General features: G+C 63.8%; 52 protein-coding genes and 1 tRNA gene (1 of these 53 only partly in view). 15 read left to right on the top strand and 38 right to left on the bottom strand.

What is annotated here, in order from left to right:
- The 7 genes from K410_RS0131915 to K410_RS0131885 form a co-directional block, all read right to left on the bottom strand.
- Positions 1-1,087, bottom strand: partial view of an amidase gene (locus tag K410_RS0131915; protein ID WP_028138639.1) — the 5' portion only. Its footprint begins 386 nt before the window's first position; the window shows 1,087 of its 1,473 coding nt (coding positions 1-1,087); it begins with the start codon at positions 1,085-1,087; its stop codon lies beyond the left edge, outside the window.
- A 244-nt stretch (positions 1,088-1,331) separates the two neighbouring features.
- Positions 1,332-2,303, bottom strand: a complete 972-nt coding sequence (gene mbfA / locus K410_RS0131910) for an iron exporter MbfA (protein ID WP_028138638.1) — start codon at positions 2,301-2,303, stop codon at positions 1,332-1,334.
- A gap of 67 nt (positions 2,304-2,370) precedes the next feature.
- Positions 2,371-3,519 carry an alpha/beta hydrolase gene (locus K410_RS0131905; protein ID WP_028138637.1) on the bottom strand — a complete coding sequence of 383 codons (1,149 nt, stop codon included), beginning with the start codon at positions 3,517-3,519 and terminating at the stop codon, positions 2,371-2,373.
- Between the two features lie 233 nt (positions 3,520-3,752).
- Positions 3,753-4,619 (bottom strand): MBL fold metallo-hydrolase, encoded by an 867-nt coding sequence (locus K410_RS0131900; protein WP_028138636.1) that lies wholly within the window; start codon positions 4,617-4,619, stop codon positions 3,753-3,755.
- A gap of 14 nt (positions 4,620-4,633) precedes the next feature.
- Entirely contained in the window at positions 4,634-5,245 is a 612-nt protein-coding gene (locus K410_RS0131895) for a glutathione S-transferase family protein (RefSeq protein WP_028138635.1), read from the bottom strand.
- A gap of 152 nt (positions 5,246-5,397) precedes the next feature.
- Positions 5,398-6,240 carry a fumarylacetoacetate hydrolase family protein gene (locus K410_RS0131890; RefSeq protein WP_028138634.1) on the bottom strand — a complete coding sequence of 281 codons (843 nt, stop codon included), beginning with the start codon at positions 6,238-6,240 and terminating at the stop codon, positions 5,398-5,400.
- A 254-nt stretch (positions 6,241-6,494) separates the two neighbouring features.
- Entirely contained in the window at positions 6,495-7,343 is an 849-nt protein-coding gene (locus tag K410_RS0131885) for an MBL fold metallo-hydrolase (RefSeq protein WP_028138633.1), read from the bottom strand.
- A 203-nt stretch (positions 7,344-7,546) separates the two neighbouring features.
- On the opposite strand from K410_RS0131885, the gene K410_RS0131880 reads away from it, so the two are divergent.
- The gene (locus tag K410_RS0131880) at positions 7,547-8,023 is read left to right on the top strand and encodes a DUF3775 domain-containing protein (RefSeq protein ID WP_028138632.1); all 477 of its coding nucleotides are present in this window, start codon (positions 7,547-7,549) and stop codon (positions 8,021-8,023) included.
- A gap of 27 nt (positions 8,024-8,050) precedes the next feature.
- Positions 8,051-8,167 carry an ABC transporter gene (locus K410_RS40705; protein WP_196236085.1) on the top strand — a complete coding sequence of 39 codons (117 nt, stop codon included), beginning with the start codon at positions 8,051-8,053 and terminating at the stop codon, positions 8,165-8,167.
- Between the two features lie 3 nt (positions 8,168-8,170).
- Here K410_RS40705 and K410_RS0131870 read toward each other — a convergent pair whose 3' ends face one another.
- The 4 genes from K410_RS0131870 to K410_RS0131855 form a co-directional block, all read right to left on the bottom strand.
- Positions 8,171-8,953: an SDR family oxidoreductase gene (locus tag K410_RS0131870; protein WP_028138631.1), complete on the bottom strand. Its 783-nt coding sequence runs from the start codon at positions 8,951-8,953 to the stop codon at positions 8,171-8,173.
- Positions 8,954-9,078: 125 nt separating this feature from the next.
- Complete coding sequence (locus K410_RS0131865) at positions 9,079-9,591, bottom strand: CvpA family protein (RefSeq protein ID WP_028138630.1); 513 nt, start codon at positions 9,589-9,591, stop codon at positions 9,079-9,081.
- A 302-nt stretch (positions 9,592-9,893) separates the two neighbouring features.
- Positions 9,894-11,492 carry a GMC family oxidoreductase gene (locus K410_RS0131860; protein WP_028138629.1) on the bottom strand — a complete coding sequence of 533 codons (1,599 nt, stop codon included), beginning with the start codon at positions 11,490-11,492 and terminating at the stop codon, positions 9,894-9,896.
- Positions 11,493-11,610: 118 nt separating this feature from the next.
- A complete protein-coding gene (locus tag K410_RS0131855) occupies positions 11,611-12,987 on the bottom strand; it encodes a coniferyl aldehyde dehydrogenase (protein WP_433994218.1) in 1,377 nt (458 codons plus the stop codon).
- 365 nt (positions 12,988-13,352) lie between these two features.
- Here K410_RS0131855 and K410_RS0131850 point away from each other — a divergent pair.
- A tRNA-Met gene (locus K410_RS0131850) sits at positions 13,353-13,429 on the top strand.
- A 151-nt stretch (positions 13,430-13,580) separates the two neighbouring features.
- Here K410_RS0131850 and K410_RS37565 read toward each other — a convergent pair.
- From K410_RS37565 to K410_RS0131835, 3 genes are all read right to left on the bottom strand, one after another.
- Positions 13,581-14,126 carry a hypothetical protein gene (locus K410_RS37565; RefSeq protein ID WP_063831456.1) on the bottom strand — a complete coding sequence of 182 codons (546 nt, stop codon included), beginning with the start codon at positions 14,124-14,126 and terminating at the stop codon, positions 13,581-13,583.
- A gap of 149 nt (positions 14,127-14,275) precedes the next feature.
- Entirely contained in the window at positions 14,276-15,715 is a 1,440-nt protein-coding gene (locus tag K410_RS0131840) for an MATE family efflux transporter (RefSeq protein ID WP_028138627.1), read from the bottom strand.
- 35 nt (positions 15,716-15,750) lie between these two features.
- The gene (locus K410_RS0131835) at positions 15,751-16,242 is read right to left on the bottom strand and encodes a hypothetical protein (RefSeq protein ID WP_028138626.1); all 492 of its coding nucleotides are present in this window, start codon (positions 16,240-16,242) and stop codon (positions 15,751-15,753) included.
- A gap of 260 nt (positions 16,243-16,502) precedes the next feature.
- Here K410_RS0131835 and K410_RS0131830 point away from each other — a divergent pair, with 260 nt between their 5' ends.
- Positions 16,503-19,559, top strand: coding sequence for an ATP-binding protein (locus K410_RS0131830; protein ID WP_028138625.1), 3,057 nt, complete (start codon positions 16,503-16,505; stop codon positions 19,557-19,559).
- A gap of 141 nt (positions 19,560-19,700) precedes the next feature.
- Here K410_RS0131830 and K410_RS0131825 read toward each other — a convergent pair whose 3' ends face one another.
- The 4 genes from K410_RS0131825 to K410_RS0131810 all read right to left on the bottom strand — a co-directional run bounded on the left by K410_RS0131825 (position 19,701) and on the right by K410_RS0131810 (position 26,106).
- The gene (locus K410_RS0131825; protein WP_028138624.1) at positions 19,701-20,813 is read right to left on the bottom strand and encodes an ABC transporter permease; all 1,113 of its coding nucleotides are present in this window, start codon (positions 20,811-20,813) and stop codon (positions 19,701-19,703) included.
- A gap of 2 nt (positions 20,814-20,815) precedes the next feature.
- Positions 20,816-23,590 (bottom strand): ribosome-associated ATPase/putative transporter RbbA, encoded by a 2,775-nt coding sequence (gene rbbA, locus K410_RS0131820; RefSeq protein ID WP_028138623.1) that lies wholly within the window; start codon positions 23,588-23,590, stop codon positions 20,816-20,818.
- The gene (locus K410_RS0131815) at positions 23,587-24,654 is read right to left on the bottom strand and encodes an HlyD family secretion protein (protein WP_028138622.1); all 1,068 of its coding nucleotides are present in this window, start codon (positions 24,652-24,654) and stop codon (positions 23,587-23,589) included. Before K410_RS0131815 ends, rbbA begins: the two co-directional genes overlap by 4 nt.
- A 246-nt stretch (positions 24,655-24,900) precedes the next feature.
- Positions 24,901-26,106 carry an ABC transporter substrate-binding protein gene (locus K410_RS0131810; protein WP_028138621.1) on the bottom strand — a complete coding sequence of 402 codons (1,206 nt, stop codon included), beginning with the start codon at positions 26,104-26,106 and terminating at the stop codon, positions 24,901-24,903.
- 209 nt (positions 26,107-26,315) lie between these two features.
- Here K410_RS0131810 and K410_RS0131805 point away from each other — a divergent pair, with 209 nt between their 5' ends.
- Positions 26,316-27,929: an acyl-CoA synthetase gene (locus K410_RS0131805; protein ID WP_028138620.1), complete on the top strand. Its 1,614-nt coding sequence runs from the start codon at positions 26,316-26,318 to the stop codon at positions 27,927-27,929.
- A 75-nt stretch (positions 27,930-28,004) separates the two neighbouring features.
- Here K410_RS0131805 and K410_RS0131800 read toward each other — a convergent pair whose 3' ends face one another.
- Entirely contained in the window at positions 28,005-28,955 is a 951-nt protein-coding gene (locus tag K410_RS0131800; RefSeq protein WP_028138619.1) for an AraC family transcriptional regulator, read from the bottom strand.
- Between the two features lie 190 nt (positions 28,956-29,145).
- On the bottom strand, positions 29,146-30,348 hold the full coding sequence (locus K410_RS0131795) for an MFS transporter (RefSeq protein ID WP_028138618.1): 1,203 nt from the start codon (positions 30,346-30,348) through the stop codon (positions 29,146-29,148).
- A gap of 174 nt (positions 30,349-30,522) precedes the next feature.
- Here K410_RS0131795 and K410_RS0131790 point away from each other — a divergent pair, with 174 nt between their 5' ends.
- The 4 genes from K410_RS0131790 (at position 30,523) to K410_RS37560 (ending at position 34,969) form a co-directional block, all read left to right on the top strand.
- A complete protein-coding gene (locus K410_RS0131790; protein ID WP_028138617.1) occupies positions 30,523-31,326 on the top strand; it encodes an MBL fold metallo-hydrolase in 804 nt (267 codons plus the stop codon).
- Between the two features lie 138 nt (positions 31,327-31,464).
- Positions 31,465-32,481 (top strand): alpha/beta fold hydrolase, encoded by a 1,017-nt coding sequence (locus K410_RS0131785; RefSeq protein ID WP_028138616.1) that lies wholly within the window; start codon positions 31,465-31,467, stop codon positions 32,479-32,481.
- A gap of 16 nt (positions 32,482-32,497) precedes the next feature.
- Positions 32,498-33,445, top strand: a complete 948-nt coding sequence (locus tag K410_RS0131780) for a fatty acid desaturase (RefSeq protein ID WP_028138615.1) — start codon at positions 32,498-32,500, stop codon at positions 33,443-33,445.
- A gap of 291 nt (positions 33,446-33,736) precedes the next feature.
- On the top strand, positions 33,737-34,969 hold the full coding sequence (locus K410_RS37560; protein WP_049820407.1) for an EAL domain-containing response regulator: 1,233 nt from the start codon (positions 33,737-33,739) through the stop codon (positions 34,967-34,969).
- Between the two features lie 55 nt (positions 34,970-35,024).
- On the opposite strand, the gene K410_RS0131770 is transcribed toward K410_RS37560, so the two are convergent.
- Both K410_RS0131770 and K410_RS37555 read right to left on the bottom strand, forming a co-directional pair.
- Positions 35,025-35,273, bottom strand: a complete 249-nt coding sequence (locus K410_RS0131770) for a hypothetical protein (RefSeq protein WP_028138614.1) — start codon at positions 35,271-35,273, stop codon at positions 35,025-35,027.
- A 98-nt stretch (positions 35,274-35,371) separates the two neighbouring features.
- Positions 35,372-36,391, bottom strand: coding sequence for a helix-turn-helix transcriptional regulator (locus K410_RS37555; protein ID WP_049820406.1), 1,020 nt, complete (start codon positions 36,389-36,391; stop codon positions 35,372-35,374).
- Positions 36,392-36,480: 89 nt separating this feature from the next.
- Between K410_RS37555 and K410_RS0131760 the strand changes: the two genes are divergently transcribed.
- Positions 36,481-37,125, top strand: coding sequence for a glutathione S-transferase family protein (locus tag K410_RS0131760; protein ID WP_028138613.1), 645 nt, complete (start codon positions 36,481-36,483; stop codon positions 37,123-37,125).
- 76 nt (positions 37,126-37,201) lie between these two features.
- Here K410_RS0131760 and K410_RS0131755 read toward each other — a convergent pair whose 3' ends face one another.
- The 3 genes from K410_RS0131755 to K410_RS0131745 form a co-directional block, all read right to left on the bottom strand.
- Positions 37,202-37,987 carry an enoyl-CoA hydratase/isomerase family protein gene (locus K410_RS0131755; protein ID WP_028138612.1) on the bottom strand — a complete coding sequence of 262 codons (786 nt, stop codon included), beginning with the start codon at positions 37,985-37,987 and terminating at the stop codon, positions 37,202-37,204.
- A 215-nt stretch (positions 37,988-38,202) separates the two neighbouring features.
- Positions 38,203-38,421 (bottom strand): hypothetical protein, encoded by a 219-nt coding sequence (locus K410_RS0131750; RefSeq protein WP_028138611.1) that lies wholly within the window; start codon positions 38,419-38,421, stop codon positions 38,203-38,205.
- Positions 38,422-38,571: 150 nt separating this feature from the next.
- The gene (locus tag K410_RS0131745) at positions 38,572-40,017 is read right to left on the bottom strand and encodes a TAXI family TRAP transporter solute-binding subunit (protein ID WP_028138610.1); all 1,446 of its coding nucleotides are present in this window, start codon (positions 40,015-40,017) and stop codon (positions 38,572-38,574) included.
- A gap of 416 nt (positions 40,018-40,433) precedes the next feature.
- Between K410_RS0131745 and K410_RS0131740 the strand changes: the two genes are divergently transcribed.
- Both K410_RS0131740 and K410_RS40700 read left to right on the top strand, forming a co-directional pair.
- Complete coding sequence (locus tag K410_RS0131740) at positions 40,434-40,781, top strand: DUF3307 domain-containing protein (protein ID WP_049820470.1); 348 nt, start codon at positions 40,434-40,436, stop codon at positions 40,779-40,781.
- 222 nt (positions 40,782-41,003) lie between these two features.
- A complete protein-coding gene (locus tag K410_RS40700; protein WP_028138608.1) occupies positions 41,004-41,402 on the top strand; it encodes a hypothetical protein in 399 nt (132 codons plus the stop codon).
- Here the strand turns inward: K410_RS40700 and K410_RS0131730 are convergent.
- Positions 41,399-41,722 carry a YkgJ family cysteine cluster protein gene (locus tag K410_RS0131730; protein ID WP_028138607.1) on the bottom strand — a complete coding sequence of 108 codons (324 nt, stop codon included), beginning with the start codon at positions 41,720-41,722 and terminating at the stop codon, positions 41,399-41,401. The two genes, K410_RS40700 and K410_RS0131730, sit on opposite strands and share 4 nt — an antisense overlap.
- 5 nt (positions 41,723-41,727) lie before the next feature.
- Positions 41,728-42,426: a helix-turn-helix transcriptional regulator gene (locus K410_RS0131725; RefSeq protein ID WP_028138606.1), complete on the bottom strand. Its 699-nt coding sequence runs from the start codon at positions 42,424-42,426 to the stop codon at positions 41,728-41,730.
- Positions 42,427-42,538: 112 nt separating this feature from the next.
- On the opposite strand from K410_RS0131725, the gene K410_RS0131720 reads away from it, so the two are divergent.
- A complete protein-coding gene (locus tag K410_RS0131720) occupies positions 42,539-42,799 on the top strand; it encodes a hypothetical protein (RefSeq protein WP_028138605.1) in 261 nt (86 codons plus the stop codon).
- A 36-nt stretch (positions 42,800-42,835) separates the two neighbouring features.
- Positions 42,836-43,564 carry a glutathione S-transferase family protein gene (locus K410_RS0131715; RefSeq protein WP_028138604.1) on the top strand — a complete coding sequence of 243 codons (729 nt, stop codon included), beginning with the start codon at positions 42,836-42,838 and terminating at the stop codon, positions 43,562-43,564.
- Positions 43,565-43,855: 291 nt separating this feature from the next.
- Here K410_RS0131715 and K410_RS0131710 read toward each other — a convergent pair whose 3' ends face one another.
- The 11 genes from K410_RS0131710 to K410_RS0131660 form a co-directional block, all read right to left on the bottom strand.
- Positions 43,856-45,007 (bottom strand): ABC transporter substrate-binding protein, encoded by a 1,152-nt coding sequence (locus K410_RS0131710; protein ID WP_028138603.1) that lies wholly within the window; start codon positions 45,005-45,007, stop codon positions 43,856-43,858.
- A 93-nt stretch (positions 45,008-45,100) separates the two neighbouring features.
- Positions 45,101-45,520, bottom strand: coding sequence for an acyl-CoA thioesterase (locus K410_RS0131705; RefSeq protein WP_028138602.1), 420 nt, complete (start codon positions 45,518-45,520; stop codon positions 45,101-45,103).
- A gap of 12 nt (positions 45,521-45,532) precedes the next feature.
- On the bottom strand, positions 45,533-46,294 hold the full coding sequence (locus tag K410_RS0131700) for an SDR family NAD(P)-dependent oxidoreductase (protein WP_028138601.1): 762 nt from the start codon (positions 46,292-46,294) through the stop codon (positions 45,533-45,535).
- Between the two features lie 25 nt (positions 46,295-46,319).
- Positions 46,320-48,203: a feruloyl-CoA synthase gene (locus tag K410_RS0131695; RefSeq protein WP_028138600.1), complete on the bottom strand. Its 1,884-nt coding sequence runs from the start codon at positions 48,201-48,203 to the stop codon at positions 46,320-46,322.
- Entirely contained in the window at positions 48,200-49,009 is an 810-nt protein-coding gene (locus K410_RS0131690) for a crotonase/enoyl-CoA hydratase family protein (RefSeq protein ID WP_028138599.1), read from the bottom strand. The genes K410_RS0131695 and K410_RS0131690 overlap by 4 nt, the downstream gene beginning before the upstream one ends.
- Before the next feature lie 145 nt (positions 49,010-49,154).
- Positions 49,155-49,553 (bottom strand): type II toxin-antitoxin system HicB family antitoxin, encoded by a 399-nt coding sequence (locus tag K410_RS0131685; protein WP_028138598.1) that lies wholly within the window; start codon positions 49,551-49,553, stop codon positions 49,155-49,157.
- Positions 49,554-49,638: 85 nt separating this feature from the next.
- Entirely contained in the window at positions 49,639-52,335 is a 2,697-nt protein-coding gene (locus tag K410_RS37550) for a cold-shock protein (protein WP_049820405.1), read from the bottom strand.
- 250 nt (positions 52,336-52,585) lie between these two features.
- A complete protein-coding gene (locus K410_RS0131675; protein WP_028133123.1) occupies positions 52,586-53,671 on the bottom strand; it encodes an IS5 family transposase in 1,086 nt (361 codons plus the stop codon).
- A gap of 215 nt (positions 53,672-53,886) precedes the next feature.
- Complete coding sequence (locus K410_RS0131670) at positions 53,887-54,348, bottom strand: DUF3237 domain-containing protein (RefSeq protein WP_028138597.1); 462 nt, start codon at positions 54,346-54,348, stop codon at positions 53,887-53,889.
- Between the two features lie 12 nt (positions 54,349-54,360).
- The gene (locus K410_RS0131665) at positions 54,361-55,680 is read right to left on the bottom strand and encodes a TRAP transporter large permease (RefSeq protein ID WP_028138596.1); all 1,320 of its coding nucleotides are present in this window, start codon (positions 55,678-55,680) and stop codon (positions 54,361-54,363) included.
- Positions 55,681-55,682: 2 nt separating this feature from the next.
- Entirely contained in the window at positions 55,683-56,192 is a 510-nt protein-coding gene (locus K410_RS0131660; protein WP_028138595.1) for a TRAP transporter small permease, read from the bottom strand.
- Positions 56,193-56,354: 162 nt separating this feature from the next.
- Here K410_RS0131660 and K410_RS40695 point away from each other — a divergent pair.
- On the top strand, positions 56,355-56,640 hold a 286-nt coding region (locus K410_RS40695), incomplete at its 3' end, for an IS3 family transposase (protein ID WP_049820144.1).

Here is a 56,640-nt window from a genome sequence, read left to right as displayed (position 1 = left end):
TTGCGGTGATGCCGCGCAGTCGCTCCGCACTGAGGCTGCGATCCCCAGGCGAGAGCTGGCTCGCCCGTGCCTGCGCATCCGCAAGCTCATCGGGCGGGAAGAAGGCGCCGAGGAAGCTCAGGAGCATGCGCATGTAGAGCCGCGACGTCTCCGCGAAGTCCGGGAACTGACTGCTCTCGCGCGCGATCCGCGTGCCGGCCTTCGACAGATCGGTTGCGAGCCGGTCGATCGCGCCGCGGACGTCTCCATCGGTCGGCAACAGCGGGTGGCTGTCGATCACCAGGACGCGAAAGTCGCGCAACGAATGATGCCGTGCAGCAGGCAGCTCGAGCTTGTAGGCGACACCGGCGTCCAGCGGTTCCGGGCCGGCCAGGACGTCGAGCAGCAAGGTGAGATCGGCTGCCGTGCGCGCCATCGGCCCGATGACGGCGAGGTCGTCCTGGCGCGGAATCGCCGGAAATGGCGGCGGGGTCTCGCCGCGCGCCGGACAGAGATTGAGAGTCGGCTTATGCGCGAAGATGCCGCAATGAAAGGCCGGCACTCGCAGCGAGCCGCCAATGTCGGAGCCGGTGGCGAGCGCGCAATAACCTGCGGCGAGGGCGGCCGACGATCCTCCGGACGATCCGCCCGGCGTGCGGCCGAGATCAAAGGGGTTGTTCGTGGTGCCGTAGATGTCGTTGTAGCTCTGCCAGTCGCCGAGGCCTACTGGCACGTTGGTCTTGCCGAGGATCACGCCGCCAGCCTGTTTGATGCGTGCGACCGGCAACGCGTCTTCGGCAGGCTTGAAATTCCTCTGTGGCGGGAATCCCCAGGTCGTCGGCAGGCCGGCGATGTTGAAGGATTCCTTCACCGTCACGGGCAGGCCGAGCAGCGGCTTGCGCTCGCCGCGAGCCAAGGCGGCGTCCGCCTCGCGCGCGGCACCGAGGGCGCGATCGAAATCCCGGACGCAGATCGCGTTGATCTTGCCGTCGTGACGCTCGATACGGGCGATGGCGTCCTGGGCAAGTTCGACCGCGGAGACCTTCTTCGCGCTCAATGCGGCCGACAGCTCGACCGCGCTCTTGAAACTCCATTCCGATCCGGCCACGGCGTTCTCCCGCTCTGGTTGTTGGAGGATGATGCGCAGATTAGCCGAACGTCGCAACGACTGTTTGATCGCGGTTGATGTGTCTCGTTGGTGGTTATTGGGGACGTCCAACAACAAGGTCGGAGTCATCGCCCGGCTTGACCGGGCGATCCAGTACGCCGCGGCGGGAGTTGTGTGAACGAACTGCTGCCGCGGCGTACTGGATGCCCCGCCTTCGCGGGGCATGACAGCGCGCGTGAGGTTGCTACGCGGCCCCGATCAATATCCCGACCGCGAGCACGATCGCGCCGCCGAGCACGATCTGGAACACGGCCTGGAGGAACGGCGTGTCCATGTAGCGGGAGCGGATGAAGGCGATCGCCCACAATTCGAAGAACACCACGACGCAGGCAATCGCCGTTGCGATCCAGAACGCGTTGGCCCAAGTGTCGGGCACCAGATAGGGCGCGGTGTGGCCGAGCCCGCCGAGCGTCGTCATCGCGCCGCAGGTGACGCCGCGCAGCCAGGGCGAGCCGCGTCCCGTCAGCGAGCCGTCGTCGGACAACGCTTCCGCAAAGCCCATGCTGATGCCGGCGCCGATCGAGGCGGCAAGGCCGACGAGAAACGTCTGCCAGTTCTGATGGGTGGCGAAGGCGGCCGCGAATAGCGGCGCCAGCGTCGAGACCGAGCCGTCCATCAGGCCGGCGAGGCCCGGCTGCACATATTGCAGCACGAACATCCGGCGCCGCGTACGATCCTCCTCGGCGCGGACGTCGGGCCTGAGGATCTCGTCGGTCAATCTGGCGGCGGTGTGCTCGTGGGCCTTCTCGGCTTCTGCGAGGTCGCCGAGCAGCCGGCGTACGTTGACGTCCTCGGCCTGCTCGGCGGCCTTCGCATAAAAGCGCTCGGCCTCGAGCTCCATGGTCTCGACTTCCCTTCGGATCGTGTCGAGCGGCAGGTTCTTGGTCAGCCAGATCGGGCGCCGGCGCAGAAAGCCCTTGACGTCCTCGCGGCGGATCGGCGGCAGATGCTGGCCGAAGCGCTGCTCGTACAATTCCAGCAGCATGTGGCGATGGCCGCGCTCTTCCTCGGCCATCTGCTCGAACAGCTTGGCCGAATCCGGATAGCGTTCCTTCAGATCCTCGGCGAAGGTCATGTAGATGCGGCTGTCTTCCTCTTCCGAGGAAATCGCGACCGCAAGCACCTCGCGCTCGGTCAGATCGGCAAAAGTCTTCACGGCTGTCCTATTTCAGTAGTTTAGAATTATTCTAAATCATATAGGAGCCCATTGTTTCCGGGTCAAATCAGGCCGTGCCGGCCTTCGCGAGGAAGGCGAGCAAGAGGCGGCCGACCTCGGCCGGCTGCTCCTGCTGCACCCAATGGCCGGCGCCGTCGACGAGATGGCAGCCGAGCATATTCGTGCAAGCACGCGTCTGCATCGCCTCGAACACGCCGGGGCGCTGGTAAGTGCCCCAATCCTGCCGGCCCGAGATGAAGCACGAGGGCACGTCGATGCTGCGGCCGGAGAACAATTGCATCTCATTGTTCAGCATGCCTGAGGTGCCGTAGCGATACCATTGCAGCCCGCCCTGGAATCCGGTGCGGCCATATTCGGCGGCGTAATAGGCGAGCTCGCTGTCCGGCAGCCATTGGTTGGCGGCGATCGCCGCCGGCGAGGGCATCTCCTTCGCAACGGTTTCCGCCATGGTCTCGTTCAGGTCCATCACGTAATAGGTCGGCAGCTTCGCAAGCTCACCTGCCGACCATGACTCGAGCGGGTAGGGCTTGTTGCCGGTCCAGTCCGCGCTCTTGTGATGGTAGTAGGCGCGCAGGAAATCGTGCACGCCCTGTGGCGCGCGGAGCATGTCGGCGTTGGCCTCGCGCGCCGAGTAGTACCACTGATAATGCTTACGCGGACGCGGCAGCGCGGCGAGTTCGCGATGAACGGGATCTGCGGCTGCAGGCTTGGCTGGCGCGTCCGCGGAGTTGAAGGGCAGCGGCGGCGCTCCGCCGAACGGCGCGCTCATCAGCGTCACCGAACGAAAAACGTCGGGCCTGATCAGCGCGCACCAGGCCGCGACCGGACTGCCAAAATCATGTCCGACCACGTCGACCTGCCTGTAGCCGAACGCCGACACCAAAGCGAGCGCGTCGCGCACCAGGTTGAGCAGCGAGAACGGCGCAAGATCGCCGTCGTAATCCGCGCTCCATCCCGTGGTGCGGCCATAGCCGCGCTGGTCCGGCGCGATGACGTGATAGCCGGCCGCGGCGAGCGCCGGCATCACCTTGCGCCAGGAGAACGCCAGTTCAGGAAAACCGTGCAGCAGGAGAATGCAGGGACGCCCCCTGGTCCCGAAGCCGGCTTCGAGCACGTGCATGCGCAAGCCGTTGATGCCGTCGACATAGCGCGAGCGGATGCCGGCGGGCAGCGGGACGTCGGGGAGTGCAGTCATCGTTTCCTCCGTGAGGCCGTCTCTTATCCTCCCCCGGAGGGGGAGGGTCGATGGCGCGAAGCGCGAGCGGGGTGGGGTGATCTCTCAACACGGGCAGCTTCAACGAGGAGAGACCGTCACCCCACCTCGGTTCGCATTTCGCTTCGCTGCATGCGAACCGATCCACGGGCGAGCTACGCTCGTCCCGGACCCTCCAGGGGAGGATGGGAGTTCGCGGCGCGAGCCGCGCTAGATTACACCGCCGCACACACAAACGCATTGCCCTTGCGCCTGATCTTGCCGACCGACGGCGACGGAAAATGCGCGGTGCAGCACAGCGTGTCGGTGTCGCAATAGCGCTCGAGAAAACCGCGCCGCGTTCTAGCCGCCGCCGCTGGATCGACGTCGAACTTGATCGACAGCTCCGGATAGAGCGTCTGCAGCGGCGAGTGCATGAGATCGCCGGAGAACACCGCATCGTCCTTGCCGCGCCCCATCGTGATCGCGATATGGCCGGGCGTGTGGCCCGGCGTCGGCAGGATGCGGACGTGGTCGCCGATCTGATGATCGTTGCCGACCAGTTCGTGACGTTTCGCCTCGACCACCGGCAGCACGCTGTCGGCGAAGGGCGGGATCTCCGTCTTCGCGTTCTGCTCGAACCAGTGATCGTATTCCTGCTTGGCGAAGACGTAGCGCGCCCTCGGGAAGGTCGGCACCCAGCGGCCGCTTTCCAGCCGCGTATTCCAGCCGACATGGTCGACATGCAGATGCGTGCACATCACGACGTCGATGTCGTCAGGCGAAAAACCGGCAGCCCGCAAAGCACGCAGGTACGTGTCGTCCGTCTTCATATTCCATTTCGGCCGCGGCCGCGGCTTGTCGTTGCCGATGCAGCTGTCGACCAAAATGGTGTGATGCGGCGTCTTCACCACGTAGGACTGGAAGCACAGCAGCAGCACGTCCTCTTCGTCCAGCGCCTTTGCCTCGCGCATCCAGGCCCGGTTCTCGGCCAGCACCTCCGCAGTCAATCCCGGCAGCATCTCCAGCGCCGGGATGAACGAGGTCTCCTGCTCGATGATGCGATGGATGGTGAGATCGCCGACCGAGAATTTCAGGCTCATGACAACTCCAGCTGTTATGCGGCCGGCGGCACCGAGATCTTCACCGAGGGCCGTTCCAGCATCTTCTGGTGGAAGGCGTCGAGCTTCGGATAGGCCTTGCGCCAGCCGCAATCGGCGAAGCGGAAATCGGCATAGCCGAGCACGCAGACGAGACCGATCTGCGAGATGTCGAACGGGCCGTTCAGGACCTCCGGCATGTTCTCGAAGCGCGCCATGCCGGTCCAGGCCCGGTTCCAATGGTCGTCCGACCAGGCCTGCCATTGCAGGCCCTGAGGCCGCACCATCTTCTCGTAGCGGCACAGCAGCATGGAATCGAGCATGCCGTTGATCAGCGAGTGGTTGGTCTTGGCCTTCCAGCGCCGCGGGCCGTAATCCGGGATCAGGCTGCCGCCCGCCATCTCGTTGAGATATTCGACGATGACGTAGGAGTCCAAGATGACGTCGCCGTCATTGGTGATCAGCACCGGCAGCTTCTTCAGCGGCGTGATCTTCGAATAGTCCTCGTTGGCCGTGCCCGGCGTCACGGCGGCGGACACGAATTCGATCTTGTCGATCAGCCCGAGCTCGATCGCGGCGATGCGGACCTTGCGGGCGAAGGGCGAGGCGGGGGAGAAGGTGAGCTTCATGGGAAATCCTGCGGTCGATCTTGAGCGAACGGTGTTTCCTCCGTCATGGCCGGGCTTGACCCGGCCATCCACGCCTCGCCGCGTAGTCAGACTGTGAGACGTGGATGCCCGGGTCAAGCCCGGGCATGACGACGGAGAGTGATGCGCACGGCTTACGCCGCGATGATCTCCTGCCGCTGCTCGCCGAGGCCCTCGATGCCGAGCGTGACAACGTCGCCGACGTTGAGGAATGTCGGCGGCTTCATGCCGAGGCCGACGCCAGGCGGGGTGCCTGTCGTGATGACGTCGCCGGGCAGCAGCGTCATGAACTGCGAGACGTAGGAGATGCACTTGGCCATGGAGAAGATCATGGTCTTGGTCGATCCGGTCTGGCGGCGCTGGCCGTTGACATCGAGCCACATCGATAGGTTCTGCACGTCCTTGATCTCGTCCTTGGTCGCGAGCCACGGTCCGAGCGGGCCGAACGTGTCGTGCGACTTGCCCTTGGTCCACTGGCCCAGGCGCTCGATCTGGAAGGCGCGCTCGGAGACGTCGTTGCAGACGCAATAGCCGGCGACATGGTTCAGCGCGTCGGCTTCCGAGACGTATTTGGCACGGGTGCCGATGATGGCGGCGATCTCGACCTCCCAGTCGAGCTTGGTCGAGCCGCGCGGCTTCTCGACCGGATCGTTCGGGCCGGACAGCGAGGTGTTGGCCTTCATGAAGATGATCGGCTCGCTCGGGATCTCGGCGCCGGTCTCCTTGGCATGGTCGGAATAGTTGAGGCCGATCGCGACGAATTTCGATATGCCGGTGACGGGGGCGCCGAACCGCGGCTTGCCGGAGATTGCGGGCAGCGAGGCGGGATCGAGGCCTGCCAGCTTCTTCAGGCTCTCCGGCGAATAGGCCTCGCCCGTGAGGTCCTTCACATGCGCGGAGAGGTCGCGCAACTGGCCGGATTTGTCGATCAGGCCGGGCTTTTCCGCACCCTTCTCGCCGTAACGAACAAGCTTCATTCTCGTTTCTCCCTGGAGATTGGACCGATCGGTTAATAGCTTCATGGAACAGGGCGGCTGGAAATTCAACCGCCGAAAGGCGGCGCATTGCAGGCTTCTGGATTCGGTGGGCGCGATCGTGTCCCGGACGCGGTGCAGCGTGCAACGCTGCTCCGCAGAGCCGGGACCCGGATCACGTTCGCCGCAAGCGCACAGCATGGGCCCCGGCTTGGCAGCGCATCACTTCGTGCTGCGCAGCATCCGGGACACGAGACCTAGCCCAGCGCCACGAACCTGAACGCGTCTCCGTCCCGCCTGATGTGGCCGGCCGAGAAATGGCCGCCGATCACCAATGTCGGCGTGTCGGCAAAGCGGCCGAACAGCGCTGCCCTCGTTTCGGCCGATTGCGCCTGGTCGGAATCGGCGGTCGAGGACCAGTCGAGATGCGTCATCTGGCAGGGGTGATGGGCGACGTCGCCGGTGAGCAGGCCCTGCTCGCCGTCGGACTGGATCAGGATGCTCATATGGCCGGGGCTGTGCCCCGGGGTCGGGATCATGCTGATCTCCTCGCAGAGCCGGTGGTCGCTCGCGATCAGATCGGCCCGGCCGGCATCGACGATCGGCTGCACGGAATCGTTGAACACCGCCGCCTTGTCCGGCTCGGTGGAGTGGTCGCGCCAATGCTCGTATTCGGTCCTGCCGAACACATAGCGCGCGTTTGCAAAGGCCGGCACCCATTTGCCGCCAGCCAGCTTCGTATTCCAGCCGACGTGGTCGACGTGAAGATGCGTGCACAGCACGGTATCGATGCTCTCAGGCGCAAAGCCGGCCGCGCTCATCGTCTCCAGGAACGGCGTGCTGCGGTTGTTCCAGGTCGGGACGTTGCGGCCCTGCTTGTCGTTGCCGAGCCCGGTGTCGACCACGATGCGGTGCGAAGGCGTCTCCACCACCAGCGAATGGATCGACATCTTCAGCCGGCCTTCGTCGGTAGCGAAATGCGGGATCAGCCAGGGCAGCTTCTGGATCTCCTCGTTGGTCGCGAGCGGCAGGATGAAGCGGGTCGAGCCGACCGTCTCCAATTCCACCACCTTGGTGATCTTGACCCGACCGACCTTCCACTGCATCCGGCACCTCCCCATTTCGTTTTTGCTTCACTTCCCGTCATTCCGGGGCGATGCGCAAGCATCGAATCAGGAATCTCGAGATTCCGGGCTCGCGACTTCGTCGCGGCGCGGAAAGACGGTGGAAACATGCGCCGTTTCCGCCATGATGCGCAATGGATCATCTGACGCGATGCGGCGTTATCGCGGGAACCGGAGGAGGAGCCATGCCAGAGCTTGCGATTTCCGCTGACAAAGTCGCCTTCATCATCGAGAAGGCGCGCGAATTCGACGTCAAGGAGGGCGATTCCGATGCGGATTCCGGCTCGAACCCGAGCGATGACGATGCGCTCGACGTTCTCGAGGACGACGGCTCCGATCCCGTCGTCCAGGAACTCGGCAGCTTCATGATCGCCTTGAACGAGGACGAGCAGCTCGATCTCGTCGCGCTGACCTGGCTCGGTCGCGGTGACGGCACGATCGACGATTGGGACGACCTGCGCGCCCGCGCCGTGGAGGCGCGTGGTGAGTATCGCAGCCCGCGCCGCGAAACCGTGCATTATCTGCTGGGCGAGCCCATGCTCGGCGATCTGCTCGCCGATGGGCTCGAGGAATTCGGCATCGACTGGACCGACGAGCGCACGACGGCCGATTCGTCCGGGCCCAGCCAGCAGGACGAGGACGAGCCGACCAAACAGCGGTGAGGGGCACCAGCCCCCCTCGACATCGTCATGGCCGGGCTTGACCCGGCCATCCACGTCTTTCCGCACGGTGCAAAGAACGTGGATGCCCGGGTCAAGCCCGGGCATGACGATCTTCCGTGGATTGCGCAGTTGCGGATGCGCTGACGACTACAGCGTCCCCGGGAACGCGCCGCCGTCGAGCAGGATGTTCTGCCCGGTGATGAAACCGGCCTTGGCGCCGCACAGGAAGGCGCAGGCATAGCCGAATTCGTCGGGCTGGCCGAAGCGGCCGGCGGGGTTGAGCTTGGCGCGCTCGGCCAGGATCTGCTGCGGCGTGACGCCACGCTTGTCGGCTTCGCCCTTCGCAGTGCTGGTCAGACGGTCGGTCTCGAATGGGCCCGGCAACAGGCCGTTGATGGTGACGTTGTTGATCACGGTCTTGCGCGACAGTCCGGCGATGAAGCCGGTGAGGCCGGCGCGCGCGCCGTTGGAGAGGCCGAGGATGTCGATCGGCGCCTTCACCGCGGCCGAGGTGATGTTGACGATGCGGCCGAACTTGCGCGCCATCATGCCGTCCACGGTCGCCTTGATCAGCTCGATCGGGGTCAGCATGTTGGCGTCGATCGCCTTGATCCAGTCGTCGCGGGTCCAGTTGCGGAAATCGCCGGGCGGCGGGCCGCCGGCATTGTTGATCAGGATGTCGGGCTCCGGACAGGCCTTCAGCACGGCCTCGCGGCCGGCCGGCGTCGTGATGTCGCCGACGATCTCGGTCACCGTGACCTCGGGATAGGCCTTGCGGATCTCGTCGGCCGTCTTCTTCAGCGCCTCGGCGCCGCGCGCGGTCAGCGTGACGTGAACGCCGGCGTCCGCCAGCGAGATGGCGCAGGCACGGCCGAGGCCCTTGCTGGATGCGCAGACGATGGCGCGGCGACCTTTGATCCCAAGATCCACTGTTTCACTCCCGTAAATGTCAGGCAGGTTTGGATAGCGGACACTCTAACCAATCGTGGCGCCGCTGATAAGGCGCGGGCTCGCACCAAAATGCATGCACCCGGCGCTAGCGATGCAAATGCGCTCTAGATCCGCCGCTCCTGCTTGAGGCGGTCGATCGCGGAGACCGCTTCCGGCGGCAGCGATTTGAAGCCCATCTGCCCCGCCATCGAGAACAGCGGCCGCAGATGCGAGCCGGCCAGAAACGGCGGCTGGCGATTGGCCGGCACGATCTGGTCGAACACCAGGACCAAAGTGGTGGCGACGAGACCGACCCTGACGGCGCCGAGCGCGGCGCCGCCGAGCCGGTCGCCGATGCCGGCCTCGCCGATGGTGTCGTTTAACGCGATGCGGCCGATATGCCCGAACAGCATGCCGACCACGACGAAGATGCCGAAGAACCAGATCCAGTTCTGCAGCAGCGGCGAATTCGGGTTGCCTGCGATCTGCGGCGCAATCAGCGGCATCAGCGCGACCGCAATCGGCGCGGCGAGCAGATAGGCCAGGATGGTCATGGCGCTGCGCAGCAGGCCGGTCCTGAAACCGAAGCCGACCGCGACGGCGAGCGCGGCGTAGACGGCAAGATCGAAACTGTTCATGTGCGCAACCCTGCCTTGACGGAGCAAGTGAACGCAAGTCCGATCATTCCGGTTTCAGATCGTTAAAATCGTCTGTATTTTTGGCCAGCGCTACGCGCAGGCACCCGCCGCACTGCAAATGAACTTCACTCCGCTTCGTCCCGGACAAGCGCGCCTCAGGCGCGCGCAGATCCGGGACCCATAACCACAGGACGTGATTTGACGAAGACTCGGAGTTGCCATCGCGTCCCACACTTCTCCCTGTGGTTATGGGTCCCGCGTTCGCGGGGACGACAGCGGAAGATGACGCGGCGACATCGTCCCTAACTCGTCCGCATCTCCGCCCGGATCATGTCCGCCGCCTTCTCCCCGATCATGATGGTCGGCGCATTGGTGTTGCCGCCGATCAGGGTCGGCATGATCGAGGCGTCGACCACGCGCAATCCCTCGACGCCGTGCACCTTCAGCGCCGGATCGACCACGGCCATCGCATCCGTCCCCATCTTGCAGGTGCCGACCGGATGATAGACGGTGTCGACGCGCTCGCGCAGGATGGCGCGGATGTCGTCGTCGGTCTTCACGTTCGCCGTGAACATGTCGTGCTTCTGCAGCGCGCGCAGCGCCGGCGTCTCCATCAGCCGGCGCGTGGTCTTGAAGCCCGCGACCAGGGTCTCAAGATCGTCGTTCTCGCCGAGAAAGTTCGGATCGATCATCGGCGCTGCGAGCGGGTCGGCGCTTTTCAGCCAGACGCTGCCGCGGCTCTTCGGCCTGAGCAGGCAGACATGGCATGAGAAACCCGCCTGCTTGTGCTTCTTGCGGCCATGGTCGTCGAGCATCGCGATGACGAAGTGGAGCTGGATGTCCGGCACGTCGAGGTCGGGCCGCGTCTTCAGGAAGCCGCCGCACTCGGCGAAATTGGTCGTCATCAGGCCGCGCCGTTCGCGGCGGTATTGCTGGATGCCGCGGAGCAGGGACGGCAGCCGGCCGAGCGAAGCATGAACGAAATGCGGATAGTCGGAGGCGTAGACGAATACGAAATCCGGATGGTCCTGCAGATTGCGCCCGACGCCCGGCAGATGATGCACGACGCCGATGCCGTGCGCACGGAGCGCATCGCCGTCGCCGATACCCGACAGCATCAGCAATTGCGGGGACTGGAAGGCGCCGGAGGCGATGATCACCTCGCGGCGGGCGCGCAGCTGCTTTGTCTGCCTGCCCTGCACGTATTCGATGCCGACCGCGCGGTGGCCTTCGAACAGGATCTTCGTGGCGTGCGCGCCCGTCTCGACGCGCAGATTGGCGCGCTTGTCCATGTGGGGCTGCAGATAGGCGCGCGCCGCGCTCCAGCGCTCGCCGTTGTGCTGCGTCGCCTGGTAGCTGCCGAGGCCTTCCTGGTCATCGCCGTTGAAGTCCTCGCGGATGCGAAACTGCGCCTCGCGCGCGGCCTGATGGAAGACCTCGTGGATCGGATTGTCCGAGCGCAGCTTGTTGACATGCAGCGGGCCGCCCTTGCCGTGATATTCGCCGTCGAAATCGGAATTGTTCTCCGAACGCTTGAAATAGGGCAGCACGTCGGCATACGACCAGCCGGCATTGCCGAGCGAGGCCCAGTGGTCGTAGTCCCGCTTGTGGCCGCGGATGTAGACCATGGCGTTGATCGCCGAGGAGCCGCCGAGGCCCTTGCCGCGCGGCTGATAGCCGATACGGCCGTTCAATCCCTTCTGCGGCACGGTATCGAAGGCCCAGTTGGCTGGGCTGTATGGCAAGGCGAGCCCGAATGGCGTGGTGATCCGCCAGCTGTCGTTGCGCCCGCCGGCATCGAGCAGCGCGACGGATGTCCCCGCATCCTCCGACAGCCGCCCCGCGACGGTGCAGCCGCCCGAGCCCGCGCCCACGACGATGAAATCGAATGTGTCAGTCACTTGAGTTTCCCCCTCTATCGTCATTCCGGGGCGCGCGAAGCGCGAACCCGGAATCTCGAGATTCTCTGGTGCGCAATTGCGCACCATAGTTCGCTTCGCGCCCCGGAATGACGAACCGCTACGACATGAACCGCATCAGCTTCTCCAGCCGCGCGATCTTGCCGCCATAGGGCGGATAGAGGTCGGCGAGGCGGTTGAACTTGGAGCGATAGAACACCGGCTTTAGCTTGCTGAAGGTGCGAAAGCCCCATTCGCCGTGATAGGCCCCGGTGCCAGATGCGCCGACGCCGCCCATCGGCTGGTTGATCTGGGTGAAGTGGAACAAGCAGTCGTTGATGGTGACGCCGCCGGAGACAGTGCGTGCCAGCACCTCGTCGCGCGCGGCGCCGTCCTTGCCGAACCAGTACAGCGCCAGCGGCCGGTCGCGATGGTTGATGAAGGCGATGGCATCGGCCGGATCGCGGGTGCCGAGAAGAGGCAGCACCGGCCCGAAAATCTCCTCCTGCATCACCGCCATCGCCGCGGTCGCGCCGACGATCAGCGTCGGCGGGAATTTGCGGTGCGCCTTCCAGTTCGGATCGTCCGCCATTGCCGGCTGCAGGATTTTTGCGCCGTGCCGCGCCGCATCGGCGACCAGGCTTTCGAGCCGCGCATAATGCCGATCCGAGATGATCGAGGTGTAGTCCTTGTTGGAAGGATCGGTGCCGAACATCCGCCGCATCTGGGCCCGCACCTTCTCGGCAAAGGCCTGCAGGGATTGCTCCGGCACCAGCACGTAATCCGGCGCGATGCAGGTCTGTCCCGCATTGAGCAGCTTGCCGTAGGCGATGCGCTCGGCCGCTTCATCGAGGTCGGCCGAGGCGTCGATGATCGCCGGCGACTTGCCGCCGAGCTCGAGCGTAACAGGGGTCAGGTTGCGCCCCGCGGCCTCCGCGACCAGCCGCCCGACCCTGGTCGAGCCGGTGAAGACGAGGTGATCGAACGGCAGGCGCGCAAAGCCTTGCGCGATTTCGTCCTCGATGCCGGTGACGAGCAACTCGGTCGCATCGAACCTCGCGGCGATCGTCTGCTTCAGCAGGGCTGCGAAGTGCGGCGTCAGCTCGCTCGGCTTGATCAGCACCCGGTTGCCGGCGGCGAGCGCGCCGATCGCGGGCGCCAGCGTGAGCTGGAGCGGATAATTCCAGGGCGCGATGATGCCGACGACGCCGAGCGGCTGCGGCATCAGCCGGTTGCGGGCGGGGAGGAACTGCAGCGCAGTCGCGACCCGCTGCGGCGCCATCCAGGCCTTCAGGTGCTTGGTGGCGTGCCGGATCTCGGAGAACAGCAGCATGGTCTCGGCGATGGTCGTCTCGACCGCCGAGCGGTGGCCGAAATCGGCCGAGATCGCCTGCCGGAAGCGCTCCTCGTTGTCGGCGACGACGGCGCGCAGCCGCGCCAGCCGGTCGAGCCGCTCGGCAAGGCCTGCCGCGGGCTCGTCCCGCGACCGCGCAACCATGGCGTGGAAGGCCTCTTCCAGAGCCCGCAGCGGGGCGCTCGTCAGGGATTTGTCCACGGCGTTCCTCCCTTCAGCGGCTTTCGGCTGAATCTTGTTGCCGCAAGCTGGCCCTTTGTGGAACTTCTGGCAAGAGCGCAGGGAACGCAGCGGAAATCGGTCGATTCCCCTGTCATAAAGTCGAAAAAAACGTACCCGCAGCCCTTTCCAAAGCCGGCCCGCCTTGATACATACGCCCCGCACCCGATGGGCACTGCCCCGGGGTTGCCTTCCAAGGAAGCCTTTGGGACGGACTGGAAAAGCCACGCGAACAGCGCCGGCCTCAACCGACCGTCCCGGCCTTTAACCGAAGGCATGCAAGTGTTTAACGCGGGGTGGAGCAGCCCGGTAGCTCGTCAGGCTCATAACCTGAAGGTCATAGGTTCAAATCCTATCCCCGCAACCAAATTCGGATTGACCGGATCCGATACGAAAATGGCCCGCTTGATGCGGGCCATTTTTGTTTTGGGACGGTCTCCGAGCGGACCAGCAAGAGCGTGGGGCCGGCAAAGTGCCAGCTCGCGCCAGAGCAGGGCCTGACGCCGCCGTGGCGCGGCTTACTTGGCAGGGTGCTCCTGCCCAGCCTCTGCCGAGATATCCGCCTTCCGCGGCTTGGTCGTGAAAGGGCAGACCATGGTCAGGTTGAGCAGCGTCGGCGCCTTGTCTTCCCCATTGCCGTATTCCCAGACCAGACGAATCTCGTGCTGGTCGGAATTGGCGTCGTCCTTCTGGTGCTGCCGGATGTCGGCCTTCATCGGGATCGGCGGCTCCGAGTTGAAGCACTTGCGGATGGATGCATCCAGCAGCGCGCATTTCGTCGGCGGCACCACGACGCGCTCGTCGTTCGACAGCGGCGTGGTGTTGGGCTGGGCGGTGAGCTGAAGGCGGGCGTGGCCGAGCGCCTTGAACCACACCTTGCCGCTGCCGTTCGGCCACGTGTCGAGCGGCGACAGGATCGGCTGATACTGGCCGTATTCCATCGTTTCGATGTCGATTTGCTTGGAGGCCTTGAGCCGGGCCACGCTCTTCTTCATGTTCTCGAGCGGGTAATAGTTGGCGTTCATCAGATTCTTGTAGTCCTGGTCGTCGTAAATTCCGCCCATCGTTCACTCCCGATATTCGCCTGAGCATTGGCACGAGTGCTGGCGAGACATTCCAAAGCAGCGACGAACCACGCTTGTGCCCAATCTTACGCTGCGAACGCTATCATTCGCGAAGATGTGACGTCAACGAAAGCAACCTGAGAGGGTCGCTATTTGTCGGCCGCACTCGTTAGACTCGGCGAGCCCTTTGCGTCGGCCTTGCGCGACTCCCAGCATGTAAACGCAACTGCTGCACAGGAGAGAAGGCCGAGCAACATCATCGACGCGGCCGTGAGTGAGAAGAACCTCTCTGCCGTTGCCGCCTGCGACGTCAGATACCAGCCGCCAAGGATGATGAAGAGCAGGCGCGCCGTCTGCGCCAGCACGGGACCTAGCACGTTGCCCGCACCTTGCGACGAGAAGTACATCGCCGAGGCAAGCCCGACGAAGGCGTAGAACGGAGCGACGGTCCGAAGAAATTGCCGGCTTGCGGCGTATGCCGCAGCATCGTCTGTAAACAGGTTGACCCACGGGTCAGGGAAGATGGCGACCCCGCATGCCAGCACGCCGACAACAACGATCGCGACAAAGCCTGTCGTCCAGGCGACACGGCGGGCGCGCGCGATGCGCCCTGCACCGACCGCAACGCCGATCATGGGTACCGAACCGATGCCTATTGAGAAGGCAACAGTAGCCAGCACGTATTCGAGCCGCGCACCGATGCCGGAGGCGGCCAGGACCGCGGTGCCGAACACGGCCAGCATATGGGCGAAGATCAGGCCGGTCAGTGCATTTTGCAGCGGGGAGAGGCAGGCGATCGCACCGACCTTGAGAATATCCGCAAACAGCGTCCCCTGCATGCGAAACCCGCGCAGCCGAGGAACGATGCGGCCTCGGCCGGAGGCCAGATACCAGCCCATGATCGCGATGTTGATCGAGAAGGCTATCAACGTACCTGCCGCGACTCCCGGCATCCCGAACTGCGGGATCGGACCAAGGCCCAGACCGAGCGTGCCGCCGAGGATGATCTGGCAAATCGCGGAGTTCACGATCATCAGCGACGGCAATTTCATGTTGCCCGCGCCGCGCAAGATGCCGGCCATGATGTTGAGCAGCCAGGTCAAAATCGCGCCGCCGAAATAGACTTGGCTATAGGCGATCGCCTGCGCCAGCACGTTGCCGCGACCGCCCAGCAATTCCAGCAGCCGTGGACCTCCGGCCAGCATGCCCAGCATGAAGACGAGGCCGAAGAAGACGGCGATCAGAAGTGCGTGCGTCGCGAGGCTCTCGGCGCGGTCGCGGTCACCCGCACCGAGCGCACGGGCGATCGCCGACGCCACGCCGCCGCCCATGGCGGCACCGGACATGCTCATGGTCAACATCACGCAGGGAAACACCAGCGCCATGGCCGCCAGCGCTTCCACGCCGAGCCAGCCAATGTAGGATGTTTCGGCAATTGCGACCAGCGTACCGGCCGAGAACGCAATGGCATTCGGCCAAGCCAGCGAGAGCAGCGTGCGCAGGATCGGTCCGTCGAGCAGCGGATTCGCGGCTGGTTGCGCGGGCGGCGACAACGGACCTTCCCATTCTGACGAGGCGGATGCTTGTATCCAAGGGCACCCGCTTCCCGGACGCAGGTTGGCGATCAATCTCTGTACGGGCAGACCATCGTCAGCTTCAGCAGCGTCGGCTTGTCCGAGCCCTTCTTGTATTCCCACTCAAGCCGGATCTCGTGGCGGTGGGCGAAGGCATCGCTCGGCGCGTGGACGATGATGTTGGTCTTCATCGGGATCGGCGGCTCGGAGTTGAAGCACTTCCGCACGCAGGCATCGAGCAGGTCGCATCGCGTCAGCGGGATGACGCCGGGCTCGTCCCTGGACAGCGGGACCGTGTTCGGCTGGGTGCTGAGGTCGAGGCGGGCTCGCCCCTTCTCCTTGTGCCAGTATTTGGCGCTGCCCTGCGGCCACTTCGAAGGCGGGTTCAGGATCAAATGGTATTGGCCGTATTCCAGGGTCGGCAGATCGATGTCGTCCGACGCCTTGAGCTTGGCCACGCTCTTCTTCATGTTCGCCAGCGGGTAGTAGTTGCTGTTCATCAAGTCTCTGAACTGCCTGCCGTTGTAGGTTTTAGTGCCCATCGCCCCATTCCTATGGTGTCGTTGCCCCGGGAAAATGATCGATTCTGCAACAGTCACTGCCTCGGTGGCGCCCTGGTGCAGCGAAAACTTGTGCTCATCACTTATCGATTCTGGCAAAGTATCATCCATGGTTGTGCTTCGTCCAGCAAGCCAACGGAGCCGGATTGGCGTGAGGTTCATTGCTAAGAAGTCTTCGACTGGTAATCTAGTCGTTCGCGGGGGATAGCTGGCCATCTTCCCGAGACATTGAAGGCACTCGGATGCACTGTTTGACGTGTCAGTCGTCGATCGATCCAGCTGATAGCCGGTGTCCAAAATGCGGTGTGGCGATACCCCGGCGGGAAGATCCCGAGAGCGAGCGCAGGTTCGTCACCATACTGCGCGCCGATGTGATCGACTCGACCGGCTTGGTTGCCGACCTGGAGCCGGAAGCGGCCGTCTCGCGACTTGAACCGGCGCTTGCGGCGATGCGGGGCGCGGTACGCCAGTTTGGCGGCATCGTCAGCAAGGAGCTGGGCGACGGGCTGGCCGCCGTTTTCGGCGCCCCGATCGCGGATGACAATCATGCTCCGCTCGCCTGCCACGCGGCCATCGAGTTGGTCAGGCGAGTCGCTGGCCTTGGTGATCCCGGGCTTCAGGTTCGGGTCGGCCTCCACTCCGGCCATGTCGTCGCCTACATGGTCGCGAGTGAGTTTTCCAAGGTTTACGAAATCGGCGGCCCTGCCCAGCATCTCGCTGCGAGACTGGAGTCCGAGGCAGAGGCAAATCAGATCTACGTGTCCGAGGCCTGCCAGAAGCTCGCAGACGGGCACGTCCGTTTCGACTTTCTTGGTCGCAAGACGCTGCGCGGATTCAATGATCCGCTGCCGGTTTATCGGCTTCTGGGAGCCAGCGATCTTTCGAGCTGGCGGGTGCGCCGCGCGCGCAGCGTCTCCCGGTTTGTCGATCGCACGACGGAGCGGGCGCTGCTGTGGCGCGCTGCGGAAAGGGTTGCCGCAAGCCGGCAGGCGGTTCTTTTGATGGGCGACGCCGGCATTGGAAAGTCCCGGCTCGCACATGAATTTGTACAGGACCTCCGGGCCGGCGGCTGGCGGCTGATCGATGCCGAGTGCAGCCCAAATCTACAAGGCGCGCCGTACAGTGCCCTCCGGCGCCTGTTGCTTTCGATCCTTGATGCTGCGGCGCAGGATCCGAACCGGGTGGATGATCCGAGAAGCGAATTATCGGTGGTGCTGCAGCGAGCCGTCGACGCGGTCCTGGATGTGCCCGTCTCCGATCCGCAATGGGACGAGTTGGGACCTCATGCGCGTGGACGTGCGATCTCGGAAGCGAGTTGCGCGCTAGTCGAGAGCGTCGCCCGTCGCCAGCGTACGGTTCTTCTGATCGAGGATGTGCACTGGATCGATCGCGCCAGCGACACCGTTATTGCTGACCTGGCTAACCTGCAAAGCCCAGATTTGCTTGTGCTGCTGACGACAAGGCCCAATGGAATGCCGGTGTGGATCGCGCGATGCCACGCGGAAATCGTGGCGATGCGGCCGCTCGATGACGACTCAGGACGGACTATGCTCGCCGAGATGCTTGGCCCCTCCGCGACGAACACGGACCTGAAGAATCGCATCATCTCGCATTCAGCCAATATTCCGCTGTTCATCGAGGAAATCTGCCGCAGTTTGAAGGACAGCGGTATGCTTCTCGGTCAGTGGGGCGACCTTTCCCTTGCGCGTCCCGTCGATGAACTCGGCATCCCCAGCAGCATTCAGGGCGTGATCGCGGCTCGGCTGGATCGGGTGTCACGGCAGGAGCGGTCGCTTCTCCAAATTGCCGCCGCACTCGGACGTCGGGCGAGTCAAGCCATGCTGCGGGGAGCCGCGGCACTGCCGGAGGAGGTTCTGCAGAAGTGCCTGACCGCGCTTGATCGCGCCGAGTTGCTTGTCAGGATCGACAGTGAACTGGAAGATTCATTCGAGTTTCGGCACGAAATGGTTCGGCAGGTGACCTACGATTCGATGGTCGAAAAGATGCGCCAAGCTGTACACGCCGGCATTCTCTCGGCTCTGGAGGCCGATAAGGCATGGGCCGATGATGCGGACACGCTCTGCTACCACGCGGTGCGGGCAAAGGACTGGCAGAAGTCATTTCACTACGGCAGGGGAGCGGCGCAGAAGTGTCTGGCACGTTCGGCGTTTGCCGATGCCGCCAACTATTTCGTTATCGCGATGAATTCTCTGGACAGGACGGATCTGAGTCGTTCGCGGGAGGCTAGTGCCATTGACCTCCGGCTGGAGGCGCGCTTGGCGTTCATGGCATCCGGTCAGGTATCTGATTGGCTGGATCACGGAAAGGAAGCCGAGCGGCGCGCCAGCGCCATCGACGATGTCGAGCGCAAGGTTGCTGCGATGACTGTCTCGGCCGCTGCTCAAAATTTCTATGGCACGCCTGCGGAGTCAGTTGCGATTGGTGAGGAAGTTATCGTCCTTGCCAGAGAGTGGGGCAATCTGGGCTGGCTCAATGCCGCTCAATACGGGCTCGGACAGGCTTATTTTCTCAGCGGACGCTATGGAAGGGCTGCACAAGCGTTTGAGCAGGTTCGTATCCAATTGCAGGGGGCGGATGCCAGTCCACCCGTTGGCACGCCGCCCAAACACACACTCCTCCTCTGCTGCATGATGGGCAGCATCACTCACACCGTCATGGGCGAGATCGACGCCGCCGAAGAGCTCGATCGCGAAGCGGCTGCAATCGCCGAGGAGACCGGCCGTCCCTATGACCGCGTCGCCGCCGCCTATAGCGGCGGCTGGCTCATGCTCGGCCGGGGCGACCCAGCGGCGGCGGCCGCCATCCTCGAAGACGGCTTTGTGCTGGCGCAGAAGCACGGCATCCGGTTGTTCGTGCCGGTGCTCGCCTGCCACCTCGGCATGGCCTATCTGGAGCAGGGGCTGTTCGACCGGGCGCGCGGCATGCTGACCGAGGCGCGCGAGGAGGCGAAGGCGGTCGGCTATACCTCGGCCGTGCTGCGCAGCTCGATCTACCTGGCGCTCGCGACCTGGCGTCTCGGCGATGTTCAGGCGGCGCAGAACATGCTGCGCGAGGCGCGCAACACCGCCCGCCAGCAGGGGTTTTCCGGCCTCGAGGCCGAGGCCCTGTTTGGCGAGGCCGTGGTGACGCCCGTCGCCAGCGAGAACAGCAAGCCGGCCGTCCTCGCGTCCTTGCGCGGGGCCATCGCGATCGCGTCCGAAAGCGGCGCGCTGCCGCTGCAGCGCAAGGCCGAGGCGATGCTGACCGGGATGTTGGCCCGGGGCAATGAGCTGAGCTGACTCCGCTTCCCGGCTTCCCGCCCCGGTCCGCGCAACGCGCCCTGGCTGCCCGACAAGCCAAGTAAATTCTGGAGGCGAAGCAAGGACTTGGCTACTGTGCATGGGGTTGTTTTCGCGCTTTTTGCAGCGCGGCCCCCTGTCTCACGCGAGAAACGCGCGGAACCGGCGCAGCGCGATCGCGAAGAAGACGCCGCCGATCACGGCGAGCGCTGCGAGCTGCGGCCATACCGATTCCAGGCCCGCGCCGCGGAACAGGATGGCCTGGGCCAGCATCACGAAATGCGTGTTGGGCGCCGCCAGCATGATGTCCTGGACGAATTGCGGCATGCTCTCCCGTGGCGTCATGCTGCCGGAGAGAGTCTGCAGCGGCAGAAGGGTCATCATCAGCAGCAATCCGAACTGCGGCATCGATCCGGCGACGGTGGCGAGAAAGATGCCCATGCTGGTGGTGGCAAACAGCTGCAGCGCCGCCCCCAGCAGAAAGAGTGCGACCGAGCCGTCGATCGTGATCGCCAGCCAGCCCTTGATCACGAAGACGATCGACAGCGCGGAGGCCACGAGCACCGCCAGCCCCATCGACCACACCTTGCTGACCATGATCTCCAGCGGCGTGACCGGCATCACCAGCAAATGCTCGATCGTGCCGTGCTCGCGCTCGCGGATCAGCGCCGCGCCGGTCAGGATGATCGAGAGCATGGTGATCGAGGTGATGAGCTCGTCGACGGCGCCGAACCAGGATTTCTTCAGCTCGGGATTGAAGCGGGCCCGCAGGGTCAGCTCGATCGGCACGCTCTGCGCATTGCGCGTCCGCGCCAGGAACTCCGCGATCTCCGCGCTGACGATCTGCTCGACATAGCCGCCGCCGTTGAACGCCTGCGAAATCCGCGTTGCGTCGACGTTCAGCTGAATGGCCGGCGACTTCCGTGCCAGCAGGTCGCGCTGGAATTCCGGTGGAATGTTCAGCGCAAACGTGTCGAGCCCCGCGTCCATCCGCCGGTCCATTTCATATTGCGAGATCAGGCGCGGCTCGGAGAAGTACGGCGCCGTGAATGCCAGGTCGATGCGGTTGGAGACTGGCGAACGGTCCTCGTCGACGATGGCGATCGCGGCGCGGTTCAGCGTCTCCGGCAGCGCCTTGGCCCCGGCATAGATTGCGATCGTGAAGGAATAGACGATGAGCACGAGCAGCATGGGATCGCGCACCAGGCCGCGCAGTTCCTTGACCCCGAGCTGAAATACGTGGTCGAGGCGCATGATCACCGGGCCTGTTTCTTCAGCAGCATTGCGCCGGCGGTCATCAGAACGGGTACCATGACGGCGAGCGCCAGCAGGTCGTTGTGGAGCGTGTCGAAGCCGAGGCCCTTGGAGAAGGTGCCGCGCGAGATCGTGACGAAATAGGTGGTGGGATAGAGCTGCCCGATTGCAGCCCCCAGGCCCTGGAGCGAGGAGACCGGATCGATCAGGCCGGAATATTGGATGGCCGGGATCAACGTGATCAGGACGGTGCCGAACAGCGCGGCGATCTGGCTTTTCATGAAGGCCGAGATCACCAGTCCCATGCTGGTCGTCGCCGTGACATACAACAGGGCGGCAAGGGCATAGGTCGCAAAGCTTCCCGTGAAGGGAACGCCGAAGACGGTGAGCGCGAAGCCGACCAGGAGGAGGAAATTGGCGAAGGCGAGCACGACATAGGGCAGTTGCGTGCCGAGCAGGAATTCCAGCCGCGTCACCGGGGTGACGTAGAAATTGACGATCGAGCCGAGCTCCTTCTCGCGCACAACGGCGAGCGCAGCGAGCACCGCCGGAATCAGGACCAGCAGCAGCGGAATGATCCCCGGCGCCATGGCGACGACGCTGATGACGTCGGGATTGTAGCGGTAGCGCAGCTGGAGCTGGTAGGCACCGGCGATCGCCGCCTCGCCATAGAGCTCGCGTCCCTTCTGCGCGAGCCAGGTGGCGTGGATCGCCTGGGCGTAGGAGCGCAGCGTCTCGGCCCGCGTCGGATTGGCGCCGTCGACCCAGGCGCCGATCTCGACATGGCGGCCGCGGCTGACGTCGCGGCCGAAGCCCGGCGGCAGCTCGATGGCGAGGCCGATCTCGCCGGCACGCATGCGGCGGTCGAGATCGGCGTAGTCGGTGATCGGAGGTTTCTCGGTGAAATAGCGCGAGCCCGAGATCTGAAGGCTGTAGTCGCGGCTGATCGCGCTGTCGTCGCGATCGAGCACGGCAAAGGTCAGGTTCTCGACATCCATGCTGATGCCGTAGCCGAGGACGAACAGCAGCAGCACGCTGCCGAGAATCGCGAGCGTGGCCCGGATCGGGTCGCGCCGCAGCTCGAGCATCTCCCGCCGGGAATAGGCGAGCATGCGCGTCAAACTGAAGGCGGCGTTGCGCCGGGCCGGCGGCGCGGCGGTTGCCGGAGCGGGCGCTGGCAAGGCGACCGCCGGCTGGCCGGCCGGCTCGGTCGCGTCTGCGATCGCCTGTTCCAGGCAGGCGATGAAAGCCTGCTCCAGCGTCGCGGTGCCGTGCGCAGCCACGATCGCCGCGGGCGTGTCCGACGTCAGCACCTTGCCGGCATGCATCAGCGAAATCCGGTCGCAACGCTCCGCCTCGTTCATGAAATGGGTGGAGACGAAGATGGTGACGTTGTCCTTGCGGGAGAGTTCGGCGAGGATCTGCCAGAAGCGGTCGCGGGCGACCGGATCGACGCCCGAGGTCGGCTCGTCGAGGATGAGGATGTCGGGCGCGTGGATCATGGCGACCGCCAGCGACAAGCGCTGCCGCAGTCCGAGCGGCAACGCATCGGGCAGAGAATCGGCGACCTCGGCGAGATCGAACCGGACGATCATCTCCTCGATGCGCGGGGCAATGGTGTCCGCCGGCAGCTGGAACAGCCGCGCATGCAGGTCGAGATTCTGCGCGACCGTGAGCTCGGAATAGAGCGAGAATCCCTGCGACATGTAGCCGATGCGCCGCCGCACCGACATGTCGCGGGCATCGATGGTCTTGCCGAACAGCCGCGCGGTGCCTTCGCTGACCGGCAGCAGGCCGGTGAGCATCTTCATGGTGGTGGTCTTGCCGCACCCATTCGAGCCGAGGAAGCCGAAGATCTCGCCCTTCCTGATGCGGAAACTGACGTCGTCGACGGCCACGAAGCCGTTGAACCGCCGCGTCAGGTGGTCGGCCTCGATCGCGATCTCGTCATGGTCCTCGCCGCGCGGCGGGATGACGACATCGGTATGATTGCCGCGATCGGCTTCGGGCAAGAGGCGGATGAAGGCTTCATCGAGCGTGTCGGCACCGGTCTGCCGCTTGAGCGCGGCCGGCGTTCCGGTCGCCAGCACGCGGCCGGCATTCATCGCGATCAGAAAATCGAACTGAGCAGCCTCTTCCATATAGGCGGTCGAGACGATCACGCTCATGCCGGGCCGGCCAGCGCGGATCGAGGCGATCAATTCCCAGAACTGGCGGCGCGACAGTGGATCGACGCCGGTGGTCGGCTCGTCCAGGATCAACAGCTCGGGATCGTGGATCAGGGCGCAGCACAGGCCAACCTTCTGCTTCATGCCGCCGGACAGCTTAGCCGCCGGCCGGTCGGCGAAGGGCGCGAGGCCGGTGTCGCGCAGCAGACCGGCGATCCGTCTGTTGCGCTCGGCCTTGTCGTGCCCGAACAGGCGGCCGAAGAAGTCGATGTTCTCGAACACCGACAGCGTCGGATACAAATTCTTGCCGAGACCCTGCGGCATGTAGGCGATGTCGGGACATACGTTGCGGCGGTGGCGCGCGCTCGCCATGTCGCCGCCGAGCACGTGGACATGCCCCTGCTGGATGGCGCGGGCTCCGGCGATCAGCGACAGCAGGCTGGATTTGCCGACGCCGTCGGGGCCGATCAGTCCCACCATGCAGCCGGACGGAAGGTCGAGCGTGATCGCTTCCAGTGCGCGGGTCTTGCCGTAGCTCAAGCCCACGTTATCGAGTTGCACCACGCTGCCGGGCGCGGCAGGCAGCTCGGCTGCGGCCCCGGTGCTCATCTCGTCAGCTTGACGTTGAGATTGCCTGGCCATTGCGCGGCCGGATCGAGCTGCACATAGGCCATGCCCGGCAGGCCGGTCTTCACCTGCTCGATGTGCTGGCGCAGCAGCTCGGGCGCGATATGCGCCTTGATGCGGAACATCAGCTTCTGGCGCTCCTCCTCGGTCTCGACCGTCTTCGGCGTGAACTGCGCGACGTCGGCGACGAAAGTGGCTTTGGCGGGGATCACGTATTGCGGGATGGCGTCCAGCACCAGACGCACCTCGGCACCGATCGCGACCCGGCCGGCAGCGGCCGTCGGCAGGAAGAACGTCATGTAGACGTCGCCGAGATCGACCATGTTGAGGACGCGGCCGCCGGCGGCGAGCACCTCGCCGGGCTGCGACACGCGATACTGCACGCGGCCGTCGCGCGGCGCCTTCAGCACGCTGTCGTTGAGGTCGGCATTGATGCTTTCGATCGCGGCCTTTGCCGCGTCGACGGCGGCGCCGGCGTCGATCACCATGGCGCGGGCGGAGCTGATCGCGGCCTCGGATGCCGCGACCTGAGCGTGGGACGCGGCGAGCGCCGCCTTGGCCGTGGCGTTGGCGGAGCGGTCGTCGTCCAGGACCTGCTGCGCCACCGCACTCGTCTTGATCAATTGTTCGGAGCGATCGAGCTTGCGGCTCGTGGTGTCGAGCTGCGCGACGCGCTGGTCGACCACGGCCTCCGCAGCCCTGCGTTCGGCCTCGCGCTGGTTCACCAGGCTCTTCGCGGTCTCGACATTGATCGCGGCGCGCTGCAGCTGCGCCTCGGCCTGGCGGCGCTGCGCCTGCAATTGCTCGGTGTCCATGCGCGCCAGCACCTGGCCCGCGCGGACGAAGTCGCCCTCGCCAACCAGGATGTCGCGGATCCGGCCCGGTGTCTTGGTCGCGAGGTCGATCTCGACCGCTTCGATGCGGCCATTACCGCGGGCAAAGCCTGCCGGCAGCGTGTTGGTGTCGCGGTGCTGCCAATAATAGTAGCCGCCACCTGCAACGAGGACGGCGATCGCGGCGATGACGCGACCCGAAGTGAAGTTCATCTGTTCAAAACGCCGTGAGGTGGCGCCCATTGTTGAGAGACGTGCGCCCGGCCGCTGATCGCGCGGGAGGGGCGGCCTCAACATTGCAGCGAATTTTGCATCGCAACTTGATGCAGATCAGACCGCGGCGCGAGGCATCCTTGCCTCTATTTTGGGCTGCGCGCGTCGTTGCTGCTCGTCCGTCCAAATGGGTCAGGCGGACGAGCGGATTATTGACGGATTACGATCGGCTCGATCCTCGCAGCCTCACTTCACCAGCGGGCAGCCGCCATCCTTGAGCGGGCGGAACGCCTGGTCGGCAGGAACCTCGGCGAGCAGCTTGTAATAATCCCACGGCCCCTTCGATTCCTCCGGCTTCTTCACCTGGAACAGGTACATGCTGTGCACCATGCGACCGTCCTCGCGCAGCACGCCGTTGTCGGTGAAGGCATCCTTCACCGGCAGCTCGCGCATCTTCGCCATCACCGTCTTGGTGTCCCTGGTGCCGGCCGCCTGCACGGCTTTGAGGTAATGCAGCGTAGCGCTGTAGGTCGCCGCCTGGTTCATCGTCGGCATGCGCTTGACGCGTTCCAGGAAGCGCTTGCCGAAGGCGCGGGTCTTGTCGTTGAGATCCCAGTAATAGGCTTCGGTGACGATCAGGCCTTGCGCGAGCTTGAGCCCGAGGCTGTGCACGTCGGAGATGAACATCACGATCGCGGCCAGGTTCTGGCCGCCGGCGACGATGCCGAATTCGCCGGCCTGCTTGATCGCGTTGATGGTGTCGCCGCCGCCATTGGCGAGGCCGATGATCTTGGCCTTGGACGCCTGCGCCTGGAGCAGGAACGAGGAGAAATCCGCCGTATTGAGCGGATGCTTGACGCTGCCCAGCACCTTGCCGCCCGCCGCCTTCACGACATCGCCGGTGTCGCGCTCGACCGAATGGCCGAACAGGTAGTCGGCCGTGAGGAAGAACCAGGTGTCGCCACCGTTCTTGACGATGGCGCTGCCGACGGTGTGTGCGTTGGCGTAGGTGTCGTAGGTCCAGTGCGCGGTGTAGGGCGAGCAGGATTTTCCCGTGATGTCGGAGCTCGCCGCATCCGTCACGATCATGATCTTCTCGTATTGCTTCGACAGCTCCATCACCGCGAGCGCGGTCGCCGAGGTCGGCAGGTCGATGATCATGTCGACGCCCTCGGTCTCCCACCATTTGCGGGCGATGGTGGAGGCGACGTCGGGCTTGTTGAGCACGTCGGCCGAGACCATGTCGATCGGCTTGCCGAACATCTGGCCGCCGAAATCCTCGATCGCCATCTTGGTCGCCTCGACATTTCCCATGCCACCGATGTCGGAATAGACCGAGGAGAAGTCGGAGAGCACTCCGATCTTGAGCGGCGCCTGCTGGGCGAAGGATGGATTGATTGCGAACGATGCGAGCCCGGCCGCGAAGGCGGCGCGCATAATAATCCGGCACATGGTATTTCCTCTGATTTTATAGTTGGTGCGCCGATTCAGATTGCCTCGGCGAAAATGCAATTCTTGCGTAACGACGCCGCGCATGCGAGCCGAATTGACGCGGCCCATCGCGCCGTCTACGTTTTGCGCAAACATCGGAATCCGGCGAATGCAACGGCCTGGCCAATGCTCTGTGGATATCCGGCAGATTGCCAATTCAGGGGACGGAAATGACCGGCGACACCGCAGCCACCATCTCGAAAGCGCGCGAGCATTCCATCGGCGACCTGCTGCGCCGCTCCGCAGGCCGCGAGCCGAACAAGCTCGCGGTGAGCTGCGGCGATGTCAGCTGGAGCTTTGCCGAGATGGACGCGATCTGCAACCGGCTCGGCCGCGGCCTGCTCGGCCTCGGCGTCAGCAAGGGCGATCGCATCGCGGTGCTGTCGCGCAATTCGCATGCCTTCGCCGCGCTACGCTTCGCGGCGGCGCGGATCGGCGCCGTGCTGGTGCCGGTCAATTTCATGCTCAATCCCGACGAGATCAATTTCATCCTGAAGAGCTCCGGGGCAAAATTGCTCGCGGCCGGGCCCGACTTCGTCGAATCCGCGCGCGCAGCCAGCGCCAAGGACTGCGCGGTCGAGAAGATGATCTGGCTGCCTGGCGAGGATCCTGCGACCGCGCCCGCGGGCCTCGCCACCTTCGACGATCTGCTTGACGCCGACGGCTCGTTCCTGGAAGCGTCGGTCGACAGCCGCGATCTCGCCCAGATCGTCTACACCAGCGGTACGGAATCCCTGCCCAAGGGCGCGATGCTGACCCATGAAGCCGTGATGTGGCAATATGTCAGCTGCATCATCGACGGCGGCATGAGCGTGGATGACAAGTTCCTGCATGCGCTGCCGCTCTATCATTGCGCCCAGCTTGACGTCTTCCTGGGACCGCAAGTCTATCTCGGCGCCTCCGGCGTCATCACGGGCAAGCCGACCGCCGACAACATTCTGGCGCTGATCCAGGCGCACAAGATCACGTCGTTCTTCGCGCCGCCGACGATCTGGATCGCGATGTTGCGCTCGCCGAACTTCGACAGGACCGATCTGTCGACCCTGCAGAAGGGTTATTACGGCGCCTCGATCATGCCGGTGGAAGTCCTGCTCGAGCTCCAGCGTCGACTGCCCGCCGTCAAATTCTGGAACTTCTACGGCCAGACCGAGATCGCGCCGCTCGCGACCGTGCTGCGGCCCGAGGACCAGCTGCGCAAGGCGGGCTCGGCCGGCAAGCCCGTGCTCAACGTCGAGACGCGCGTGGTCAATACGGCAATGGAGGACGTCAAGGTCGGTGAGGTCGGCGAGATCGTGCACCGCTCGCCGCATCTGCTCTCCGGCTATTACAACGATCCGGTCAAGACCGCGGCGGCGTTCGCCGGCGGCTGGTTTCACTCCGGCGATCTCGCCACCGTCGATGACGAGGGCCACATCACCGTGGTCGACCGCGTCAAGGACATGATCAAGACCGGCGGCGAGAACGTCGCGAGCCGCGAGGTCGAGGAGATGGTCTATCGCATCCCCGCCGTGTCGGAGGTCGCCGTGGTCGGCCTGCCCGATCCGCGCTGGATCGAGGCGGTCACGGCCATCGTCGTGGTCAAGAGCGGCGAGAAGCTCGACGAAGAGACCGTCATCAAGCACTGCGCCGGCCAGATGGCGCATTTCAAGGTGCCCAAGCGCGTCATCTTCGTCGATGCCCTGCCGAAGAATCCGAGCGGCAAGCTGCTCAAGCGCGAGCTGCGTCAGCGCTTCGTCGGCGGCGAGACGCTCGACAAGGCGGTGCAGAAGAGCTTTGGCACCTGAGCGGGCGCGCTTCACTGGACGCGCTGCGCCGATGCAGCAGGGCGGTCATTTCGGCAAGATCGTGCTCGAGTTCGCTTAGCCGGCCTCGCCGGAAAGCTTCCTGACGTCGTCCGGGGTCTGTCCGAAGCGGCGGCGAAACGCGCGATGGAAATAGGAGACGTCGTGGAAGCCCGCGAGCTGCGCGATCTCGATGATCTTACGGGTGCGCATGGCGGGATTTCGAAGCAACCGCTCGGCTCGCAGCAAGCGTTGCTCCAGCACGAAGCCGCTATAGGTGATGCCAGCCTGCTCGAACAGCAGCTGGATCGTCCGTGGGCTGATGCGATGCGCGGCCGAAAGACCGGTCAGCGACAGCCCGGGGCTGTCCAGCCGCGCCAGGATGTCGAACTTGAGCGTTTCGAAACGCGCCGCTGCAAGGCCGCGCATGCGCGCCTCCTCGGCGGCATCGCCGCGGGCTCCGATCATCAGCACGGCGAGGTCGAACAGGTGCTGCGAGACCGCGTCGAGCTCGGCTGGGGCGAGCTTGTCCGAATGCGTATGCGCGAGGTCATAGTATCGCAGGAACATCGATGTGATCGGCCTGGTGCCGGGAATCGGCTGCGCGATCAGGTCCTCGGCATTCGGGCACGCGCGTAGCAGCGCCTTGCGGGGCAACAATGCGGTTTGAAAGTTGCCGTAGGCCATTTGACTGACTCTGGCTCCCCTGATCGACGGATCTCCGATCGTGAGGTCGCCGGCCGCGACGTTCAGCGGGCGCCTGCCCATGGTGCCGCTCAGATCCGAATTCGGTGACATGACGACGACCAATTCGTCGTTGGTGCCCATGGACACGAAGCTCATCGGCGTCCCGTAGGAGGCGGACAGCCTCAGGCGCGGAAGGATGGCCGGCGTGATCGTCCGGTGCACTGGGCCGTCCCCGATCGGAACGAAATCGGTCCCCATCACCTTCCGGCAGAACTGCTCGCGCCACCCCTCATAGGCCGGCCCCGTCGGATCGCCGCTGAATGAGAGCTGTGGCTGTGTCATCGATCGGAAGGTGCAGGTTCGTCGGTGATTGGAGCAAGGTTGTACCGTCAGGCCGGTGCACCGCAACGGCAAAAGCGCGGGATTGCGTGATAAGCCACTCGCGATGACGCGCGAAGACCGCGACGCGGTGCCGCAGTTCGGTGCGCGGGATCGCACAAGCAGTACGGCGGTGTTCGCGCGATGGCGAAGCTCAGTATTTCTTCACCGCCGCCCCGAGCGCGAACCACAGCAGCATCGATGCGATGCCAAAGCCGCCGAGCAGCAGGAAGGTCGGCCCGTAGCCGATCCATTGCGCGATCCAGCCGCCGAGCGCGGGACTGAGGCTGGCGCCGACGCCCTGCACCGTGATCACGGCGCCCTGGCCGAGATTAATGCGACCGGTGCCGTTGAGTGCGCGCGCGACCATGCCGGGAACGGCGACCGTCTGCAGTCCTGTGCCGATGCCGTCGAGCACCTGCATTGGCACCACGCCCCACCATCCCGTGACGAAGAACGCCAGCACGCCGCGGATGGGCAGGAACATGAAGGAGATCAGGATGATCGGCCAGTAATTGCGCTTGCTCGCGGCCTTCATTGCGATCAGCGAGGTCACGACCATGACGCCCTGCGCAATGACTACGGTGGTCGCGACGAAGCTCGGGCCGTTGGCCTGTCCCTCGGCCACCGCCGCCAGTCCGTAGAGTGGGACGATCGCGGCGTTGCCGAGATGGAAGAGCGCCAGCGCCAGCGCAAGTACGAGCAGCGCGCGATGCTTGAGCAGCATCGAGAGCGCGTCAGGGGCACTGTCTGGGTCATCCTCCTTGCTGCCACGTGCGGCGCGGTCGTCGATTGCCTTGGCCGGAATCATCAGGACGCAGGCGATCGCGATGGCGCCGAACAGGGCGGCCAGCGCGAACACGGCAAAATAGCCGTACTTGTAGCCGAGATAGCCCGAGAGCGCAGCGCCAACCATGTTGCCGGCGTGGTTGTAGGCCTGATTGCGGCCGTTGAGCGCGTTGAAGCCCTTCTGCTTGGCGATGCCGAGCGTGATGCCCGTGACGGCCGGCACGATCGCGGCGCTCGCCAGCGATTGCGCCACTTGCGAGAACGTCACAGCCCAGAAATTCTGCGAGATCAGGATGATCGCAGAGGCCGAGACCACGCAGATGCCGGGAATCACGACCCACATCCGCTTGTTGCGGCTGGCATCGATGAAGCCGCCGATCGGCGTCGTGACCAGCATGCCGGCGACGTTGCCGATCGTCATCGCGGTGCCGATCAGGCCGGTCGCCCAACCGCGCTCCTGAAGGAAGACGCCGACGAAAGGCCCGATGCCCGACTGCATGTCGGCCATGAAGAAGTTGAGCGCGAACAGGGGCCAGATGCGGGACGAGGAAGGAGGCCGCGATGTCATCGATACTCAAGCATGCTGTTCGTCTGTCGTGATCCTATTGGCCCATCGATCTGGCGTTGACCCGAACGTAACGGACGCTCGCCGCGTTGGTTCCCCCTCACTGCTGATGCGCACCGACCTTGCCGAAAGCGCGTTCGCAATGTCATCCTGCGGTCTTCCTACGGAGCTCGAGCCATGCCACTCTGGACCTGCGAAACCTGCGGCGCGCAATTCCCGAGCGGTGGAAATCCGCCCGCCTCCTGCGTGATCTGCGAGGACGAGCGGCAGTTCGTGAACTGGAACGGACAGACCTTTCTCACGCGCGAGCAGCTCGCGCGGGCGCATCGCGTGGTGGGCCGCGACGATCTTGGCCTCACCGGGATCGGCCTGGAACCGAGCTTCGCCATCGGGCAGCGCGCGCTGCTGGTGCCTCAAGGCGACGGCTGCGTGATGTGGGATTGCATTCCGCTCGCAACCGATGAAGCCATCCAATACGTCGCAGCGCTTGGCGGACTGAAGGCAATCGCGATCTCGCACCCGCACTATTACGGCGCGGTCGCCGACTGGAGCGACACTTTTGGCGGCGTGCCGGTCTATCTGCACGCGGACGACCGCGCTTTCGTCACGCGACCGCATTCTTCGATCGTGCACTGGACCGGCGAAAGCCACCGGATCTCCGACGATGTGCTGCTGCTGCGAACCGGCGGTCATTTCGCCGGCGCCACCATGCTGCACTCGGCGCGCAGTGCGGACGGCAGGGGGGCACTGCTCACCGGCGACATCGCCCAGGTGACGATGGACCGCCGCTTCGTCAGCTTCATGTACTCCTATCCCAACTACACGCCGCTCAATGCAGCCGCGGTGCGGCGGATCGCGGCAGCCGTCGAGCCGCTCGCCTTCGATCGCATCTATGGCGCGTGGTGGGGGCGCAACATCGCCGGCGGCGCCAAGGCCGCCTTCGCGGCCTCGGTCGCGCGCTATCTGGCGGCCATCGCCTGAACCGGATCTATCTTGCTTGTCTTGAATAACTGTACTATAAGTACAGTATAGATTGCAGTGATGCAGATGCGGTCCGGCATGATCGATGCATCTTGCAAGTCGCGGCACTCTGTGGCCGCGTGAGCGGGAGTTGGACGCATGACTGGGCCGCAGGATTACGAGATTTTCGATGCCGGCGACGTCACGCTGCAATCCGGAGCCGTCTTCCCCTCGCTGAAGCTCGCCTACAAGACCTATGGCACGCTGACCCCGACCAGGGACAATGTCATCCTCTATCCGACCTCGTTCAGCGCGCAGCACATCGACACCGAATGGCTGATCGGGCCCGACGGTGTGCTGGACCCCACGCGCTACTTCATCGTCATCCCGAACCTCTTGGGCAACGGCCTGTCATCCTCGCCGTCGAATACCCCCGCGCCATTTCCCGAGGTGAGCTATCACGATGCCGTCGCGGTCCAGCACCGGCTTCTCACCGAGCGCCTTGGCATTTCGAAGCTGGCCCTCGTCTACGGCTGGTCGATGGGCGGCATGCAGGCCTATCACTGGGCGGCGCTGCATCCCGACATGGTCGCGCGCGCGACCGTGGTCTGCGGCAGTGCGCGTTGCGCGCCCTACAATTACGTCTTCCTCGAAAGCGTGAAGGCCGCGCTCACCGCCGATCCCGCTTTCCGCGACGGCCGCTTCGCCGAGAAGCCGGTCGCCGGTTATCGCGCCATGGGGCGCGTCTATGCCGGCTGGGCGATGTCGCACGGCTTTTATCGCGACGAGCTCTGGCGCGAGGCGGGCTTCACCTCGCTGGAGGATTATCTCGTCCGCACCTGGGACGCGACATTTGCCCGGCGCGACGCCAACGATCTTCTGGCGCAGATCGGCATCTGGCAGAACGGCGATATCAGCCGCTGCGCGAGGTTCGCGGGCGATTTCGATCGCGCGCTGGCGGCCGTCAAGGCCCACATGCTGCTGATGCCGGGCGCGACCGATCGCTATTTCGACGCCCGCGACAACGAGGACGAGCTCGGCCGGCTGGTGAACGCGAAATCGGCCGTGCTGCATCCGATTCCGTCGCTGCACGGCCATCGCGCCGGCAACCCAGTCAACAATCCGCGCGACCTGGCTTTCCTCAAGACCGAGGTCGCGGCGCTTCTCGGCAAGTAGGACAGGCATTTCGATCATGACCAACACGACCGTTTCAGAGCCCGGCCACCGCCTGAAGCCGCTGACGCCGACGATGCTGCGCGATCTGTCGGTCCGCTCCGATCTCAAGGGCGCTATGCAGACCGCCGGCCATTATGGCGCGATCGTGCTGGTGGGCGCGGCGATCGCTGTGGTTTCCTCGAGATGGGGCGTGCTCTGGGCGTTGCCGTTGATGGCGGTGCAGGGTTATGTCGTCGCCTTCCTGTTCATGGCGGTGCACGAGACCGCGCACAAGACCGCGTTCAGGAGTCGCGGCCTCAATCTCGCCGTGGGCCACGTCTCGGCCTTCATCATCGGATTGCCTTACGAATATTACTGCCTGTTTCACTGGGACCATCACCGCTACACCCAGGATCCTGACAAGGATCCCGAGCTGATCGTCGGGGTGAAACCGACATCCGACACGCAGCTCGCGATCGCCTATAGCGGCCTGCTCCAGGTCGCCGGCCGTCTCCGGCTGATGCTCGGCCATGCGCTCACCGGCAACGTCACCGTGCCCTGGATCCCTGAGAGCAAGCGCGCCGTCATCGTCAGAGAGGCGCGGGTCTATGTCGCGCTCTATGCTCTGCTGCTCGCGCTCTCGCTGTGGTTCACGTCAGCGCTACTGCTCTGGGTCTGGATCGTCCCGCTCATCATCGGACAGTTCTTCCTGCGGCCCTATCTCTACGCCGAGCACACCGGCTGCGAGCGCACCCGCAGCGCTTTCGAGAACACGCGCACCACCTACACCGCCGCGTTCGTCAAATGGTTTGCGTGGAACATGCCTTACCATGTCGAGCACCACGCCTATCCCTCGATCCCGTTTCACGCGTTGCCGAAGCTGAACGCAATCGTCGACGACGAGATCGTCCATCGCGGCCACGGCTACATCCGAACGACGCGCGAGACCTGGACCTGGTTTCGCCGGCAGCGGCAGGCCGGCTAGGCGGACGAGCGCCGATGGAGATTCCCGTAGTTTGTCGTGGGTTTGCCGGCTTCCGATAGCGCGCTTTACGACGTGTTCATGCACTTGCTCGATGGCCCGGAGCATTCCCATACCGTGCCGTCGCGCTCGACATAAACCTGATCAAAATCAATCACTTGGCGCCTCGAAGAAGATGCCTAACGAATCCCTCCGGATCGGGAAAGTTTTAGCCGTGTTGTATTCATGACCAGGCGAGGCCGCTACTGTAAGCGTTGGGGTCATCAACGCCGCCGACGTCTGGAGAGTTTGGTGATGAGTGCGATGAGAGGCCGTCTTCTCGTGGTCGACGACGACCTGGTGCAGCGAGTTCTGATCGGCAAGATCGGGGCGAAACTCGGCTACGAAACGGTCGTTGCGTCCTCCTATGAGGCCGCAACCGAGCTGCTGGGCCGCGAGGCCTTCGAGATCATGGCGCTCGACCTGTCGCTCGGAGAGCGGGACGGGGTGGAGCTGTTGCACTTCGTCGCCGAGCGAGGCCTCCGCGAGATGTCGATCGTCATCATCAGCGGCTGCGACGATCGTATCATGAAGGCCACGCGACGGGTCGCGAACGGGTTGAAGCTGTCGGTCGGCGGATGCCTGACAAAGCCGCTCGATCTGAACCGCTTGCGCAGCGCACTCGAATCTCCGCGGCGTGCGCCGCTGGCCGCGGCATCGACCTCGCCGCAGCTCCCGATCACGCCGGCGAGAATCATGCGTGGCCTCGCCGACCGCGAATTCTTCGTCGAGTTTCAGCCGAAAATCTCGCTTGAGACCGGAAGGGTCGTCGGCGCCGAGGCCCTCGCACGCTGGCGCACCGCCGAATTCGGCATGGTCTCGCCCATGGTCTTCATTCCGATCGCCGAGGAGGCCGGCCTCATGCGCGAGGTGACCGATTGCATCCTGTCATCGGCGATGTCGCAGGGCCGCAAGCTGATCGAGCGCAATCCCGGCTTCACCATTGCCGTCAACATCTCGGGCTCGCTGATGTCCGATCTGGCCTTGCCCGACCGGATCGAGGAGATCCTGCGCCGCGAGAACATCTCGCCGACCTCGCTGACGGTGGAGATCACCGAGACTTCGGCCATGGCCGACGTCGAGCGTGCCAACGACATCCTGGTGCGGCTGCGGCTCAAGAAGATCGGGACGGCCATCGACGATTTCGGCACCGGCTATTCGTCGCTCGCGGCCCTGGCGCGGCTGCCGTTCAGCGAGCTGAAGATCGATCAGTCCTTCATCAAGGGCTGCGAATCCGACGATGATATGATGAAGATCGTCGATGCCTCGGTGGCGCTGGCGAAGGCGTTCAACATGAAGGTCGTGGCCGAGGGCGTCGAGAGCTCCGAAGCGCTCGAGATCATCCGCCGCATCGGCTGCGATGTCGCCCAGGGCTTCTTCTTTGCGCCCTCGCTGCGGCGATCGCGCGCCGAACGGTGGATCTCCGAGCGCAATGCTCTCGCCGACGGGCACGGGGCATCGGCGACGCCGGTAGCTCTCGCAGGCTGAGATGGCGAACCCCGGTCGCCGGGCGACCGGGATTCGTCAGCAGATGCAGGCGGGCTCAGTAGATCCCGTAGGCGCAGACATTGACGACGCGCACGCGCAGGCCGTGACGGGTCCGGACCAGGCGTTCCTGGTAGCAATTGCTGACGCCGGTGTTGAGGTAGATTCCGCCGAAGCCCCAGCCGGGACCCCAGTGGTGATGACCGTGATGGTGATGGAAACCGCCTGCCGAAGCGGCGGTCGGGGCCAGAGCGGCAACGCCGAGCGAACCGGCGGCGATCAGACCGAGAGCAAGCTTACGAAACATCTTCATTCTCCATTTGGCGCTAGGGCCGTTGTTGTGTCCCTGCATCTCGGTCGGGCCGAGATGCGATCGCGTTCACGCGGGATCAGGAGAATCGTGTTTCAGGATTGTTTCGTGGCCTGCGGCGTAATGCGCCGGTGTGATGTTTTCCGCGCCGCGCGATAGCGCGCGGCCATCGCCTGCGTCAGTTCTGTCATCTTGTCGCGGAGATCGGCGGGCTCCAGCACTTCGGCCTCGGGGCCGAGCCGCAACAATTCGGCCGCGGCGTGCCAGGATGTCTTGCCGACAGGCACGCGCGCAATGCGCCAGCCGTCGGCATCACCGGCCTCTGCGAGCTGCGTACGCGCCTTGACGTAAGGCTGGCTCAATGCGTCGAGCAGCTTGACGCCGAACGGCGACAGCCGCACCACCGCGACATTGGGGTGCATCTCGGCCTCGAGACGAAGTGTCGCGGCCTGCCAATAGGCGGCCAGATCGAAATCGGTGGGGCGCTCGAAGTTCTCGTCGAGCGCCGTGCAGTCGAGCACGCGCGCGACACGATAGGTGCGCACGCTGGCGTCGACCTGGCCCGCGAGGTACCAGTTCCCGCCCTTCAGCACGAGGCCGAGCGGCGCGAGACGGCGCTGCTTCTCGGAACGCCAGCTCTGGTAGCGGATTTCTATCAATGTCCCGCGCAGCACCGCGCCGGCGATCGTGCGTAGATGTTTCGGTTCGTCCGCCTCGCCAAACCAGCCGGGCGCATCCAGGTGAAAGCGCCCCTGCATACGACTGGCGTCCTCGCGCAGATGGGCGGGCAGCGCCGCCATCAGCTTGTTCTGCGCGGCGATCATCGCCGCATCGAGGCCGAGGGCCGCCGCAGGACCGGGCAATCCGGTCAGGAACAGCGCGCCGGCCTCGCTCTGCGACAGGCCGTTCAGTCGCACGCGGTAGCCGTCGAGCAGGCGATAACCGCCCTCCGCGCCGCGGTCGGCGTAGACCGGCACGCCCGACGCCGCGAGCGCGTCGATGTCGCGATAGATCGTGCGCACCGAGACCTCGCAGGACTCCGCAAGCTCTGGCGCGGTGGCCTGCCCCCTGGCTTGGAGGGTGGTGAGGATCGACAGCATCCGGCTCGCGCGCATGATTTCCTTAAACCATACCTGACAGAGGATGTCAGGTATGAGTCTCTACAAGATGCGCCTTGCCAGAGAGCGCCCCAGGAGAGCCTGCCATGACCGATCCGAACCGCATCACGCTGTATTATTCGCCGCAAAGCCGCGCCACTGGCACGCGGGTGCTGCTGGAGGAGCTGGGCGCGCCTTATGATCTCCACGTCCTCAACATGAAGGCTAGCGAGCAGCGGAAGCCGGCCTATCTCGCCATCAATCCACTCGGCAAGGTCCCGGCGATCCGCCACGGCGAGGCCCTGGTGACCGAGCAGGTCGCGATCACCATCTATCTCGCTGATCTCTTCCCGCAGGCGGGTCTGACGCCTGCGCTGAACGATCCTCTGCGCGGCCCATATCTACGCTGGATCGCCTATTACGGCTCATCCTTCGAGCCGGCGCTGATCGACAAGTTCATGCAGCGCGAGCCGGCGCCCATCACGCAGTCGCCCTATGCCGACTACGACACCATGCTCGGCGCGCTCGAAGCGCAGCTGTCGAGGGGGCCGTATCTGTTCGGCGAGCGTATGACAGCCGCCGATGTGTTGTGGGGCGTGGCGTTCAGCTGGACCATGATGTTCGGCATCGTGCCGAAGAAGGACGTCTTCGTCCGCTACGCCGAGCGCATGACCTCGCGACCGACATTCCAGCGCATCAACGCGGCGGATGAGGAGATGGCCGCGCAGCATGCCAAGGCGGCGGGAGCGTAAAGGCTTTCGTTCTGATGGCGGGAAACGCGCCGACAATGGAGTATGAAGCGTCTCCTCGTGCTCCCCGACCCGTCCCTCAAAACCTCGGCGCTCTCTTCTCTGCGAACGCCTTGATGCCTTCCTTGATCTCCTCGCCGCGCATGCTGTCGCGGTGGCGCTGGTCGGCGGCACCATCATCGAGCTCGCCGCGGGCGAATTCGTTGATGGCGCGCTTCATGCCGGCCATCGCCTGCGGCGCGTTGCCGGCGAGAACCGTCGCGAGCTGGTCGACCTCCTCGTCCAGGAACTCCACCGGCACCATGGCGGTGAGATAGCCGATCCGCAGCATCTCCGGGGCGCTGATCTTTTGCGCGGTCAGGAACAGTCGCTTCGCGTTGTCGATGCCGAGCCGGGTGACGTAGCGCTTGATGCCGCTCCGGTAATAATGCAGCCCGAGCCGCGCCGCCGGCATGAACATCTCGGCGGTATCGACGCCGATGCGGAAATCGCAGGCGAGCGCGAGATCGGTCGAGCCGCCATAGACGCCGCCGTTGAGCCGGCAGATCGTCGGCACGCCGAGGTCCTCCAGCCGGTTGACGACGAGTTCGAAGGCAGAGCCCGCGCTCTGCTGCTCGTTTGCGCTGACGGCGCGCTCGGCGGCCGAGTTGAGGTCATACCCGGCGGAGAAGGCGCGGCCGGTGCCGGTCAGCACCAGCACGCGGATGGCCGGATCGGCCTCGATCAGGTCGAACAGCCTGACGAGTTCGTCGAGGTCTTCCGCCTGGAGCCGGTTGAGATGCTTCGGCCGGTTGAGGCGGATGGTGGCGCGTGCGCCGTCGCATTGGAGCAGGGGGCTGGTCGCTGCGTCGGTGACGTCCGACATTCTTGTCTCCATCGTACCTGTTTTGGAGGGCGCGGCCTTTCGCCTCGGCGTCGCGTCTCGGCAAAATCGGGATGCTGTGCCATCTCGAAGCTGTCGCAGGGCCGGAACGTGCGGCACCGCGTCGAGCACCCAGAGCACGCCGCCGGCCCGACAGCAAGACCTGCTGAGCACGCCGCCGATGGTGGCCGCGGCACAGGCCGCCCTGGTCGCGGGGGCTACCTGAAATGCGGCGGCTCGTCGTAACCGCGACGGCTGCTGAAGAACAGCAGCACCATCAGCCCGACGCCGACGATGATGGAAAACCCCGCGCCCAGCGCCAGCGCCACGTAGCCTTCCGTCGGAATCGGCTCGCCTTCGACCGCTATTGCGGAATAGGCGAAGTAGCCGGCCGCCGCCAGCATTCCCAGAAGGAGGATGATGAGGAGTGCACGCATGCGGCGGTTTTCCGGTTGCAACAGAACCAACGGTTGCAGATCGCGCTGGTTCCTTCCGACAGGGCGGAGGTCGCAGCCCCAGCCTCGTGCCCGGACGCAATGCAGCACGTCGTGATGCGCTGCAGCGGCAGCCTCAAACGACCCGGCTGGTCAGGCGCTCTGGGCGGTCTTCACGACCACGACATTGCTGTCGTCGTGCGGGGCGGGACCGGTACCCGGCACCGACTTCTCGGTCTCGCTGGCATGACGTTTCAGATAGTCGCGGCGCATGCCGATCTCGTCGCGGACGAACTCGTAGCCCAGCTTGAAGGTGTCGAGCCCATCGGTACTGATCGTGCCGTCTCGCAGTCCGATGACGGCGCCGCGCAGGATGCCCTCGAGCTCGTCCTGAAGGCATTCGAGCTGATCCAGCGAGTGCGCGTGCTCGATCCGCTCGCCGATGTCGAGGATGGCGGTGGAGAGTTCGCTGGCCTTCTCCGGCGCGATGCGGGTGATCTTGGCGTAGATCGCGGCGAAGATCGAGCCGATGACGCTGAGCGCGGCGGCGCCCACATACATCAAGTCGCTGTACTTATCCATGAACGACTTGGTGTCGTCGTTGATGTAATCGGCCGCGCCCTGGTGCGCCATCACGAAGGCGTCCTTCTCGACAGAGGCCGGCTCGATCCTGGTGGCAAAGCCGTTGTCGAGCCCGAGCGCGGATTTGTTCTCGTAGACGATGCGGGCGAGCTCGCCTGCCGTGCTCGGGGACATCCTGGATTGCGCCACCAGCAGCCATTCCAGCCCGATCGTGTCGAGGTCGTCATCGGGAATTTGCGGGGATGTCGACAGCGTGCCTGCCGTCAGCGTCTCGCTGGAAATGCCGGGAAGCCTGCGCGCCAGCGCCTTGGCCTCGTCGATCGCGTTGAGCGTGAAGCCGCCGCGCCGGGCGACCTGCTCATAGGCCTTGTCCCTGACAGCCCTGGAGGCATGTACGATGGCGACGACCGCGCCAAAGCCGTTTGCCGGTGCGAACAGCTTGTCGAGCGTTGCGCCCTGCGGCGCCATCTGGATCTTCGCCGCGTCCGGACCATCGGGGATGTCGAGAATGCTGCGCACGAAGGCGAGGGAGGATTCGCTCTCGGCGAGAACGGCGACCTTCTTCTTCTTCAGCTCGGCGATCGATTTGATCTTCCTGTTGCCGGGACCAAGCAGGAGCACGAGATCGTGCTCGAGGATCGCGAGCGTGCGCGCCCGCAGCGGGACCTTGGCGTCGGTGCGCAGGACGGCGAGGTCGGCCTGCTTGCGGTCGAACTGTGCGAGCGCCTTGGCGCCGTCGGCGTTGTTGACGATCTTGATCCGCAAGCGCGAGGCGTTGGACGTCAGCACCGCGGCGAGCTTGGCCGCGAACAGCGCCTCGTCGCTGTTGGGGGCGCCGACGGCAAAGGTCAGCGTTTCCGAATTGTGCAGCATCGCGCGGCCGGCCCAGACGGTGGCCAGCGACAACAGCAGGGTCAGCACGACGTAGAGGAAGACCTGCTGCTGATTGGTCTTGATCACCTTGGGGCGCCGGGGCGGCGGTTCGGCAAGTGACGAAATCGGGCCTTCAGTACTCATGGCAGCACTCTGGCCTTATTGTCTCGGTGGCGGGCAGCTCGCGGATGCGATCGCGGGGCGCGCCCTAAAATTCGTAAACGTCTGAAAAAAGAACGGTATTCTCTATCTGGGATGATAGCGCGAAGGCCGCGGAAAGCAAATTACGAGCCGAAGGTAACCTTACGCTGGGCTTCCGCGGCCATGGCTCGCCCCTATGCCCGGTTAGCCACACTTGGCGAATTTCCGGTTCCCCCGGCTGCATTCCGCCGCGGGAGATGTCATAAATCGCGCCTTCCGGCGATTTGACCGGTCCAGACCTGGTCCAAGAATAAGTTGCGCTGAACGCTCCAATTTTCCTTGTCACGTCAATGAGGGCGTCAGCCTTGTCGTTTCCACCCATGTCATCGGCGGTTCCGGTCGAAGCGCTCATTGGCTGGATGTTGCTGCTCACTTTCAAGCACATCATCGCCGACTTCGTCCTCCAGACCGCCTGGATGGCGCACGGCAAGGACCAGAAACACGGCTGGGCCCTGCCGCTTCTGGTGCACTGCCTCGTTCACCTTGCGGTTGCACTGCCGCTGATCCTGATCGTGGCGCCGAAATTCTGGTTCGTGGCCTTCATCGACTTCGTGATCCACATCACGATCGACCGCGCCAAGGGGTTCGTTTCGGCGAATTTCGGGGTCGACCTGGCGCATCCCTGGTTCTGGACCCTGATCGGCGTCGACCAGGCGCTGCATCATCTGACCGGCTTCGGCCTTTCCATCTTCATGGCGGCGAACTGAGGGCTGCGCATCTGTCATTCCGGGGCTCGCGAAGCGAGAACCCGGAATCTCGAGATTCCGGGTTCGGTCCTTTGGACCGCCCCGGAATGACGGCAATCTGCAACGCCCTTCCGCTTCCGATTCGCGGCCCACGCGCAAGCACCCCGGGTGACTACCGGCCGGCGTGGTTAACCTTTCATTAGAGAATTGCGCTGCATCTTCCTCACACGAGGGAGAACTGCAATGTTTTCAAGCCGCGACGCCTTTGAAAGCGATTTCTGCCCGGTTCGCGACGAACTCCTTGGCGAGATGTACCGCGCCAGCGAGAGTGGCCTGCCGAGGTTGGTTGAGAGTGTTTCCCCTGACGCGCGCGCCAGGCTGGCGCTGTTCTGCTATCGCCGCAACCATCTGCATTCGCTGGCGGTCGTGATCGCAGCGAGCTGCAGCGAGCGCGATCTGATCGAGAACGGCGGCCGTGTCGGCTCGACGCTCTATGCGCTGTCGCGGGAAGGCGCGGCGAAAGCCTCGCCTTCGCTGTCGGGCGGCCGCAAGCCGATCACGCTGTCGACCAAGCCGCTGTCGGTGCTCGCCCCGCTCGATGACGAGTTCGACGACGAGATCGACGAAGCCGTTCCTGCCTAAACGATTGCGATAGCCGGCAATCCGAACTTCCGCCGCGCCATCGCGCATTCGGCATCGCCCGGCATGCAGGTGCGGCACACCTCCGGCCGCGTCGCATAGATGCCGCACGCGGTGGCTTTCCCGATGTCTCCCTGCAAGGCCGAGCAGCGATCGCCCTCGCAGCGCATGCCGGACTGGCGTTCGTTGACCAGCGTCTCCGGAATCGCGGCAAGCTCCTCGTCGGTCTCGATCGAGAAGCGAGGCCAGTTGGCCGAATAGCCGCAGCACGCGCCGCAACTCTGGCAGCAGCTCGACGGATCGATGGGGGAGCTCTCCTGCATCCTCGTCACGTGTCCTTTGGCGGGCCCCAGACCAGGCTCTGCCGCCATTTTGCGCGCAGCACGTCGCGTCGTTCCGGATATTTCTCGTCGAGATAGTTCGCCTCGACGACGCGGTCGGTGCGGAAGCTGCGGAAGTCGCCGCGCAGCTCGCACCAGGCGGCAAGCAGCCGCACCGCTTCGAGATAGCCGACCGAGATCGGCCAGATCATGCGCTCGCTGGCGCGGCCCTGCTCGTCGCGATAGCGCAGCATGATCTTCTTGCCTTCGTGGATCTGGGTGCGGGTGCGCGCCATGTCCAGGCGGTCCGGCTCCCTGTTCCAGCTTGGGCGCGCGCGGCTCGCCGGCTCCAGCACGAAGGGGCGCAAGCGTTCGGGCACCGTGTCGGCGATCTTGGCCATCAGATCTTCGGCCGCGCGCGCCAGCGCCGAATCGGCATGGCCGGCGACCCATTGCGCGCCCAGCACGGCCGCCTCGATCTCGTCGGGCGTCAGCATCAAGGGCGGCAGGTCGAATCCCTTCTCCAGGATGTAGCCCATGCCGGCTTCGCCGCGGATCGGCACGCGCTGGCCGATCAGCGTTGCGATGTCGCGATAGATCGTGCGTTTCGAGGTCTCGAGCTCGGCCGCGATGGCGTCCGCCGTCAGCGGCTTACGCGTGCGCCTCAGCACCTGGATGATCTGAAACAGCCGGTCGGCGCGTCTCATGACAATTCTCTTATCGGTGGTTTTTCAGCAGGCGGCGCGCGGCTGCTGACAGGATGTTGGCAGCAGGGGGGTTCTATACCGGGACAACACATCGACTGAAGGGGATTTATCCATGATCATTCCAACCCATTTCGGCCCGGCGATTCCGATGCTGCGGGCACAGGCGTGGTCCGTATCGGCATTCGGCCGCCTCGTTTCGCTCGATCTCATGGCCGTCGATCTCCGGTTTGCTCTCGCAAGCGTGGTGGCACGCTCGCTGACCCAGGCCGCGGACGCGCTGGTCCGCCACGTGATGGGCCGCGCCTGGCGGGGAGCCCGCTTCGCAGAACATATCACGGCTGCTGCCACCATGGTGGCAGCAGCCGGTCGCTAGGTTCCGTCGACTTTCGAGAGGTTCAGGAGAGCTCGCATGATCACGCTTTACGGCTTCGGCACCGGCTTCGGCCTGCCGGAAATCAGCCCCTTCGTCACCAAGACGGAAGTGCAGCTCAAGATGGCGGGACTGCCCTACCGGAAAGAGCGGGCGATGCCGCCAGCCTCGCCCAAGGGGCAATTGCCGTTCATCGACGACGGCGGTGAGGCGGTGGCTGATTCCACCTTCATCCGCGCCCATATCGAGCGTCGCTACGGCTTCGATTTCGATGCCGGTCTGTCGCTGGCCGAGCGTGCGCAGGCCTGGGCGTTCGAGCGGATGGTCGAGCACCATGTCTACTGGGGGCTGGTCGGGGCGCGCTGGGTCGATCCGGTGAATTTCGCCAAGGGACCCGCGCACTTCTTCGACGGCGCACCGGAGCACAACCGCGAGAAGCTGCGCGAGGATGCGCAGTTCCGCGTCGCCGAGAACTATCTGCTCTCCGGCCTCGGCCGCCACGCCCCCGATGACGACGTCGACCTCGCCGTGCGCTCGTTGTTTGCGCTCTCGGTGCAGCTCGGCGACAAGGCGTACCTGATGGGCAGCAAGCCCTGCGGCGTCGACGCCACCGCCTTCGGTATGCTCGCCGGCGTCCTGACGCCGTTCTTCGAATCGACCTTGCGCGAGCGCGCCGAGTCCTTTCCGAACCTCACCGCCTTTGTCGACCGCATGATGGAGACGTATTACCCCGAATTCGCCTGGGCCCCGCTGCGGCAGGCGGCGTAGGAACGCGACGTATCTGCTTCGCCATGGCCGGGCTTGTCCCGGGCATCCACGTTCTTCGCGCCGCGTGGCAAGACGTGGATGGCCGGGACAAGCCCGGCCATGACGATCTCAGGGGCAATTCCAACCATAGCGCGATCCGGGGAAGTGCGCAGCGGTTTTCCGAAAGACCTTGCTTGAACAAACAACCTAAAGCGCGATGACGATTCATCATGGTCGCAGCGTTTTAGAAACCGAAAAACAAAAGAGCCGGCCCATCGGCCGGCTCTCGTCGTCTTGACGTGTTCGTCGCGCCTACTTCACCAGCGTGTACTTGCCGTCCTTCACCGTGAGCAGGATGCGGGCGCGTTCGTCGACGCCGTAACGGTCCTTTTCGGTGAAGTTGTAGACGCCCTGGCTTGCCGCGAGGTCCTTCTCCGACAGCAGCGCCTGACGGATGGCTTCGCGGAATTCCGGCGTGCCGGGCTTGGCCGTCTTCAGCGCCACCGGGACGACGCGCTTCAGGATCTCGAACGCATCGTAGGAATGGCCGGCGAACTGGCTTCGGCTGTTCGGGCCGTACTTGGCCTCATAGGCCGCGTTCAGCGCGAGGCCCGGCTTCTTGGTCAGCGCGCTGTCCGGCTGTTCCTCGGGGGCCATGACGGGGCCGGAGGCCATCAGCACGCCTTCCGCCGCTTTGCCGGCGATGCGGATGAAGTCCATGCTGGCGGCACCGTGGGTCTGGTAGATCAGGCCCTTGTAGCCGCGTTCACGCAGCTCGGTCTGCGGCAGCGCGGCCGCGGTGCCGGATGCGCCGACCAGGATGGCGTCGGGATTGGCGGCGACCAGTTTCAGCACCTGTCCGGTCACCGAGGTGTCGGGACGGGCGAAACGCTCCTCGTCGACGATGGTCATGCCCATCGGCACGGCCTGCGCCTTCAGATCGTTGAACCAGAGATCGCCGTAGGAGTCGGAATAGCCGATATAGCCGAGCGTCTTCACGCCCTTGGCCTTCATGTGGTCGTACAGCACCTTGCCGACGATCGGAATCGGCTGCGGCATTGCGACCGACCACTTCATGCGCTCCGGCGTGATCGGGAACGGGGCCAGGCCGAAATGCGGAATGCCGGCTTCGTTGGCGACGTTGGAGACGGCGATCGTCGGCGGCGTCAGCGCCGAGCCCATGATGACGTCGGCCTTGGATTCGGTCACGAAGCGGCGGGCGTTCGTGGTCGCGGTGGTGGGATCGCCGCCGTCGTCGAGCACGATCACCTTCAGCGGCACGCCGCCGATCTCCTTCGGCACGAACTCCAGCGCGTTGCGCTCGGGAATGCCGAGCGCCGCGCCCGGCCCGGTCGTGGTGGTGGTGATGCCGATGGTGATCTCGCTGGACTGGGCCAGCGCGGGCAGCGCCGGCAGGGCCAGCGTCGCCGCGGCGATCGCGGCAGTCAGGTAAAAGCGTTTCATTCTATTTCCTCCCTTTACGTGTTTCTTTGAAAGCAGAAATCGGGGGGTATTTCAGCCCCCTCTTTTGGTGATGCGGCGATTTAGCTCCAGGCTCTAACTCCCCGTGAACTTGGCTACCATTTCCGCCGGGAATGGTGCCGATTTCAGCTTGTCGGGGTTAACGGGATCGCGGCCGACCAGCACGCGGGTTTCGAACCCCTCGAGCGCCAGCGCCTCGCCCTTGTAGACGTTGTGCTTCACCTCGAAGCTCGAGCGCTTGATGCTCTCGATTTTCGTTTCAATGGTGATCCAGTCGCCATAGGTCGAGGGGATGTAGAACGTGGCCCGCGTGTCGACCATGGGGATGCCCACCAGGCCGTACTTGCGGACCAGATCCTGCTTGGAGAAGCCGGCGACCTCGAACAGGGTCGAGGTCGAATCGTCGAACATCGCGAAATAGCGCGGGTAGTAGACGATGTTGGCGGGGTCGCAATCGCCCCACTGGATCTGGACCTCGCGCCGGTTCACGAACATGCGTCGCTCGCCTTACTTCGGCGCCATGCGCAGTGAGCCGTCGAGGCGCACCACTTCGCCGTTCAGGTAGGCGTTCTCGACCATGTGCAGCGCGAGCGCGGCGAACTCGTCGGCTTGGCCGAGCCGGCGCGGGAACGGGATCGCGGCGGCGAGCGAGTCCTGGGCTTCCTGCGGCAGGTTCGCGAGCAGCGGCGTCAGGAACAGGCCGGGGGCGATGGTGAGCACGCGGATGCCGAACTGCGCCAGCTCGCGCGCGATCGGCAGCGTCATGCCGACGATGCCGCCCTTGGACGCCGAATAGGCGGATTGCCCGATCTGGCCGTCATAGGCGGCAACGGACGCGGTGTTGATGATGACGCCGCGCTCGCCTGATACCTGCGGCTCCAGCTTGGACATCTCTGTGGCGGCAAGGCGCAGCATGTTGAAGGTGCCGATCAGATTGACCTTGATCACCTTATCGAAATCGGCGAGCGCCATCGGGCCGTCGCGGCCGACCACGCGCTTGGCAACGCCGATGCCGGCGCAATTGACCAGCAGGCGCGCCGGACCGTGGGCTTTCGCAGCCTGCGCCACCGCGGCTTCGGCCGAGGCGGCATCGGAGACGTCGCAGGTCACGGCCACGCCCTTGATCTCGGCCGCAACCGTCTCGGCAAGCTTGGTATTGAGATCGCACACCGCGACCTTGGCACCCTGGGCCGCCAGCTTTCGCGCGGTGGCCGCGCCCAGTCCCGATGCGCCGCCGGTGACGATGGCTGCCTGATCCTTCAACAACATGGCGTTCTCCTGGTGCGGTAATTTCTCATCCGACCGATATCACACGGTTGGATGGATTGTCAGCGTAGAGCTCCTCGATCAAGTCGGTGCGATGCTCCAGCACGGCGCGCTGGTTGATCGAGCCCTTGTCGGTGACCTCGCCCTTGTCGATCGACAGCGGCGTGTCCATCAGGATCGCGCGCGTGATGCGTGTCGAGGATCCCGTGGCCTGGCTGAGGAAACCGGTCAGGCGCTCGCGGAAGGCCTCGCGGACCAGGCGGTCGCGCGTCGCGACGACGAGATCGTCGGCCGGCAGCGTCGGATTGATCAGCCGGCAACCGTCGAGGTCGAGCACCACCAGCGCGGAAATCTCGTCGCGGTTGATGCCGGCGATGACGACGTCGCGCACCAGCGGTGCGCAGGCCGCCGTGAGTCGCGCGCGCAAGGGGCCGACGCTGACCCAGGTGCCGCTGGCAAGCTTGAAGTCTTCGCCGACACGGCCGTCGAAATCGAAGCCGGCGTTGAGATCGTCGGGATCGGCGGGCTTGAGCGCATCGCCCATCTTGTAGAATCCTTCCTCGTCGAAGGACTTCGCGCTGATGTCGGGCTGGCGCCAGTAGCCGGGCATGACGTTCGGCCCCTTGGCCCGCACCTCCAGCTTGCCGTTGTTCGGCACCAGCTTGGCGTCGTTGCCCGAAACGGGCAGGCCGACATGGCCGGAGCGGCTGGTACGCGGATTGACCGACATGAAGAACGGCGCGGTCTCGGTCGCGCCCAGCCCGGTCAGCATCGGCACGCGATAACCTTTTTCCTTCACCGCGAGCTCGTCGAGGCTGTCCCAGATGAACGGCGAGAGCGCCGCGCCCGAGAAGAACATCGCGTGCAGGCGGTCGAAGAATTTTGCGCGCAAGCCCTGGTCCTCGCGCAAATAGGGCAGCAGCGATTCATAGCCTTTGGGCACGTTGAAATAGACCGTCGGCGAGATTTCCTGGAGATTGCGCACGGTCTCCTCGATGCCCCCAGGCATCGGCTTGCCGGCGTCCAGATACATCGAGCCGCCATTGTAGAGGGTCAGTCCGATATTGTGGTTGCCGCCGAAAGTGTGATTCCAGGGCAGCCAGTCGACGATGACCGGCGGCTCGTCCTTGAGGAAAGCGAGCGTCTCGCGCAGCATCACCTGGTTGGCGCAGATCATGCGCTGGGTGTTGATGACGGCCTTCGGATTGCCGGTCGAGCCCGAGGTCAGCAGGAACTTCGCGATGGTGTCGGGACCGATCCTGCCATGGACGTCGTCGAGATCGCTGCGGGTCGGCGTCGCCATGAGGTCGGCGAGCAGCGTGACGTCGCGGCCCCGCACGCGGCCATAGGAGGCCGCGATCTCGGTGCCGAGCGAGACATTGGCGGTGAGCGCATCGGCGAACTTGTCGGCATCCTCGGCGAAGACGAGGCCGGGCGTCAGCAGCTTCATCAGATAGGACAGCTTGCCGTAGTCCTTCGACACCAGCGAATAGGCCGGCGATACCGGGCAGAACGGAATGCCGGCGTAGAACGCGCCGAACGCGAGCAGGGCGTGGTCGATCGAGTTGCCGGAGAGGATCACGACCGGCCGCTCCGCCGACAGGCCGCGCGCAATCAGGCTTGAAGCGATGTGCCGGCTCGCGACGAGCAGCTCGGCGTAAGTGATCTTGCGCCAGCCGCGGCCGCCTTCGCGCTCCGCCATGAAGACGCGATCCGGCGTGGTCGCCGCCCAATGATGCAGGCGGTCGGTGATGCGGACCGGATAGTCGCCGAGCGGCTGCTTCGGCCTGAGATAGATCGTGCCGTCGTCGCGCCGCTCGATATTGACGGCGGGATCGCCGAACGAGATGGGCCGCAGCGGGAAACTGCTCGCGCCGCGCTCCATGCTGGAAGAGGACGGCTGCGCGCTCATGGCTTCGGCTTTACCTTTGCGGTCTTGTGCTCGAGGAATTCACGGATCCGGCGTTTTGCCTCCTTGTCGCTCTGCGCCACGGTCGCCATCAGCGATTCCATCAACAGACCGGTCTGCGGATTGGCCTCCGCGATCATCGGCAGCGCCTGGAGCACGGCGAAATTGGTCAGCGGCGCGTTGGAGGCAACCTTGGTCGCAAGCTCCATCGCCTTGCCGAGCGCGTTGCCGGCTTCCGTCACATATTGCGCGAAGCCATAGGACGCGCCTTCGGTCGCGCTATAGACGCGGCCCGTCAGCATCATGTCCATCATCCGGGCGACGCCGATCAGCCGCGGCAGCCGCACCGAGCCGCCGCCGCCGACGAAGATGCCGCGTTGTCCTTCCGGCAGCGCGAAATAGGTCGAGGGCTCGGCGACGCGGATATGCGCGGAGCAGGCGAGTTCCAACCCGCCGCCGATCACGGCGCCCTTCAGGGCCGCGATCACAGGCACGCGGCTATACTGGATGCGGTCGAATACCCGGTGCCACATCTGGGAATGCAGCAGGCCGCCGGTCGCGTCATGCTCGGTCAGCTCGGAGAGGTCGAGGCCGGAGGAGAAATGGTCGCCGATGCCGTGGATGACGACGGCGCCGATGTCCTCGGGCAGGGACGCAAAACACTCGCCGATTTCCAGGATGATGCCGTCGTTGAGCGCATTGCGCTTGGCCGGCCGGTTCAGACCCACGGTCAGAACCCGGTCCACCCTCTCGATCCGGAGTAGCCCGGAGCCACCCGCGGCAGCGGTCTCGGCGTTTCCCTGTGTCATTTGCGTCCTTGTCAGAATAGTTATGTTGTATAACGAATTCTGGGGGAGTCAAGGAGGGGCGTCCTCGCGGCTGTGCGGAAAAGGTGGCTCCGAAAGCAGGCGTCATCGGGCATTGGGCGCCGAGCCGCGCAACGTGCGGAGCGCCTCAGGCGGCGTCGCTGATCAGCTTCTTGGCGGCCCGCGCAAGCAGGCCGGATCGCGTGTAGCCGTGGGCCTCGGCGTATTTGTCGATTTGCTCCAGCACATCGCCGGGCAGGGTGACATTGACGCGGACGATCTTTGGCTGCTCATCCTTCACCGATACCAAAATGGCGACGCCCGAGCGGTTCTCCGGATCCGACATGATCTCCTCAAGCGACGACGGCTCGGGAATCGCTTCTCCATCTTCAGCCATACCTTCGAGATGAAGGGTCAGCGCCTCCTCAGCCATTGCCCGAGCTTCGTCCAGCGTCGTGCTGGAGCTGGTTACGCCGGGGAGATCAGGAAATGACACGCCAAAATCGCTGTCGGCATCTTTATGGATAAGGCCAATGTAGTGACGCATGGGGCTTACCTCAATTCAGTATTCATCTATGCCGATCGGTCCATGGTTCTGGAGGATGGATCAGCGATCCTGCATCGTGCCAAAACTAATTGACCATTCGCCGAACCTGGAGACCTCGGCCTTTGAAGTCCTCGTTGAGTTCGGCCTGAAATTTTTTCCCCACGGTGATCGACTTTCGATCCTGTTGCGGCAGTATCGAGACGTGAAAGAAGGCGTCTTGGCGCAAACTCGGGACGTGGACGAATCCATATCCTCTATCTTCGAACATCTTGATTACGATGACTTCAACCAGATTGGTCTCTGCGGTCGTGGTTGCTTGCGCCTTACGAACATCAGAAATGGCGATGCCCTTCTGACTCCGCGATACGTCGACAATAAGAACGTCGCCATCGTGGACGCTATCGATATTTGACCTCTCTAATACGGATGCGTGCAGAAAGGCTGACTCACGGAGTTGCTCAACCGTTACAAATCCATATCCCTTCGCTTCATCGAACCAGTCGACGATGCCGTTCACGCCTTTGGCGACGATGCCATGAGCTGCGCTTCTCGTTACGGCATCCCGGCTATTAAGCTCTGCCTCTGATGCTCCTCCGGAAAACTTACGTATGTCTGCAGAGACAGCTTTTTGGACGGTGTACTGTTCAGCAGCAGGTATCCGGCAGAACTTCTCGTCCTCATCAATCAGAAACGTTCCAAACGTCTCTCGAACCCGTCGCATTCGCATTCTGAACAGGTCGTCCAGAAGGTAGTGCGACCGTATTTGCTTAGCGATGTCGCTGTTTGCAATCAAAGCGGTCAAGGCCATCTGTTCGAAGAAGACTGGATTAAAGAGAGCCAACTCCAAATGCGTCAGGCCACTGTAAGTGATAGCGACGCGCTGTGCCAAAGCCAAGCCACCCATTGACGGGTCGTGAGGTTCAACCAACGAAGCCTCTAGCAATGCCGAAAGCGCTATTTCTACGGCCGTTTCTGCATATCCCATCCCATCAAAGTATTGCGTAATCGATGATATCGAAAGATAGCGACTGTCATCTGACGAACGCGAGTCGTGGGCAGCCTTTAGCAAAGCGAGCAGTCGCAAATGGACTAGAGGCGACTGAGCAACTTCGGTGCTTACGTCGAATATAGGGAAGATGAGATGCGCATCGCCTCGCTTGTAAAAATTATAGTCGCCCAAGATTAAGGCCTGCATAAATTTGGCCGCCGGCAGGGGCTCTTGAGTTCCCGCTACATAAGATTTCAAAAGGTCTTCAATGCCTAGGGCAGAAGAAGTGATAACGCGCCTCGCCAGTCCAAGCGTCTTCCGAATATTGTAGTTTGCTAGATTTCCCAGTCGATTGGAGATGTAGTCTTGCCGGACGAAGATGTCTTCAATCACTGAGGCGAATGCTTCTAGGCTCTCCAGCTTTACTCTAAAGCTTATCCCGGCGTCGTAAACGGCAGGGGTCTTCCGACTCTTGTCCAGTCTTGTCCGTAAATATTCGAGCCGCTTGCGGAAAATTTCGCGCGGAGGAGGCGTCGGAAGAAAGTAGGATTTAGAAGAGTAGATATTGAAGAGTTCAGTTTTCGAGAAAGACCATGCAGATCGATCAGTCAGAGGGAATAGCAGCAGACAGTGAGTTACGTGCCTGCGCAACGCTTGGAAGTATTGAAATAGGGTTTGTTTGTATGAGAGAGAAAATTCGTCCGTATTGTCCACGACAAAGATAGGTAGCGATTTTCGGTTCTCGACGATGTCAATCAGCAGTCGCTTGAGATAACCCTCACGATCTTGCTCGACTTGGGTATCCATGTACTCGCCGAACTTTCGTTTAAATCCTTCTTTGTCTTGTTTATAAAGCTCGGCATCGACTCCTTCACTGCGTCGAACGTATTCAGTAAAGTATAGTCCAAGGAGTTGGTCCCAATCCGGGAAACCCTTCGGGTATAGCTGCTTCTCGATGCTAGAGATCGCGTTATTGGTGAACCACGCTAACGAGGTGGCGGAATCGCCAGTCGCGTCCAGCGCGTTCACGTTTATTACAACGCACCGTTCTCGAATGGCCTTCGGTAGGGTTGACTTAAAGAATCGAGCGAGGAATGTCGATTTTCCGGCTCCCGAGGGGCCGACAATGAATACAGTATCTCCGTGTTTGTCGGAAATCGTGCTCGTAATGAGTTGTTGTAAGCTTTCATCGACTTGCTTGTCAGGCGGGTTAATGTTGCCGAGTACATAAGTCGTCAGTTTCTCGAGCGCAAAATCCGCAATTCTGCTCTCTTTGGTCTCGACGAAGCATTCGAGCAACATGTCGGGATTCGCGTCACCCACCAGCCCGGCAAAAAAAGAATTGAAAACGTTGTCGAGGTCAAAAGCGATCTGAGATTTGTGGCTCGGATGAATATCCGCATCCGAGAATGCGGAGTGAAGGCCCTGCGTAAGAAGAAGGCGCTTGTCATGCAACTTGTCGAAGACGTGCTTGTACGAGCCGCGCTGATGTCCCTCTTTGGAAGCTAGTTCAAAAAAAGAAGCAAAGTCGTCTTCGACAGATCGAAGCGTTGGAAAGACAATTGCTTCTTTTGATTTATAGTTTTCGCCTGGAACAAAAGGCTTGAAGAAAATCCACGTGCAACCGTCGGTCACCACCGCGAATTGAATGCCTTCGGGAGCACAATAGGATGCGGCTTGTTCGATTCCCACAAGGCACTGCTTCAGCGCGGGACCAGAAATCTTGTACGTCTGTTTGGCTGTTGCGCTGGTCGATAGCTCAAGCTGCCCTTGCCGCTTAGCCTCAACGAGCATGGCCGGTCGACCTGCGTCGCTAACTATGTAATCTGAATAGCCTGCATCGTTCTTCCGCTCCGCCGAAATGTCTGCGTGATCCCAGCCGAGGATCTCGGTCAGAAATCTGGCGATGAGTTGAAGCTTGGCGTCTTCTTCGGTCAGAACATTCTCTAGCAGTCTGCTGAAAAACGCAAAGAATTAGTTGTTCTTTCTATTGCGAGGTCGGTTGTTGGGATAGCGCGCTCCGGAGTTTGAGGTCTGGGGTCGGCTACGCCGCAGCCAGTTTGGGGATGCGGATCAGGTTATAGGCAATCAGATTGAGCAGGAAGTCGGCGGCGACGCGAGCGATGCCGCGATGTTTGGTCTTGCGCATGGTGCCATGCTGCTTGCCCCATCCGAAGATGCACTCGACCATCGCCCGGCGCGATTGCGACATGCCGTACCCCGGATGCCGCGTGGTTCGTTCGTCGATGGCACTGGTGCGGGTCTTGCCGGTTTTGGTGACGGCCTGGTTCTGTGTCACATGCGGCGTCACGCCGATGGCGCGAAGATTGGCGACATGATCGGCGGTATCGTACGCCTTGTCCTCACCGGCCGTGATGCGGCGGCCGGCGGCTTTGCGTCTCGCCTTCAGCATGATCTCCGAAGCCCGGCGTTCGGCGGTGCCATTGGCGTGCGTGACCATGCCGGCCACCGCCAGCCCATACCGGTTCTCCATGGTGGCGTGCCCCATATAGCAGAGCCTGGCCTCCCGTCCGGCTGCCTTGCGGTAAAGCCTGCTGTCCGGGTCGCTGGTACTCGCATGGGTGTCGTTCTTGCGCTTCTGGCCATGGAAGTTCGCGCCGTCATCATCGTCACCGCTACCGTCCTTGGGACGAAAACTCTTCTGTGAGGCCCAGGCTTCGATCAGCGTTCCATCCACCGAAAAGTGCTCGTCCGACAGCAGCGGCTTGACCTGCGGATGGTTCAGAAGCCTGGTCATGAACTTCTTGAACACCTCCCCGTTCTGCAACCGCTCCCGGTTCTTGGTGAAGGTGGTCGGATTCCAGACCGGGTCATCGGGCGAGAGCCCCACAAACCAGCGGTACAAAAGATTGTAGTCCAGTTGCTCCATCAACTGGCGTTCCGACCGGATGCCGTAGAATACCTGCAGCAGCAACGCGCTCAGTAATTGCTCTGGTGGCGTCGAGGGACGCCCTTCGCTCGCGTAAAGCTTCCCCAAGTCACGGTTCATCTCGCTCAGCACATCGCGGACAAGTTCCCGGACCTTCCTCAGCGGATGGTCCGCAGGCACTCGCGCCTCTGGCGAGATGTACGAAAATAGCCCGCCCTGATCCGCAAAAGCGCCCCGCATGCCGAGCCCCCGACGATTCATGATGTATAACTGAATCATCAATCGCAGGCCCTGACGAGGCCATTTTTCAGCAGACTGCTAGCCGAGGTTCGACCTCGTCGATCAGCGCGATTGCTCGCGTGTAGGAGCTATCTAATGCCGACATTCGAGGGAATCCTTGAAGCAAGACTAGTGTGTATTTATACACACTGGAACCTGCCGTAGTCAACAGTTCGTCATTCCACCTGGTGCACGTCGATCACCACACGGTCCGCATGCCGTGCCGCCGATCCGACGAAGATGCGCTCCATCAGCCAGCGATACTTCTCATGTCCGGTCTCGAACTTCGGCACGGTGCGGAAATAGATCAGCTTGGGATCGACCGGCTCGCCGCGCTTGAGCTTCTGCAAGAGATCGACGGGGCCGAAGCGCATGCCCTTGTTCTCGACATAGACGGTTGCGCCGTCGTCGGTCTCGAAGGCGTATTTGGCTTCGAGATCGATCAGCTCGTTGGGGCGGATGGTCTGGAAATCGGCGCCGAACGGCAGCACCTTACCCGAGATCGCGCCTTTAACCTCGCCGCCGATGATCGGGATGATGCGGCGAACGCCGATCCCGGTCTCGCCGGCGGTGACGACGTCGCCGATGCGGACGGTAAGGGTGAAGACGTATTTCGTTTCGAGGGTAGGTGTGGTCATCGCTTCACCTCTTCAATGCGCCATCATGCGTGTCGGCAGCCAGATCGCCAGCGCTGGGAAGGCGATCAGGATCACGAGACGGATCAGATCGGTGACGACGAACGGGATCACGCCCCTGAAGATGGTGGAGAACGACACGTCCTTCACCACGCTTTTGATGACGAAGACGTTCATGCCGACCGGCGGGTGGATCAATCCGAGCTCGACCGTCATGACGATGATGATGCCGAACCAGATCGGGTCGAAGCCGAGATGCATGATCACGGGGAAGATGATTGGCACGGTGAGGATGATCATCGCCATGGCGTCCATCAGGCAGCCGAGCACGAGATACATCACCATGATCAGCGCCAGCACGCCGTAGGGACCAAGGCCGAGCCCGGTGAGGAGCTCGGTCACCTTCTGCGGCGTCTGCGTCACCGTCAGGAAATAGCCGAAGATCAGCGCGCCGATCAGCACGGTGAACACGGCGGCCGCGGTGCGTGTGGCCTGGAGCAGCGAGGCCAGCACCTTCTCGCGGTCGAGCCGGCCGGTCAGCACGCCGATGATGAATGCGCCGGTGGCGCCGACGCCGCCGGCCTCCGTCGGGGTAAAGCGCGGCAGGAAGGGCAGGCCGTAGAGGCCGCCGATGACGAACAGGAACAGCAGGACCGGGGCCCAGATGTCCTTCAATCCGGCAAGGCGCTCGCGCCAGGGCGTCACCTTGCCTTTCGGAAGGAAATCGGGGCGGAAATAGCCGATCAGGAAGATCGTGATCATGTACATGCTCATCGCGAGCAGGCCCGGGATGATGCCGGCGATGAACAGCTTGCCGATGTCCTGCTCGGTGATGATGCCGTAGACCGCGAGCACGGTGGAGGGCGGCAGCATTGCGCCCAGCGTGCCGCCGGCCGCGATCACGCCGGTGGCGAAGGATTGCGGATAGCCGAAGCGGCGCATCTCCGGGTACGCGACGGCGGAGAAGGTCGCGGCCGTCGCGACCGACGAGCCGCAGATTGCGGCGAAGCCGCCGCAGGCGCCGACGGTGGCGATGCCGAGCCCGCCCCGCAAATGCCCGACAAAGCCGTTGGCGGCGCGGAACAGTTCGCGGCTCATGCCGGAGTTGCTGACGAAGGAGCCCATCAGCAGGAACATCGGGATGACGCCGAAGGTGTAATCCGTCACCGTCCGCATGGTGACCTGTCCGACCATCTTCAGGGCCGGTGTCGAGCCCACGAGATAGCTGAAGCCGCACACGCCGACGAGGCCCATGGCCATGCCGACCGGCACGCGCAGCAGCATCAGGGCGAAAAGGGAGATGAAGCCGATGACGGCGACGGCGTCGGTACTCATGGTTACTCCGCCACCTTGATCTTTGGTTCATGGATGTCTTCGGGGTGGAAGATCAGCCGGTACGTGCGGATCGCGATCAGCAGCACGGCGCAGACGTCGCCGATCCACGCGACGAGGAAGAAAGGCCATGTCGGCATGTGCAGGTCGAAGGTCTGGACGTTGTCGTTGTAGGTGAGCCGGACCTTGTCGAACAGCGTCCAGGTCTGCACGGTTACGACGAACAGCAGCACCAGGGTTGCGAACACGTCGATCCAGCGCTGGTGGCGCGGCCCGACATTGCCCCAGACCAGGTCGACCGTGATGTGGGTGCCGCGATAGGAGGTTGCCGCGATGCCCCAGAAAATGAGGATGCCGAGCAGCATGCGGCCGATGTCGAAACTGTCGGGGATCGAATAGTTCAGCGTGTTGCGCAGCAGCACCGACAGGAAGATGTCGAGCGCGACGATGCCGACGAAGCCGGCCGCGATCCATTCGATCGAGTCGATCACGCGATCCATCCAGGAGCGCTTCATGAGGAAGAATCCTATCCAGTCCAGCGAAGCCGGTTCAGGTTTTCCGCGAGGGAGGTGCGCTCCCTCCCCCGCTTGCGGGGGAGGGTTGGGGAGAGGGTGCGTCTGAACTTCCTCCGAATGAGTGGACACCTGTAGTAGGCTCGTTGAGCCTGGAGGTGTTGAATGGAACGTGCACGTCGGTCGTTTACTGAAGAGTACAAGCGCGAGGCGGCGGGGTTGGTGGTGTCGAGCGGCCGCTCGATCGGGTCGGTAGCCAAGGAGCTCGGTCTGCGCGACTCAGTGCTGCGGCGCTGGGTCGATAAGCTCCGGCGCGAGCCGGCATCGGCGGCGTGGCGCCCCACCACGCAGGCGACGCCGATGTCGGCGGACCAGGCTTCGGAACTCGCCGTGTTGCGCCAGGAGAACGAGCGGCTGCGGATGGAACGCGACATTTTAAAAAAGTCGATCG

Source organism: Bradyrhizobium sp. 22 (genome assembly GCF_000482425.1).
Classification (GTDB): domain Bacteria; phylum Pseudomonadota; class Alphaproteobacteria; order Rhizobiales; family Xanthobacteraceae; genus Bradyrhizobium; species Bradyrhizobium japonicum_B.
Note: the sequence above shows the minus strand (reverse complement) of the source record. Positions and strands in the feature narration are given on the sequence as shown.

Coding starts and splice junctions, on each gene's coding strand:
- K410_RS0131905 (WP_028138637.1), bottom strand. CDS start 3,519: ATGACTGCACTCCCCGACGTCCCGCTGCCCGCCGGCATCCGCTCGCGC.
- K410_RS0131900 (WP_028138636.1), bottom strand. CDS start 4,619: ATGAGCCTGAAATTCTCGGTCGGCGATCTCACCATCCATCGCATCATC.
- K410_RS0131895 (WP_028138635.1), bottom strand. CDS start 5,245: ATGAAGCTCACCTTCTCCCCCGCCTCGCCCTTCGCCCGCAAGGTCCGC.
- K410_RS0131890 (WP_028138634.1), bottom strand. CDS start 6,240: ATGAAGCTTGTTCGTTACGGCGAGAAGGGTGCGGAAAAGCCCGGCCTG.
- K410_RS0131885 (WP_028138633.1), bottom strand. CDS start 7,343: ATGCAGTGGAAGGTCGGTCGGGTCAAGATCACCAAGGTGGTGGAATTG.
- K410_RS0131880 (WP_028138632.1), top strand. CDS start 7,547: ATGCCAGAGCTTGCGATTTCCGCTGACAAAGTCGCCTTCATCATCGAG.
- K410_RS40705 (WP_196236085.1), top strand. CDS start 8,051: ATGGCCGGGCTTGACCCGGCCATCCACGTCTTTCCGCACGGTGCAAAG.
- K410_RS0131865 (WP_028138630.1), bottom strand. CDS start 9,591: ATGAACAGTTTCGATCTTGCCGTCTACGCCGCGCTCGCCGTCGCGGTC.
- K410_RS0131855 (WP_433994218.1), bottom strand. CDS start 12,987: ATGGTTGCGCGGTCGCGGGACGAGCCCGCGGCAGGCCTTGCCGAGCGG.
- K410_RS37565 (WP_063831456.1), bottom strand. CDS start 14,126: ATGGGCGGAATTTACGACGACCAGGACTACAAGAATCTGATGAACGCC.
- K410_RS0131835 (WP_028138626.1), bottom strand. CDS start 16,242: ATGGGCACTAAAACCTACAACGGCAGGCAGTTCAGAGACTTGATGAAC.
- K410_RS0131830 (WP_028138625.1), top strand. CDS start 16,503: ATGCACTGTTTGACGTGTCAGTCGTCGATCGATCCAGCTGATAGCCGG.
- K410_RS0131825 (WP_028138624.1), bottom strand. CDS start 20,813: ATGCGCCTCGACCACGTATTTCAGCTCGGGGTCAAGGAACTGCGCGGC.
- rbbA (WP_028138623.1), bottom strand. CDS start 23,590: ATGAGCACCGGGGCCGCAGCCGAGCTGCCTGCCGCGCCCGGCAGCGTG.
- K410_RS0131815 (WP_028138622.1), bottom strand. CDS start 24,654: ATGAACTTCACTTCGGGTCGCGTCATCGCCGCGATCGCCGTCCTCGTT.
- K410_RS0131810 (WP_028138621.1), bottom strand. CDS start 26,106: ATGTGCCGGATTATTATGCGCGCCGCCTTCGCGGCCGGGCTCGCATCG.
- K410_RS0131805 (WP_028138620.1), top strand. CDS start 26,316: ATGACCGGCGACACCGCAGCCACCATCTCGAAAGCGCGCGAGCATTCC.
- K410_RS0131800 (WP_028138619.1), bottom strand. CDS start 28,955: ATGACACAGCCACAGCTCTCATTCAGCGGCGATCCGACGGGGCCGGCC.
- K410_RS0131795 (WP_028138618.1), bottom strand. CDS start 30,348: ATGACATCGCGGCCTCCTTCCTCGTCCCGCATCTGGCCCCTGTTCGCG.
- K410_RS0131790 (WP_028138617.1), top strand. CDS start 30,523: ATGCCACTCTGGACCTGCGAAACCTGCGGCGCGCAATTCCCGAGCGGT.
- K410_RS0131785 (WP_028138616.1), top strand. CDS start 31,465: ATGACTGGGCCGCAGGATTACGAGATTTTCGATGCCGGCGACGTCACG.
- K410_RS0131780 (WP_028138615.1), top strand. CDS start 32,498: ATGACCAACACGACCGTTTCAGAGCCCGGCCACCGCCTGAAGCCGCTG.
- K410_RS37560 (WP_049820407.1), top strand. CDS start 33,737: ATGAGTGCGATGAGAGGCCGTCTTCTCGTGGTCGACGACGACCTGGTG.
- K410_RS0131770 (WP_028138614.1), bottom strand. CDS start 35,273: ATGTTTCGTAAGCTTGCTCTCGGTCTGATCGCCGCCGGTTCGCTCGGC.
- K410_RS37555 (WP_049820406.1), bottom strand. CDS start 36,391: ATGCGCGCGAGCCGGATGCTGTCGATCCTCACCACCCTCCAAGCCAGG.
- K410_RS0131760 (WP_028138613.1), top strand. CDS start 36,481: ATGACCGATCCGAACCGCATCACGCTGTATTATTCGCCGCAAAGCCGC.
- K410_RS0131755 (WP_028138612.1), bottom strand. CDS start 37,987: ATGTCGGACGTCACCGACGCAGCGACCAGCCCCCTGCTCCAATGCGAC.
- K410_RS0131750 (WP_028138611.1), bottom strand. CDS start 38,421: ATGCGTGCACTCCTCATCATCCTCCTTCTGGGAATGCTGGCGGCGGCC.
- K410_RS0131745 (WP_028138610.1), bottom strand. CDS start 40,017: ATGAGTACTGAAGGCCCGATTTCGTCACTTGCCGAACCGCCGCCCCGG.
- K410_RS0131740 (WP_049820470.1), top strand. CDS start 40,434: ATGTTGCTGCTCACTTTCAAGCACATCATCGCCGACTTCGTCCTCCAG.
- K410_RS40700 (WP_028138608.1), top strand. CDS start 41,004: ATGTTTTCAAGCCGCGACGCCTTTGAAAGCGATTTCTGCCCGGTTCGC.
- K410_RS0131730 (WP_028138607.1), bottom strand. CDS start 41,722: ATGCAGGAGAGCTCCCCCATCGATCCGTCGAGCTGCTGCCAGAGTTGC.
- K410_RS0131725 (WP_028138606.1), bottom strand. CDS start 42,426: ATGAGACGCGCCGACCGGCTGTTTCAGATCATCCAGGTGCTGAGGCGC.
- K410_RS0131720 (WP_028138605.1), top strand. CDS start 42,539: ATGATCATTCCAACCCATTTCGGCCCGGCGATTCCGATGCTGCGGGCA.
- K410_RS0131715 (WP_028138604.1), top strand. CDS start 42,836: ATGATCACGCTTTACGGCTTCGGCACCGGCTTCGGCCTGCCGGAAATC.
- K410_RS0131710 (WP_028138603.1), bottom strand. CDS start 45,007: ATGAAACGCTTTTACCTGACTGCCGCGATCGCCGCGGCGACGCTGGCC.
- K410_RS0131705 (WP_028138602.1), bottom strand. CDS start 45,520: ATGTTCGTGAACCGGCGCGAGGTCCAGATCCAGTGGGGCGATTGCGAC.
- K410_RS0131700 (WP_028138601.1), bottom strand. CDS start 46,294: ATGTTGTTGAAGGATCAGGCAGCCATCGTCACCGGCGGCGCATCGGGA.
- K410_RS0131695 (WP_028138600.1), bottom strand. CDS start 48,203: ATGAGCGCGCAGCCGTCCTCTTCCAGCATGGAGCGCGGCGCGAGCAGT.
- K410_RS0131690 (WP_028138599.1), bottom strand. CDS start 49,009: ATGACACAGGGAAACGCCGAGACCGCTGCCGCGGGTGGCTCCGGGCTA.
- K410_RS0131685 (WP_028138598.1), bottom strand. CDS start 49,553: ATGCGTCACTACATTGGCCTTATCCATAAAGATGCCGACAGCGATTTT.
- K410_RS37550 (WP_049820405.1), bottom strand. CDS start 52,335: ATGCTCGTTGAGGCTAAGCGGCAAGGGCAGCTTGAGCTATCGACCAGC.
- K410_RS0131675 (WP_028133123.1), bottom strand. CDS start 53,671: ATGCGGGGCGCTTTTGCGGATCAGGGCGGGCTATTTTCGTACATCTCG.
- K410_RS0131670 (WP_028138597.1), bottom strand. CDS start 54,348: ATGACCACACCTACCCTCGAAACGAAATACGTCTTCACCCTTACCGTC.
- K410_RS0131665 (WP_028138596.1), bottom strand. CDS start 55,680: ATGAGTACCGACGCCGTCGCCGTCATCGGCTTCATCTCCCTTTTCGCC.
- K410_RS0131660 (WP_028138595.1), bottom strand. CDS start 56,192: ATGAAGCGCTCCTGGATGGATCGCGTGATCGACTCGATCGAATGGATC.